The 57,671-nt window shown below is 46.0% G+C and carries 52 protein-coding genes and 1 pseudogene (1 of these 53 running past the window's edge); 33 read left to right on the forward strand and 20 right to left on the reverse strand.

The annotated features are described in order from the left end of the window. From QFZ48_RS12045 to QFZ48_RS12080, 8 genes are all read left to right on the forward strand, one after another. A protein-coding gene (locus QFZ48_RS12045) for an ABC transporter permease (protein WP_429042714.1) crosses the window boundary here: on the forward strand, window positions 1-2,154 show its 3' portion. It extends 234 nt beyond the left edge of the window; only the last 2,154 of its 2,388 coding nucleotides appear in the window; its start codon lies beyond the left edge, outside the window; it ends in the stop codon at window positions 2,152-2,154. Window positions 2,155-2,156: 2 nt separating this feature from the next. Beyond that, the gene (locus QFZ48_RS12050) at window positions 2,157-4,550 is read left to right on the forward strand and encodes an ABC transporter permease (protein WP_429062415.1); all 2,394 of its coding nucleotides are present in this window, start codon (window positions 2,157-2,159) and stop codon (window positions 4,548-4,550) included. Between the two features lie 71 nt (window positions 4,551-4,621). Further along, window positions 4,622-7,018 carry an ABC transporter permease gene (locus QFZ48_RS12055; RefSeq protein ID WP_429062416.1) on the forward strand — a complete coding sequence of 799 codons (2,397 nt, stop codon included), beginning with the start codon at window positions 4,622-4,624 and terminating at the stop codon, window positions 7,016-7,018. Window positions 7,019-7,034: 16 nt separating this feature from the next. Next, the gene (locus tag QFZ48_RS12060; protein WP_429042706.1) at window positions 7,035-9,419 is read left to right on the forward strand and encodes an ABC transporter permease; all 2,385 of its coding nucleotides are present in this window, start codon (window positions 7,035-7,037) and stop codon (window positions 9,417-9,419) included. Between the two features lie 93 nt (window positions 9,420-9,512). Beyond that, complete coding sequence (locus tag QFZ48_RS12065; protein ID WP_429042704.1) at window positions 9,513-10,178, forward strand: ABC transporter ATP-binding protein; 666 nt, start codon at window positions 9,513-9,515, stop codon at window positions 10,176-10,178. Between the two features lie 148 nt (window positions 10,179-10,326). Further along, entirely contained in the window at window positions 10,327-11,682 is a 1,356-nt protein-coding gene (locus QFZ48_RS12070) for a TolC family protein (protein WP_429042701.1), read from the forward strand. A 25-nt stretch (window positions 11,683-11,707) separates the two neighbouring features. Further along, complete coding sequence (locus tag QFZ48_RS12075; protein ID WP_370908658.1) at window positions 11,708-13,093, forward strand: efflux RND transporter periplasmic adaptor subunit; 1,386 nt, start codon at window positions 11,708-11,710, stop codon at window positions 13,091-13,093. 462 nt (window positions 13,094-13,555) lie between these two features. Next, a complete protein-coding gene (locus QFZ48_RS12080; protein ID WP_429062418.1) occupies window positions 13,556-14,578 on the forward strand; it encodes an NAD(P)H-dependent glycerol-3-phosphate dehydrogenase in 1,023 nt (340 codons plus the stop codon). A gap of 48 nt (window positions 14,579-14,626) precedes the next feature. Here QFZ48_RS12080 and QFZ48_RS12085 read toward each other — a convergent pair whose 3' ends face one another. After that, a complete protein-coding gene (locus QFZ48_RS12085) occupies window positions 14,627-14,905 on the reverse strand; it encodes a hypothetical protein (protein ID WP_079471254.1) in 279 nt (92 codons plus the stop codon). Window positions 14,906-15,335: 430 nt separating this feature from the next. Between QFZ48_RS12085 and QFZ48_RS12090 the strand changes: the two genes are divergently transcribed. From QFZ48_RS12090 to QFZ48_RS12105, 4 genes are all read left to right on the forward strand, one after another. Continuing rightward, window positions 15,336-15,605: a hypothetical protein gene (locus QFZ48_RS12090; RefSeq protein ID WP_429062419.1), complete on the forward strand. Its 270-nt coding sequence runs from the start codon at window positions 15,336-15,338 to the stop codon at window positions 15,603-15,605. Beyond that, entirely contained in the window at window positions 15,571-17,610 is a 2,040-nt protein-coding gene (locus QFZ48_RS12095) for a glycosyltransferase (protein WP_429062422.1), read from the forward strand. The genes QFZ48_RS12090 and QFZ48_RS12095 overlap by 35 nt, the downstream gene beginning before the upstream one ends. Window positions 17,611-17,617: 7 nt before the next feature. Then, on the forward strand, window positions 17,618-17,986 hold the full coding sequence (locus QFZ48_RS12100; protein WP_370908655.1) for a response regulator: 369 nt from the start codon (window positions 17,618-17,620) through the stop codon (window positions 17,984-17,986). A 72-nt stretch (window positions 17,987-18,058) separates the two neighbouring features. Then, entirely contained in the window at window positions 18,059-19,495 is a 1,437-nt protein-coding gene (locus QFZ48_RS12105; RefSeq protein WP_429042690.1) for a sigma-54-dependent transcriptional regulator, read from the forward strand. Between the two features lie 49 nt (window positions 19,496-19,544). Here QFZ48_RS12105 and QFZ48_RS12110 read toward each other — a convergent pair whose 3' ends face one another. Together QFZ48_RS12110 and QFZ48_RS12115 are read right to left on the reverse strand one after the other, a co-directional pair. Continuing rightward, window positions 19,545-20,987: an ATP-binding protein gene (locus QFZ48_RS12110; protein ID WP_429062425.1), complete on the reverse strand. Its 1,443-nt coding sequence runs from the start codon at window positions 20,985-20,987 to the stop codon at window positions 19,545-19,547. A gap of 61 nt (window positions 20,988-21,048) precedes the next feature. Next, entirely contained in the window at window positions 21,049-22,491 is a 1,443-nt protein-coding gene (locus QFZ48_RS12115; protein ID WP_429062427.1) for a sensor histidine kinase, read from the reverse strand. Between the two features lie 301 nt (window positions 22,492-22,792). Between QFZ48_RS12115 and QFZ48_RS12120 the strand changes: the two genes are divergently transcribed. From QFZ48_RS12120 to QFZ48_RS12135, 4 genes are all read left to right on the forward strand, one after another. Next, window positions 22,793-23,020 (forward strand): hypothetical protein, encoded by a 228-nt coding sequence (locus QFZ48_RS12120; protein WP_429042682.1) that lies wholly within the window; start codon window positions 22,793-22,795, stop codon window positions 23,018-23,020. A 32-nt stretch (window positions 23,021-23,052) separates the two neighbouring features. After that, window positions 23,053-23,607: a ferritin-like domain-containing protein gene (locus tag QFZ48_RS12125; RefSeq protein ID WP_429062429.1), complete on the forward strand. Its 555-nt coding sequence runs from the start codon at window positions 23,053-23,055 to the stop codon at window positions 23,605-23,607. Window positions 23,608-23,687: 80 nt separating this feature from the next. Beyond that, the gene (locus tag QFZ48_RS12130; protein WP_429042676.1) at window positions 23,688-24,554 is read left to right on the forward strand and encodes an SDR family oxidoreductase; all 867 of its coding nucleotides are present in this window, start codon (window positions 23,688-23,690) and stop codon (window positions 24,552-24,554) included. After that, window positions 24,547-25,614 (forward strand): DNA topoisomerase IB, encoded by a 1,068-nt coding sequence (locus tag QFZ48_RS12135; protein WP_429062431.1) that lies wholly within the window; start codon window positions 24,547-24,549, stop codon window positions 25,612-25,614. The genes QFZ48_RS12130 and QFZ48_RS12135 overlap by 8 nt, the downstream gene beginning before the upstream one ends. Window positions 25,615-25,632: 18 nt before the next feature. Here the strand turns inward: QFZ48_RS12135 and QFZ48_RS12140 are convergent, their stop codons facing one another. Then, window positions 25,633-25,980, reverse strand: coding sequence for a hypothetical protein (locus QFZ48_RS12140; protein ID WP_370908647.1), 348 nt, complete (start codon window positions 25,978-25,980; stop codon window positions 25,633-25,635). Between the two features lie 108 nt (window positions 25,981-26,088). Here QFZ48_RS12140 and QFZ48_RS12145 point away from each other — a divergent pair, with 108 nt between their 5' ends. The 5 genes from QFZ48_RS12145 to QFZ48_RS12165 are packed head-to-tail and all read left to right on the forward strand — an operon-like array spanning window position 26,089 to window position 31,243. Beyond that, window positions 26,089-26,604 (forward strand): Ku protein, encoded by a 516-nt coding sequence (locus tag QFZ48_RS12145; protein ID WP_429062433.1) that lies wholly within the window; start codon window positions 26,089-26,091, stop codon window positions 26,602-26,604. Next, window positions 26,579-26,875 carry a hypothetical protein gene (locus QFZ48_RS12150; RefSeq protein WP_429062435.1) on the forward strand — a complete coding sequence of 99 codons (297 nt, stop codon included), beginning with the start codon at window positions 26,579-26,581 and terminating at the stop codon, window positions 26,873-26,875. Before QFZ48_RS12145 ends, QFZ48_RS12150 begins: the two co-directional genes overlap by 26 nt. Beyond that, on the forward strand, window positions 26,872-29,385 hold the full coding sequence (gene ligD, locus QFZ48_RS12155; RefSeq protein WP_429062437.1) for a DNA ligase D: 2,514 nt from the start codon (window positions 26,872-26,874) through the stop codon (window positions 29,383-29,385). The genes QFZ48_RS12150 and ligD overlap by 4 nt, the downstream gene beginning before the upstream one ends. 27 nt (window positions 29,386-29,412) lie before the next feature. Further along, window positions 29,413-29,877, forward strand: coding sequence for a DUF4199 domain-containing protein (locus QFZ48_RS12160; RefSeq protein ID WP_370908644.1), 465 nt, complete (start codon window positions 29,413-29,415; stop codon window positions 29,875-29,877). Between the two features lie 16 nt (window positions 29,878-29,893). Then, window positions 29,894-31,243, forward strand: coding sequence for a sigma-54-dependent transcriptional regulator (locus QFZ48_RS12165; protein ID WP_429062441.1), 1,350 nt, complete (start codon window positions 29,894-29,896; stop codon window positions 31,241-31,243). On the opposite strand, the gene chrA is transcribed toward QFZ48_RS12165, so the two are convergent. From chrA to asnS, 4 genes are all read right to left on the reverse strand, one after another. Then, entirely contained in the window at window positions 31,238-32,398 is a 1,161-nt protein-coding gene (chrA, locus tag QFZ48_RS12170; protein WP_370908642.1) for a chromate efflux transporter, read from the reverse strand. The genes QFZ48_RS12165 and chrA overlap by 6 nt on opposite strands. 355 nt (window positions 32,399-32,753) lie before the next feature. Then, complete coding sequence (locus QFZ48_RS12175; RefSeq protein ID WP_429042659.1) at window positions 32,754-33,710, reverse strand: isopenicillin N synthase family dioxygenase; 957 nt, start codon at window positions 33,708-33,710, stop codon at window positions 32,754-32,756. Window positions 33,711-33,755: 45 nt separating this feature from the next. Continuing rightward, a complete protein-coding gene (locus tag QFZ48_RS12180) occupies window positions 33,756-34,277 on the reverse strand; it encodes an ExbD/TolR family protein (protein ID WP_429062444.1) in 522 nt (173 codons plus the stop codon). Between the two features lie 403 nt (window positions 34,278-34,680). Beyond that, window positions 34,681-36,120 carry an asparagine--tRNA ligase gene (gene asnS, locus QFZ48_RS12185; RefSeq protein ID WP_429042654.1) on the reverse strand — a complete coding sequence of 480 codons (1,440 nt, stop codon included), beginning with the start codon at window positions 36,118-36,120 and terminating at the stop codon, window positions 34,681-34,683. A 447-nt stretch (window positions 36,121-36,567) separates the two neighbouring features. On the opposite strand from asnS, the gene rho reads away from it, so the two are divergent. Next, complete coding sequence (gene rho, locus QFZ48_RS12190; protein ID WP_429051561.1) at window positions 36,568-38,280, forward strand: transcription termination factor Rho; 1,713 nt, start codon at window positions 36,568-36,570, stop codon at window positions 38,278-38,280. Between the two features lie 73 nt (window positions 38,281-38,353). Here the strand turns inward: rho and QFZ48_RS12195 are convergent, their stop codons facing one another. The 10 genes from QFZ48_RS12195 to trmB form a co-directional block, all read right to left on the reverse strand. Continuing rightward, window positions 38,354-38,527 (reverse strand): hypothetical protein, encoded by a 174-nt coding sequence (locus QFZ48_RS12195; RefSeq protein WP_370908637.1) that lies wholly within the window; start codon window positions 38,525-38,527, stop codon window positions 38,354-38,356. A gap of 120 nt (window positions 38,528-38,647) precedes the next feature. Beyond that, on the reverse strand, window positions 38,648-39,253 hold the full coding sequence (locus QFZ48_RS12200) for an outer membrane beta-barrel protein (protein WP_429042651.1): 606 nt from the start codon (window positions 39,251-39,253) through the stop codon (window positions 38,648-38,650). Window positions 39,254-39,316: 63 nt separating this feature from the next. Beyond that, on the reverse strand, window positions 39,317-39,964 hold the full coding sequence (locus QFZ48_RS12205) for a TetR/AcrR family transcriptional regulator (protein ID WP_429042649.1): 648 nt from the start codon (window positions 39,962-39,964) through the stop codon (window positions 39,317-39,319). A 248-nt stretch (window positions 39,965-40,212) separates the two neighbouring features. After that, a complete protein-coding gene (locus tag QFZ48_RS12210; protein WP_370908634.1) occupies window positions 40,213-40,965 on the reverse strand; it encodes a LytR/AlgR family response regulator transcription factor in 753 nt (250 codons plus the stop codon). Between the two features lie 29 nt (window positions 40,966-40,994). Beyond that, a complete protein-coding gene (locus QFZ48_RS12215; protein ID WP_429042647.1) occupies window positions 40,995-43,079 on the reverse strand; it encodes a histidine kinase in 2,085 nt (694 codons plus the stop codon). A gap of 20 nt (window positions 43,080-43,099) precedes the next feature. Next, window positions 43,100-43,330: a 4a-hydroxytetrahydrobiopterin dehydratase gene (locus QFZ48_RS12220; protein WP_370908632.1), complete on the reverse strand. Its 231-nt coding sequence runs from the start codon at window positions 43,328-43,330 to the stop codon at window positions 43,100-43,102. A gap of 87 nt (window positions 43,331-43,417) precedes the next feature. Then, window positions 43,418-43,861: an IPExxxVDY family protein gene (locus QFZ48_RS12225; RefSeq protein ID WP_429042644.1), complete on the reverse strand. Its 444-nt coding sequence runs from the start codon at window positions 43,859-43,861 to the stop codon at window positions 43,418-43,420. 44 nt (window positions 43,862-43,905) lie between these two features. Beyond that, window positions 43,906-44,328 carry an MGMT family protein gene (locus QFZ48_RS12230; protein ID WP_429042641.1) on the reverse strand — a complete coding sequence of 141 codons (423 nt, stop codon included), beginning with the start codon at window positions 44,326-44,328 and terminating at the stop codon, window positions 43,906-43,908. After that, complete coding sequence (locus tag QFZ48_RS12235) at window positions 44,255-44,458, reverse strand: DUF5522 domain-containing protein (protein WP_370908629.1); 204 nt, start codon at window positions 44,456-44,458, stop codon at window positions 44,255-44,257. The genes QFZ48_RS12230 and QFZ48_RS12235 overlap by 74 nt, the downstream gene beginning before the upstream one ends. Next, a complete protein-coding gene (gene trmB / locus QFZ48_RS12240; RefSeq protein ID WP_429042636.1) occupies window positions 44,430-45,137 on the reverse strand; it encodes a tRNA (guanosine(46)-N7)-methyltransferase TrmB in 708 nt (235 codons plus the stop codon). Before trmB ends, QFZ48_RS12235 begins: the two co-directional genes overlap by 29 nt. 533 nt (window positions 45,138-45,670) lie before the next feature. Here trmB and QFZ48_RS12245 point away from each other — a divergent pair. Together QFZ48_RS12245 and QFZ48_RS12250 are read left to right on the forward strand one after the other, a co-directional pair. Further along, window positions 45,671-46,138: an Lrp/AsnC ligand binding domain-containing protein gene (locus tag QFZ48_RS12245; RefSeq protein ID WP_079471223.1), complete on the forward strand. Its 468-nt coding sequence runs from the start codon at window positions 45,671-45,673 to the stop codon at window positions 46,136-46,138. A 63-nt stretch (window positions 46,139-46,201) separates the two neighbouring features. After that, window positions 46,202-47,131, forward strand: coding sequence for a tryptophan 2,3-dioxygenase family protein (locus QFZ48_RS12250; protein WP_429062447.1), 930 nt, complete (start codon window positions 46,202-46,204; stop codon window positions 47,129-47,131). A gap of 7 nt (window positions 47,132-47,138) precedes the next feature. On the opposite strand, the gene QFZ48_RS12255 is transcribed toward QFZ48_RS12250, so the two are convergent. Next, a complete protein-coding gene (locus QFZ48_RS12255; protein WP_429042632.1) occupies window positions 47,139-47,846 on the reverse strand; it encodes an alpha/beta fold hydrolase in 708 nt (235 codons plus the stop codon). A 109-nt stretch (window positions 47,847-47,955) separates the two neighbouring features. Beyond that, a complete protein-coding gene (locus QFZ48_RS12260) occupies window positions 47,956-48,708 on the reverse strand; it encodes an SDR family NAD(P)-dependent oxidoreductase (RefSeq protein ID WP_429042629.1) in 753 nt (250 codons plus the stop codon). A 142-nt stretch (window positions 48,709-48,850) separates the two neighbouring features. Between QFZ48_RS12260 and QFZ48_RS12265 the strand changes: the two genes are divergently transcribed. The 9 genes and pseudogenes from QFZ48_RS12265 to QFZ48_RS12305 all read left to right on the forward strand — a co-directional run bounded on the left by QFZ48_RS12265 (window position 48,851) and on the right by QFZ48_RS12305 (window position 57,413). Beyond that, the gene (locus QFZ48_RS12265) at window positions 48,851-49,570 is read left to right on the forward strand and encodes a DUF4290 domain-containing protein (RefSeq protein WP_429042627.1); all 720 of its coding nucleotides are present in this window, start codon (window positions 48,851-48,853) and stop codon (window positions 49,568-49,570) included. Continuing rightward, complete coding sequence (murA, locus tag QFZ48_RS12270) at window positions 49,567-50,877, forward strand: UDP-N-acetylglucosamine 1-carboxyvinyltransferase (RefSeq protein ID WP_079471218.1); 1,311 nt, start codon at window positions 49,567-49,569, stop codon at window positions 50,875-50,877. The genes QFZ48_RS12265 and murA overlap by 4 nt, the downstream gene beginning before the upstream one ends. Before the next feature lie 100 nt (window positions 50,878-50,977). Then, window positions 50,978-51,547: a guanylate kinase gene (gene gmk / locus QFZ48_RS12275; RefSeq protein ID WP_370908623.1), complete on the forward strand. Its 570-nt coding sequence runs from the start codon at window positions 50,978-50,980 to the stop codon at window positions 51,545-51,547. A 42-nt stretch (window positions 51,548-51,589) separates the two neighbouring features. After that, complete coding sequence (locus QFZ48_RS12280) at window positions 51,590-52,861, forward strand: hemolysin family protein (protein ID WP_370908622.1); 1,272 nt, start codon at window positions 51,590-51,592, stop codon at window positions 52,859-52,861. A gap of 661 nt (window positions 52,862-53,522) precedes the next feature. Continuing rightward, a pseudogene (gene tatC / locus QFZ48_RS12285) lies at window positions 53,523-54,008 on the forward strand (twin-arginine translocase subunit TatC); the annotation flags it as partial. A 73-nt stretch (window positions 54,009-54,081) separates the two neighbouring features. Next, window positions 54,082-54,339, forward strand: coding sequence for a twin-arginine translocase subunit TatC (locus QFZ48_RS12290; protein ID WP_429062450.1), 258 nt, complete (start codon window positions 54,082-54,084; stop codon window positions 54,337-54,339). 30 nt (window positions 54,340-54,369) lie between these two features. Beyond that, a complete protein-coding gene (rpiB, locus tag QFZ48_RS12295) occupies window positions 54,370-54,825 on the forward strand; it encodes a ribose 5-phosphate isomerase B (RefSeq protein WP_370908620.1) in 456 nt (151 codons plus the stop codon). A 128-nt stretch (window positions 54,826-54,953) separates the two neighbouring features. Continuing rightward, window positions 54,954-56,465, forward strand: coding sequence for a M28 family peptidase (locus tag QFZ48_RS12300; protein WP_429042625.1), 1,512 nt, complete (start codon window positions 54,954-54,956; stop codon window positions 56,463-56,465). 411 nt (window positions 56,466-56,876) lie between these two features. Continuing rightward, complete coding sequence (locus QFZ48_RS12305) at window positions 56,877-57,413, forward strand: HdeD family acid-resistance protein (protein ID WP_429062453.1); 537 nt, start codon at window positions 56,877-56,879, stop codon at window positions 57,411-57,413. Window positions 57,414-57,671 lie beyond the last annotated feature (258 nt).

A 57,671-nucleotide genomic window follows, 5' to 3' on the forward strand; every position in this document is an offset into this window, starting at 1 on the left:
TTACCAATGGGAGCGGCATTAAAAAATAATTATGCTGCCGTTGAAAATGAGGCCACCTTATATGGTGCTTTAAATGGAGACGGGAAAATAGATAAGAAGAAGATCCATATCTATGGTGCATTTGCCACACCTTCCTTCTTTGAGGTGTTTGGCTTTAAACTGGCTGCGGGTAATCCCCGCACGGCTCTGCTTACGCCCAACAGCATTGTGCTTACCGCAGAAACCGCCCAACGGTTTTTTGGGACCACTGATCCAATGGGAAAGGTAATCCTGTTCGATCGCTTTGGCAGCTTTATCGTTAGTGGCGTAATGGAACCTGCTCCCTCCAAATCCCATATCGATTACGAAGCCTTTGCGGCAATGTCGTCCGTGCCTTTACTGGAACAAAGCAAAGTATTGCCGGATAAGCTGAATAACTGGGACCAGGTACAGAGCAGCTACACCTATGTGGTGCTGCGCCGCGGCGAAAAGGTATCCGCCCTGGAGTCGGCGCTGAAGGACCAGGCCCATCGCTACGACGGGCTGGTGCAGAAAGGGCAGGGCAGCATGGCTTTCGAACCACAGGCACTCGGCAAAATCACACCGTCGCAGGAGCTGATGGACGATATCGGCGGTACACCGCCCTGGGGCAAATTACTCGCGGAAATAGGCGTAGCGCTGGGACTGATTATCTGCGCCTGCTTTAACTATACCAATTTATCTATTGTACGTTCCCTGCAGCGGGCTAAAGAAGTAGGCGTGCGAAAGGTAAACGGTGCCCAGCGCTGGCAGATATTCCTACAGTTTATTACAGAATCTGTGATCATGTGCATATTGTCGCTGATCATGGCGGTTTTACTGCTGATGCTGATGCAGTCCACTCATTTCAGCGGATTACCTGTTCCTGATAACAACCTCCTCGAACCCAGGCTGCTCCTGTTGTTCCTGTTATTTAGCATCGTTATTGGCATAGTAGCCGGGGCTATCCCGGCATGGGCTTTATCCGCCTTTCAGCCGGCTAAGGTGTTAAAGAACCTTATCGACATTAAACTTTTTGGCGGATTGGGATTGCGGAAAACACTTATCGTCATCCAGTTTTCCTTATCGTTAACCGCGATCATCTTCCTGGTCACCGTTTATCGTCAGTTCCATTACAAAGCCATTAAGGACATGGGCTTCTACCGTGAAGATATCCTCAATGTTCCGCTGGCAGATGTGGACTTTCAACGGATGAAGGAACGCATGATGCAATTGAAGGAAGTGACAACGGCAACAGCCAGCTCCGGAACGTTAGGCATGCCAAGACATTGTAACTTCTGCGTTATCCGTACCGGCGACAGCAAAGACAGGATGGAGTTTGGCTATTATGCCGGAGATGCGGACTTCCTCAAAGTAATGCACCTGAAACTATTGGCGGGCACTACTTTCCCTGAATCCGCTTCTGCTGAAAAAGAACAATATATTATCGTCAACGAAAAGGCGGTTAGTATAATGGGTATAAAATCACCGGCAGATGCTATCGGAAGAACACTGTTCCTGTCGGATTCCCTTCCCGTAAGCATTGTTGGTGTAGTGAAAGATTTCAACTTCCAGCCGATAGAAGTAAATATCCGCCCGATGGCGATCCGTTTTGCTCCCAACGAATTCCGTCAGCTGCAATTAGCGATGCTGAAAGGAGATAAAGAGCAGCAGGTAGCGGACGTAAAAAAAGTATGGACAGCCATGCATCCCGGAGAAGTATTCACGTCGGAATGGATGGATGAACAACTCCGAAGCCGGAATGGGAGAGAAGTAATTTCCATGCTGGGTTTCCTGGTATTCATTACCACCTTGATAGCTGCATTAGGGTTGCTGGGCATTGTAGCCTACACCTCTTTTACCCGCAGAAAGGAAATCGCTATCCGCAAAGTACTGGGCGCCAGTGCAGCGGGGCTATTAATGCTGTTGTCTAAAAGCTATATAAAATTAATCGTCATAGCAGGCTGTATTGCCCTGCCACTGGGATATATAGGCAGCCTGCTTTTCCTGCAGATATTTGCTTACCGGGTAAGCACGGGCATTTTGGCAATGCTGGGAAGTTTCCTGTTCCTGGTATTCCTGGCACTGATTACCATTTTTTCACAAACCTGGAGAGCTATTGAAGTGAATCCGGCAGATAACCTGAGAAATGATTGACTATGCTGCTATTCAACTACATAAAACTTGCCTGGCGCAATCTTGCAAAAAGAAAGCTGTACAGCTTCATCAATATCGGTGGGCTGGCAGCGGGTTTGTGCGCCTGCATGCTGATTATGTTGTATGTAGTGCATGAGCTGAGCTATGATCGTTTTCATAAAGATAGTTCCAGGATTTATTCACTGTTTGAGAAGATTAAACTGGAGAAAGATACGATGCAGCTGGAGCGTTTTAACGCAACAACGGCAGCCTCTATCCAGCAACAGAACGCGGCCGTGGAGAGTTATATCCGCATGGGCAACCTCGCCAGCGAATCCATTATCATGCAGAGTGTGGCCAATCCCAATATTAAAAGCGAGGAGCGTGACACCTGGTTTACAGACGCCAACTACTTCAGCTTTTTCTCTTTCCCCTTGCTGTTCGGTGATAAGAATGAGGTATTGAAGCAGCCTTTTACAGCGGTAATTTCGGCTTCCACTGCCAGGAAATATTTTGGAAGTACAGATGTAATAGGAAAACAGCTGCGATATAATGGCAAGTACATTTTCCAGGTATCAGGAGTAATGGCCGATGCACCTTCCAATTCCAGTATCCAGGCTAATATACTGTTGTCGTATTCCAGTATGGCCGGCATCGAATCAATGAGGGAAATTATTTCCGGCGAACGTGGATTTGCCGGCGTCTTTTTTAAAGTGTTCCTAAAGCTGGATGATCCCGCTCACGCAGCCGCCGTAGTACAAAATATCGACCGGCTGATAGCTGCTCAGTTGGATCAGGGGAGAGCGGTGATGGTACCCATCACCCGGATGCATACTGATGCTAATTTCAGCCCGGGGTTTAATCTTCGATATCTGAAGTTGTTTCCCCTGGTAGCAGCGCTGATCCTGCTGATGGCATTGATTAACTATATGAGTCTTTCCACCGCCCGGGCAACGATGCGCGCCCGTGAAATAGGGGTGCGGAAATCGCTGGGCGCCGATCATAAAAACATTGCCAAACAATTTTATGTAGAATCGGCCCTCTATGCTTTCCTGGCATTTTGCCTGGCGCTGTTGTTGTGCCAGTTATTACGCCCCTGGTTCTTCAACCTGCTGCAGCTGAAGGTGGATGTAAGCTTTCTTTACCACCCGGTAGTACTCATGATTTATGTGCTGTTATTGCTGATCACTATTTTACTGGCAGGCAGTTATCCTTCGTTTGTTCTTTCCCGTTATAATCCTGTTTACATTTTGTCGGGGAAGATGAGTCGCGTAAGCGGCGGCGCCTCCGTAAGGAAAGTATTAACGGTATTGCAGTTTGGAACCGCAGCAGTGCTCATCATTTGCAGCATTGTTATTAACCGGCAGCTGTATTTCTTCCGTCATGCTGCAACCGGCATCAATAAAGAGAACGTGGTAATGCTGCCATTTCAGGGCTCTATGGGGAATCACTACCAGGCTTACCGGCAGCAGGTGGCTGCTTTGAATGGTGTGCAGCAAACGGCTACAGCCCGTTATCCGTTGTATGGCGGTTACGATATGTGGTTTGTGATGGGAGAAGGTAACCGTCCGCCAATGGCGTTGTCTATGCTCAGCATGGATCATTCCCTGTTTGGGTTAACAGGACTGCAATGGAAATTTCCGCCGGCAGATTCCACACAGCTGGGCATGCCGGATAAAATAGTGCTGAATGAATCTGCCGTGGAAAGCTTTGGTTTTTCGGGATATCCGTTGGGGAAGTATATAAATTTAGGAGATAAGAAGGTAGAGGTGATTGGCGTAGTAAAAAACTTTCACTATAAATCATTGCATTCAGCCATCACCCCGCTGGGCATAAATGTGGAGAAGGATAATACCGCTTTATGGGGCGCTAACAGCCCAGGATGCATGTTTGTAAAAGTGGCGCCAAAACAGAATATGCCTGCCCTGATGGCGAAAATACAAAAGATATATGCTGCGTATGATATGCAGGAACCTTTTGAATATACCTTCCTGGATGAAGCATTTGGCAGGTTGTATACTGCGGAAGACCGGCTGGCCGGGATCTTTGGCTGGTTTACGGTACTCACCGTGCTGATATCGGCACTGGGATTACTGGGACTGGCAGCCTTTTCGGCTGAGCAGCGTACACGCGAAATTGGCGTGCGTAAAGTATTGGGCGCCAGTGTGGCGCAGATTACCACCTTACTGTCGAAAGAATTTATCCGGTTAGTAGTGATCGCATTAGTGATTGCCTCACCGGTGGCGTGGTACCTGATGCGGCAATGGTTACAGCAATTTGCTTTCCGCATCGATCTGCAACCCTGGATGTTTATATTGGCTGCCATTATCGCCGTAACAACAGCGTTACTGGCCATCGGCCTGCAAACCGTAAAAGCCGCCGTCGGGAACCCGGTAAACGCATTAAAAATTGAATAACAAGTGAACAGCAAATCAGAGTGTGTGTCTACACGCCCTGCTTTTATTTTTATCACTTTAAATATAACCGTATGTTAAAGAGCTATTTAAAAATTGCCTGGAGGAATTTGCGGAAACAGAAAGTGTTTGCTGCGGTTAACATCGTGGGAATGAGTACCGCATTATGTGCTGCATTGCTTTTGTCTCTTACCGCATACCGGGAATGGACCTACGATAATTTTCATAAAAATGGAGAAGATATATACCAGCTGATTGGCGTGCAAGATACCGGAGGCCAGGTAAAAACAGGCGCCAGTATGTCGAAGCCACTGGCAGTAGCTTTGCAGAAAGAAGTACCGGGAGTAAAGTATACCACTTTTATAGCCGGGTATAACGTGCCTGTAAGATATGGTACCAACCACTATTACCTGGGTGCGCAAATGGTAGACAAGGATTTTCTGAAGATGTTCACCTTTCCACTGCTAAAGGGAGATAAGAATAGCGCACTGCAGCAGCTGAACCAGGTGGTGCTCACAAAACGCGCTTCCGGCATACTGTTTAAAGATACCGATCCGGTAGGCCAAACGGTGGAACTGAACCTGGGCGGTAAATGGCAGCCTTTCATTGTAAGCGCAATAGCAGCAGATATCCCCGATAATTCTGGAATGGGCTTCGAATTACTCACACGGTTTGAGAATGAACCGGAGTATAACATCACCAAAAACGATTGGAGCGCCTCTAATTTTCCACTGTTTGTTCAGTTGGAACCTGGCGTCAGTAAAACTTCTTTCGAGAAAAATATGAGTGTGGTGGTGAACAAATATTATAAAGGGAAGATAGAAGACCTTCAAAAGAATGCGGGTGGCGTTAAAAATGTATTTTACCTGAAAGGATTGCCGCTGAAAGATTTTCACCTCAATGCAGAGAGTACTTTTTACAGTGGCCTGAATAAATTTTATCCCTGGCTGATGATCATCCTTGCTACGCTGATCATCAGTATAGCCGCTATCAATTTTATAAACCTTTCCATTGCCAGATCCTTTGCCCGCAGCGGTGAAATAGGATTGCGGAAATCGCTGGGTGCACAAAATGGCCAGCTGCTGCTGCAGTTCTGGGCAGAAGCTTTTCTCCTGTGCTGCTTTGCACTGGTACTGAGCCTTGGCCTGATGATCCTGCTGCTGCCTTATTACAACCAGGTGTTTGGGCATCATATTGCATTGGGCATCTTCCGTAATATTTGGGTGTTAGCCGGCGCCATTGCCGGTTTCTTCGTGATCACATTACTGGCAGGTGGTTATCCCGCCTGGAAAGTAGCGCGACTCAATATCCTGGAGGTGCTGAAAGGCAAGCTGGGTATGGGTAAAAGCAGCGGGGTGCGCAACGTGCTTATTATAGTACAGTTTATGGTAGCAGTGGTGCTGATCAGCTGTACCTCCATCATCTGGCAACAGCTTAATTTCATACAGTCGGCCCCGTTAGGATACAACTCATCCCAGGTGATCAGCATCCCGCTTGATAATGCTACGCCGTCTGATATCACTTCCATGAAAAACAGGCTCACAGAGCTGAGCGAAGTAAGAAGCGTGAGTGGCAGCATGTTAAACCTCGGGCTGGGAAAGGACGGGTCTTCCGGCAACTGGACCAGGGGCTTTATGTATAAAGATCGCCATGTTTCCACGCAATGCCTCGCAGTAGATTACGACTACGCCAAAACACTGGACCTGAAAATATTATCCGGCCGCGATTTCTCCCGGGAGTATGGAACAGACAGTAACGCCGTGGTGATCAATGAACTGATGGCGAAACAATTAGGCGTAACTGATCCTATAGGCGTAAGCTTCCGCATGAGCGAGGACGAGCCGCCGTTACACGTGATCGGCATGGTGAAAGATTATCACTTTGAATCATTACATAAGAAAATCAGTCCGCTGGTGATGATCATGAACGCTCCCCTGAATTATATCTTCGTTAAAGTAGAAACATCCAACCCGGTGGCATCACTGAAAAAGATCACTGCACTCTGGAAGGGAATTAATGAGCTGTCGGAAAGTGATCCTTCTTTCCTCGATGAAAATGCACAACGGCTATATACACAGGAACAACGGTTTTCAAAGATATTTATGAGCGGGGCGGTACTCGCCGTTATCATTTCCTGCATGGGATTATTTGCTATTGCAGTACTGGTGATGGCACACCGCAAAAAAGAAATCGGGATCCGTAAAGTATTGGGCGCATCAGTGAGTGGAATTGTGATGCTGTTATCGAAAGATTTTCTTCGCCTGGTACTCGTAGCCGTATTAATAGCCGCCCCGGCAGCCTGGTACTTCATGCATCAATGGCTGGAAGGCTTTGAATACCATACCACCATTCACTGGTGGGTATTCGGGGCAGCAGGGCTGATGGCGGTATGTATCGCATTCTTAACCGTGAGCCTGCAATCCGTGAAAGCCGCGCTGGCAAACCCGGTAAACAGTTTAACAAGGGATTAATATTAAAATATCACCTATGATGTGGCGTAATTATCTGAAAACAGCTTTAAGAAATCTGAAGAAACGTAAACTGTATTCGGCGATCAATATCACCGGTCTGTCTGCGGGCATTGCCTGTTTCATACTGCTGGCGCTGTATTTAAGGAATGAATGGACCTACGATAACTTCCATGCACATGCCACGGAATTATATCGTATCCGCTTCGACTATGGCGAGAAAGACCAGGAAGTAACCCACACCGCCCTCACCCCGAGCGGACTGGCGCCGGTGATGAAGGATTTTCCGGAGGTGAAATACATCTCCAGGGCCTATCCTTCAGCTACTACGGTGGCTTATGGCGACAAGGTAATGAACGAGAAGGGGTTTCTTTATGCAGATCCTGCTTTTTTCAACATGTTTTCTTTCCCGCTGATAGCAGGAAATGCAGCCACTGTTTTGAGCGGGCCCAATATGGTGGTACTATCTGAAACAATGGCCAGGAAGTATTTTGGCACCACGGATATAGTAGGTAAAACACTGAAGATTAATAACAAAAATGAATACCAGGTAACCGGTGTAGCCATAGATGCTCCTGCGAACACCCACCTGAAATTTGATTTTGTAGCCAGTTATGCCTCGCTGGGTAGGCAAGACACCTGGAATTCAGCCAATGATTACACCTACGTACAGATGGCCGGCAAAGCCACTGCCGGCGCGCTGCACGGGAGGTTACAGAACCTGATAAAAGAACAGATGGGGAGTGTTACCAGGAGTGGCGTTACGCTTGATTTTGTGCCGGAGTCCGTACCGGGAATTCATCTCCATTCTATTGCCCTTAATTCAACAGAAGCTGGCGGGGATATCCGCTATAATTATATTCTTACCATCATAGCCGCGCTATTGCTGCTGATTGCATGTATCAACTTTATGAACCTCGCCACGGCCCGTTCCGCGGAAAGAGGCCGTGAAATCGGTGTGCGGAAAGCCCTGGGCGCCGTGCGCAGGCAGCTGTTCTGGCAGTTCATTGCCGAGTCTACGCTGATCAGCTTTTGCGCTGTGGTACTGGGAATAATGATTGCGTTGGTATTATTGCCGGTATTTAACAATATGGCCGGCGTCACCCTGAAGCTCGGACTGGACAGCTATCACATCTACCTGTGGCTGGCGGGTGTCTTTCTTTGTACCACCTTTTTTGCAGGTACCTATCCGGCCTTGTTCCTGTCGGGCTTCCGGCCGGTACAGGTATTAAAGGGACGGGTTATGCACACTTCAGGTGGCAGCATCCGTAAAAGCCTCGTCGTATTCCAGTTTGCCGCTTCCGTGTTCTTTATCATCTGCACATTGGTGGTGAGCAACCAGCTAAAATATATTCAGCAAAAGAAATTAGGACTGGACAGGTCGCAGGTGTTGGTATTATCAGGAGAAAATTTTAACCGGCAGATGCTGGAAGCCTTCAAGGGCAGGCTGTTGCAACAGTCGGGTATCAAATACGTCAGCGCCTCGTACGACTCACCGGTATCAGTGGGCGGTGGCTACACTATTGGTAACCTGGAAGGAAAACCGGCGGATTACAGTATGAATATTACCGCGATCCCCGTGGAGAAAGATTACCTGCAAACAATGGGAATTTCATTGCTGGCCGGTGCAAACTTAACCGACGCGGATGTACAGGATATTTTAAAGGAAGATAAAGACCGGGTATATCATTTCCTGCTTAACGAAACCGCCATAAAGCAGTTGGGCTGGACGGCTGAAACGGCAGTTGGAAAACGCATGGTGATGAATGGCCGCGCAGGAACCATCAAAGGGGTGATGAAGGATTTCCACTTCGCCTCCATGAAAAGCAAAATTGAACCCATCGTTGTTTTCCCGGAATATGAATGGTTCGGGGAAGTGCTCATCAAAACTTCAGGAGATAACCAGCAGCAGGTGATAGCAGGGATAGAAAGGATCTGGAAGGAATACCTGCCCGCTGTGCCTTTCGGATATCATTTTATGGACGAAGACTTTAACGGATTATATAAATCGGAATTCAGAACCGGTACCATTTTATCAACCTTTTCTATTGTTATTATCCTTGTTTCCTGCCTTGGTTTACTGGGGCTGGCTGCGTTTACTGCAGAACAGCGTACCCGCGAAGTGGGTATCCGCAAGGTGTTGGGCGCTTCGGCCACCAGTGTGGTGGCGTTGCTGTCGAAAGATTTTATTAAGCTGGTGCTGATATCGCTTTGTATTGCTTCCCCGTTTGCCTGGTATGCTATGCATCAATGGCTGGAAGGCTTTGCCTATCACACCCGTTTACATGCAGGCACCTTTCTCCTGGCAGGCACTATCGCCATTGTAATCGCTTTGCTCACCGTGAGTTTGCAGTCGGTGAAGGCGGCATTAATGAACCCGGTTAAAAGCCTGAGATCAGAATAAACTAATCTGGATAACCGGAGCAGCTACTTTTAATTATATTGCTGAGCCGATATGCAGAAAATATCAACATAAATTAAAAACAAATTACCGATCATGATACAATTGCAGAAAATTTCCAGGCATTACCCGGTTGGATTCGGAAAAAATTATATCCTGAAAGATATCGACCTCACTATCAATGAAGGCGAGTTTGTATCTATTATGGGGCCTTCCGGTTCCGGGAAATCTACCTTGCTGCATATTATGGGTTTACTGGAAGAACCATCCGAAGGACAATACCTGTTTGAAGGAGAGCGTGTGGACAGGATGAACGAGAAAAAAAGGACCCAGTTGCACCGGGGTTCCATTGGATTTGTGTTCCAGGCCTATCACCTGATTGACGAATTAACCGTGTACGAAAATATTGAAACGCCGTTACTGTACAAGAACATTCCAGCTTCAGAAAGAAAGAGCCGGGTGGCAGATGTACTGGACCGCTTTAATATGGTAGCTAAAAAAGACCTGTTTCCCAACCAGCTATCCGGCGGACAGCAGCAACTGGTAGGTATTGCCCGCGCTATTGTGGCCGAACCCCGGGTGATCCTGGCCGATGAACCCACCGGTAACCTGCACTCCGATCAGGCGAAAGTGATCATGCAGCTGTTTAAACACCTGAATGAACAAGATAAAATTACAATCGTGCAGGTAACCCACTCAGACGTGAATGCCACCTACGGCAACCGCGTTATCCAGATCCGCGATGGACATATTCAGCCATAAGAAAGGCGGATCAGTTTTAAGAATTTGTAAAAAAAAGATTATGTTGTACACTCAATTAGTGAGGTATACTGCCATACCTACTAAATTTTTGCCTTCTATCAAGAAGGGTGGAAAAGTATCATCACAATTATTATATTTTTGGAATGTTATGAGAATATCCCGAATAGCAGGAGTAATCCTGATTTTATTGTTTGCTAACATAACATCCGCTGATGCGCAGGATACGTGGAGTTTACAACGTTGTGTGGATTATGCCTTGCAAAATAACCTGACAGTTAAACAACAGGAAGTACAAAAACGCCTGGCAGATCTCACTTTACAGCAAAGCCGCCTGCAAATGATCCCCGGTTTCAGCGGGTCAGTAACAGGAGGGTATACGGATGGTAGAAGCGCCAGCCTGGGAGATAACCAGTATGTTAACCAAACCGTGTTTAACTCCAGTGGTAACCTGAATATGCAGGCGAACCTTTTTAGCTGGTTTTATCAGCAAAAAACAATTGCCGCCAACAAACTGGATGCACAGGCCAATAGCTTCCTGCTGGAAAAAGCCAGGAATGACCTCGCGTTTAACGTGGCCACTGCTTTCCTGCAGATACTGCTCAATATTCAAACAGAGAAAGTAAACGAAGAAAACGTCCGGCTGACCAATTCCAACCTGGATAATACCAAGAAACTGGTTATTGCAGGTTCCGTACCCGAAAGCAACCAGGCCGACCTGGAAGCGCAACTGGCACTGGACAGCAGTAACCTGGTAACCGCCCAGAACAACGTGACCCTGGCCATTCTCCAGATGAAGGCTTATCTCAACCTCGGATTTGAGATCCCCTTTAAACCGGATGTACCTGAAAATATTTCTTCCCTGCCATTATCTGCCTTGCAGGAAATGGCGCCGGAAATGGTGTACAGCGCCGCTTTAACCAACTATCCGCTGGTAAAATCGGATGAACTGAAGATCCAGAGCGCCGCCAAAGCATACCAGGCGGCCAAAGCGCAGTTGTATCCCAACCTGAGCATAAGCGGCGGCCTCAGTACCTACTACGCCAATAACTATTATGAGGATATTGCGCAAACAAAGGTGCTGCCGTTTCATGATCAGATCAGCAACACCTACCGGAAAAATATTGGATTAACGCTTAACATACCTATTTTTAATGGCTGGCAGCAACGTACCACTGTAGCCAGGGCTAAAATAAATGTATACAGCCAGGAACTGATCCGCGACCTGGATCACCAGAAACTCCGGCAGGATATTTATACCGCCCATGCCAATGCAATAGCGGCCTTACAGAAATATAATGCATCTGCCACAGGCGTAATGGCGGCCCAGAAAGCGTATGATTTTGCCACCAAACGCTTCAACCTCGGATTAATGAACACCATTGATTATATCACAACGCAAAGTAAATTGTATAATGCGCAGGTAAACAAGGTGCTTGCTCAATACGATTACATATTTAAAATGAAATTGCTGGAATTCTACCGGGATCAGAAAATATCACTGTAGCCGTTCCGGGAAATTAAATTGCTTTATGAAGAAGAAACAACTTTACTGGTTCATAGGCATACTTTGTTCACTCGTTATTTTGTTCCTGGTGCTTAAAGCGGCCGGGGTAATTGGTAAGGAAGAAGGACTTAAAGTTGCTGTAGACAATGCTTCTAATAGAAATATTATAGAAGTGGTTACCGCCAGCGGTAAAATTTATCCTGAAATAGAAGTAAAAGTAAGCTCCGACGTTTCCGGCGAAATCACAGACCTTCCCATCCTGGAAGGCGACTCCGTAAAAAAAGGGCAGGTACTGGCACGTATATACGCAGATATCTACGGATCGATGGTAGATAAAGCGGCGGCCTCCATGAGCCAGTCGCAGGCGCAGCTGGCCAACTCCGCTGCGGCGCTGAACTCCTTTAAGGCCCGTCTTGATCAAAACAAGGCTGCCTACAACAGGAACAAAGAACTCCTTGCCCAGAAAGTAATCTCCAAATCAGAGTTTGAAACAGCCGAAGCAACTTATCTCGCCTCCCTGGCAGATTATAACGCGGCTGTGCAACAGATCAACGGAAACAAGTTTGCCGTTGCCAGTGCGCAGGCCAACCTGAATGAAGCCAATAAAAACCTGGGTCGTACCACCATTTCCGCTCCCATGGGCGGTATCGTTTCCCTGCTGTCTGTAAAGAAAGGAGAACGCGTGGTGGGTACTGCACAAATGACCGGTACCGAAATGCTGCGTATCGCTGATATGAACACCATGGAAGTACAGGTAGACGTGGGCGAAAACGATATTCCAAAAGTAAAATACGGCGATACTGCCATTATTGAAGTGGATGCATATAACAGCCGGGAATTTAAAGGTATTGTAACACAAATTGCCAGCTCCAGCAAAGGCGCCGCCACAGCTACGGTAAGCACCGCATCCTCCGCAGAGCAGGTAACCAGCTACATTGTACATATCCGCATCCTGCAGGAAAGCTACCAGGATCTTCTTGATAAGAACAAGAAAACGTATCCCTTCCGCCCTGGTATGAGTGCCAGTGTGGATATTCAAACCAGGCATGTAAATAATGTACTGGCCATCCCAATTAACTCCGTAACTACCCGCGACGCCGATTCTACCAAAGGAAAGGACGACAAAAAGAAAGCGGCGCCGGTACAGGATAATACTACCCCCGGCTCTTCTGCCGATACCAAACCCGTGCTGAACGAGGTGGTATTTATACTGCAGAAAGATGGTACCGTTAAAATGGTACCCGTTAAAACCGGCGTACAGGACGACGCCTGGATCCAGATCACTTCCGGCCTGAAAGCCGGCGACCAGGTGATCAGCGCTCCTTATACCGCCATCTCCCGTACCCTCGAAAATGGCAAAAAAGTAAAAGTAGTACCAAAGGCCGAACTGTTTGAAGGGCAGGCAAAATAACGCAGTTACACAACTTTCATATAAAAAAAGAGGTCGTTTTTCAACAAAGAAAAACGACCTCTTTTTTGGTGTTTTCGCTGATCAGTTTTTTCTTTGAAAAATGTATAAAACATTGATATACAATACGAGTTTCCTCGAAGCGCGTCTAAGCAGCGCACCAAAACCCTGTGCAACAAACTGACTACCACCATCTTACCGATCAAGTCCACCTCACCTCCACCTCAGCTCCATGTTATCTCCACATCAAAGGCATGTTCAAAGTATCTCCAAAGCATGGTAAAAGCAACTGCAAAGCATCACGTACATCATCTTCCCCCACTTCTTTAATTACCCCATCTCCAAAAGAAAAAGAATAAAAATCGTGGTAATCAGCAAAATCAGCGTAATCAGCGGGAAAGACAACCTCCGCTTCAGCAAAAATGCTTTATTGCTTTTTAATTACATTGCATAAAAATTTGCATTGTGAGCAAGAGCATTGGAATTATAGGCAGTGGCAGCTGGGCTACTGCACTGGCTAAGATCCTGACAGATAACGGACATCATATACATTGGTGGATAAGGAATGAAGTCACCATACGTCATATGCAGCTGCGTCATCATAATAAACATTATCTCACCTCCGTATATTTCGATACCAGCCTGCTAAGCCTCAGTAGTGATGTAAAAGCAGTAGTGGCGGCCTGCGATGAGCTGGTGCTGGCTGTGCCCAGTGCTTTTCTGGAAGATGTGTTAGGCATGTTACCCGCCGATGCACTGATCAATAAAGAGGTCATTTCTGCGATTAAAGGGCTGGTACCAAGTACCAACGACCTGATAGGAGAATATCTTCTCAAACAATTCAATTTACCGGCAAGCCGGTATTTTACGATTACAGGCCCCTGCCATGCGGAAGAAGTAGCCAGCGAAAAGCTGTCTTACCTTACCTTCTCCGGCGCTCAGCTGGACACTACCCAGTCTATCGCCGATAAATTTACCGGCAGCTACCTGCAAACAATTGTAAACACCGATGTGATTGGCGTACAGCTGGCGGCGGTACTTAAAAATATTTACGCCATGGGCGCCGGTATTGCACACGGGCAGGAGTATGGAGATAACTTCCTCAGCGTATTTATTACCAACTGTTTCCGGGAAATGCAAAGTTTCCTCGAAAAATATGAAGAACAGAAAGCGGCGGTGGCCGGAACGGAGCCGGTAGTGCATAATTACAGCGCCAGCGCTTACCTGGGCGATCTGTTGGTTACCTGCTATTCACTGCATAGCCGTAACCGTACTTTTGGCAATATGATCGGGAAAGGGTACAGCGTAAAAGCGGCCCAGCTGGAACTGAATATGATCGCAGAAGGTTATTACGCCAGCAAATGTATGCATGAAATGAACAGGAATATAGGGGCATATATGCCGGTTGCCCAGGCTGTATATGCTATCTTATGGCAGCAGGTGCATCCTTCAGAGGCGTTCCTGTCCCTTGAAAAAGGGTTTATATAAAATGGCCGGCTGTTAGTCTTCCCGGGCTAACAGCCGTTTGCCAGTCGCTTAAAAATCATCGTAGTCCTCATAATTATCTTCCCCGATCTTCATAATTGCCCGCACATTCGGGAAATACTGCTTAATAAGACTGGCAATCCGGGTGAAAAGATACTCGCTTAACACCGGTCCCTCGTAATACTCAATCTCATTGGTCTCGTCCGAGATGATATATTCCGTGATATTACGGTCAATAATGGCTTGAAAGCGCCTTTGCCGTGGGAGTTTCCTCAAACTGATTTTGGTTGGAACACCATCTACATTAAATGTACATGCAATGTTTCGCATAACGGCGATTGGGTTTAAATGAGAAAATGGAATGGTTAAAATTTGCGCTTCACATGGTAGCTTGGGTGCTTACTTCAGCTAAAATAAGCTGAAATGGACAAAGAAACATTATTGATTACCAATTACGATAATAATGTTGCTATATGTATCCCGAATTACCACTATTTCGGGCAAATTGTAATACAATTATAAATAATTATGATTACATTGACTGTTAATCAAATGTAAATGGCCCGACTTTATTTTATTCACGCCTTCTACCTGTGGATACGGGACAATATGTGTAGAATTATTTCTACACTTTCTGATAGCCCAATCCCCTGAAACCTAATACAGCAGGCATTGGATTGATATTTGAAACATCCTATGTCCCGATCCGGAAAATTGAGGACTTGGTTACTTGTTAACTGCGTAGTATAAAATTTTTACCATGAAGATTAGAACCTTGCTTTTTGTTACTTCTTACCCGCCCCGGGAATGTGGAATTGCAACTTTTGCACAGGACCTGGTAAACGCAATGAATAAGAATTTTGCCGGTAATCTGAATATTGAGGTGGCAGCACTGGAAGAAGCAGGCAAACCTGCCAATATGAAAGAAATACCAGTTACTTATTCAGTGAACCCGTTTGATATTGACGAGTGCATTGATTTTGCACAGAAAATAAATGAGAACGACAAAAATAGACCTGGTTTGTTTTGAACACGAATTTGGCCTGTATGGTGGAGAATACGGTCATAACCTCCTGGCCATGCTTTCCTTACTGGATAAACCTTTCGTGGTACGTTTCCATACCGTGCTGCCTTATCCCGATCATAAATGCACTAAGGTAGTAAGCCTGATCAGCGCACTCGCCGCAAAAGTGATTGTAATGACACGCTCGTCTGCCACCTTACTGCAGCAGGTATATCATGTGCCGGCTGAAAAGATTGTGCATATACCACACGGTACACACGCGCATATCGTGGAAGATGTGGATGCGCTGAAGAAACAATACAATGTGGAAGGAAGGATGGTACTGAGCACATTTGGTTTGCTCAGCGAAAACAAAGGCATCGAAACAGGCATCAGGGCCATGAAGGATATTGTAAAACAATATCCCGGCGCCATTTACCTGGTGCTAGGGAAAACCCATCCCGTAGTATGCTCCCGTGAAGGAGAAAAATACCGCGAGTCACTGGAACAACTGGTACAGGAACTCGGCCTGGAAAACAATGTACGATTCGTAAATAATTATCTTTCCCTGAAAACATTACTCGATTATTTATCTCTTACAGATATTTACCTTTTTACGTCAAAAGATCCGCATCAGGCAGTAAGCGGAACTTTCGTTTACGCCATGAGCGCCGGTTGCGCGGTGATCTCCACATCATTTGTGCAGGCACGCGAAATGCTGGAAGATGGCGCCGGTTGCCTGGTAGATTTCAATAACCCGGAACAAATTGCTGCATGCGCGATACCGCTGCTCGGCAATCCGGAGCTACGTGCGCAGATGAGCCAGTCGGCCATTGAAAAAACACGCAACTCCATCTGGGAAAACGTGGCCATTGCACACATGAGCGTGATCAGCGAAGCACTGGCAGAAGACAAGATCCTGCCCAACCTGCCGCCGCCATACCTCGATCACATCGATCGTATGACCGACGAAATCGGTATGCTGCAGTTTTCCAAGCATGACATCCCGGACCCTGCTTTCGGATATACCCTGGACGACAACGCAAGGGCGCTTATTGCTACCTGCATGTACAGCAGCGAATTAAATTCCAGCAGCTTCGTCAACTCCCTGACCCGTAAGTACATCGACTTTATCGCTTACTGTCAGCAGCCTTCGGGGAAATTCCTTAATTATGTGGATATCGACCGTCAGTTTAATAAAATGAATGAGGAAGTAAACCTGGAAGACGCCAATGGGCGTGCTGTATGGGCGCTGGGGTATGCCCTTGCATCGCATCATCACCTGCCCTTTGATGCAGTGCAGGATGTATCAGCCATATTCAACAAATGCTTCAACTGGATGGAATCACTGAAATCACCCAGGGCGATGGCATTCACCATCAAAGGACTGTATTATTTCCTTTCTTATAAACCCGGTGGCAAGGCAGTGGAAATTTTGCAACATCTGGCTGCAAAATTGTATGATCATTACAAACAGGAAGCAGATGAAACCTGGCATTGGTACGAATCCTATCTCACCTACGGTAACGCCGTATTGCCTGAGGCAATGATGATGGCCTACCAGGTAAGCGGGATTGATGCTTACCGCAGAACCGCGGAAAACAGCCTGACCTTCCTTTGCAGCAAAACCTTTACAGACAGTCATATGAAGGTGATCAGCAATAAAACATGGTACCACAGGAATAACACCCAGCAACAGGAAGATGGTGGCGAACAATCTATAGAAGTAGCCTATACTATGCTGGCTTTAAATACGTTTTATAACACCACAAAAAATAAATCATATTTGGAAAAGATGCGTTTGGCATTCAGTTGGTATTTAGGGAATAATCACCTGAAACAACTTGTTTATAATCCATTAACTTACGGTTGCTACGACGGACTGGAGAAAAATAATATAAACCAGAATCAGGGCGCCGAGTCGACTGTATGTTACCTGATTGCCAGATTATTAATGGAACAATGGAATAAACATAAGTATGTTACACCGAAACAAAACAGCCTGGCACCAGTCAGACTTGGCTACAACTGAGAATAACATGAAGTATCCCAGCATATTGATTATAGATGATGAGCCTGATATATGCAGATTATTGCAACTTACGCTTGTACGTCATGGATATAATGTGAAGTATGTGCATGAACTGGAGGCAGGAATGAAGTCAATTTTCAAACATCAGCCTGATCTCCTTTTTCTGGACATCCACCTGCCCGACGGATCGGGCCTTGAGGCTTTGCCGGTGATCAAGGAACGTTGTCCCACGTTACCTGTAATCACCATCAGCGCCTATGACAATGCGATGGAAAAGCAAACAGCACTGAAAGCCGGAGCCGCCTTTTTCCTGGCTAAACCTTTCAGTCTCAAAAACGTTGATGAACTGATCGATAGTATCAAAATAAAAAGCTGATAAGGCCCTCTTGGTTATAATCAGTAATTTTAACCAGCTATTCTGTTGCCAATTACCACATATTAAAGAAGTATGAAAAATATTCTAATAATAGACGACGAAATTAATATCTGTACACTCCTGAGTAAATTTCTCGGGAAACATGGTTTTGATGTAGACACCACCATGACGGGTGGTGCTGCACTTAAAATGATGAAAGAAAAAACCTATGACCTTGTACTCTGTGATTACAGGCTGAAAGACACCGATGGTGCACAACTGCTGCAGGATATCCATCAGATCAATCCTTCAACCATTGTTATCATTATTACAGGTTACACAGATGTAAGAGTAGCTGTGGAAATGGTGAAAAATGGTGCATATGATTATCTTTCCAAACCGTTGTACCCGGATGAAATTCTCAACCTCGTACATAAGGCCTTCGCCCATAAAGAGGCGGAACAGGAAAGGCGCGCATCCAGACCAGTGGAGTCGGGCAGTGAACCCGAAGAAGTCCGGGAAACATTACTGTCCCGTAACCAGGACGACAAGAACAATAAATATGTATACGGTGAAAGCGAAGGTGCGAAGGAATTAATAAGACAAATCAAACTGGTGGCGCCCACCGATTACAGCGTCATCATTTTCGGGGAAACCGGTACCGGTAAGGAATCCGTGGCGCATCTTATTCACCATCACAGTAAAAGAAACCAGCAGCCGTTTGTTGCGCTGGATTGCGGTAGCCTCTCCAAAGAACTGGCCGCAAGTGAATTGTTCGGCCATGAAAAAGGCTCTTTTACCGGCGCTATCAATACCAAAATAGGCGCTTTTGAACAGGCACAGGGCGGCACCCTGTTCCTGGATGAAATCTCCAATTTATCGTACGATATACAGGTGGCCCTGTTACGCGTGTTACAGGAAAAGGTAATTCGCCGGGTGGGAAGCCTGAAAGAAATACCGATCGATGTACGTATCATTGTAGCCTCCAACGAAAAGCTCTCTGAATCCGTGCAGCGCGGTAAGTTCAGGGAAGACCTGTTCCATCGCCTCAATGAGTTCACCATTTATATTCCGCCTTTGAGGGAACGCCGCGAAGATCTGCCACTGTTCACTACCGCCTTTGTAGACCAGGTGGAAAGGGAACTGGATAAGTCATGCGGTAAAATTTCTTCTGAAGTATGGGACTGCTTCCAGCAATACAACTGGCCCGGTAATATCCGCGAACTGAAAAATGTGATCAGGAGAGCCTGTTTGCTTACACCTGAAACGGAAGATATTACCATGATTGCATTGCCGCTGGAAATGAAAGAATCTTTTAACCAGATCCCGGAAGAAGTACATGTTTCCGGTGAACTGGCGCTTCTTTCCAACGACAATGACCTTAAAACAGTAGCCCTCCAGGCAGAATACAATAAGATTATAAATGTGCTGAAAGAAGTGAAGTATAATAAAACAAAAGCAGCGCAGGTGTTGAATATCGACCGTAAAACCCTGTATAACAAATTACGGTTGCTGAATATAAATTATTGATCAAATAAATGTTTATTCCCCGGGAAACAGCCGTCTCCCGGGGAATAAATTATCCGATAGCGGGTATTGCAATCGTAAATACCGCTCCCTTTCCAGGCTCACTATCTACATGTATAGTTCCTTTGTGATTTAGTAAAATGTTCTGCGTGCTGGTTAAGCCAAGACCAGTGCCTTTCGACTTACTGGTATAGAAAGGATCAAACAAACGCGCCAGCTTGTCTTCCGGTATGCCAGCGCCATTGTCGCGGATCATCAGCTTTGCCTTATCCTGGTTAAGCATAGTGGTGATGGTGAGTACACCTTTCCCCGGCACCATCGCCTCAATGGCGTTGATAACAATGTTCAGTAAGGCAATCACAACTTTTTCTTCATCGGCATTAATGATCACATCCGGTGATACCAGGTTTTTTTCCACACGGATTTCATTCAGTTGTAACCGGTCGCCGGATAGCAGCAGCGCTTTCTCTATCAGGTTGTTGATCCCCACCGGTTCCATATGCAGTTCAATCATACGGGTGCTGTGCAGCAGTTCTGTAATCAGCTGGTTGATACGTGTGCAGTTGCGCTCAATGATATCTGTATACATCAGTGTATCATCGTTTGCCACCACCGCTTCTTCTTCTTTGAACTGGCTTACGGCCAGCAGTATATTGGTGAGCGGGTTTCTTACTTCATGTGCTATCACCCTGGCAATACGCCCGGTGATTACAAATTTTTCCTGGTGTTGTTTCTCCTGTTCTTCTCTCTTTTTCTCAGTAATATCCTGGATCACACAAAGGAATATCTGTGCCGCTTCGTCCAGCATTACGGCATTGATCAGCACCACCAGTTTTTTGTTGTCGGCAGTTTTGAAATCATATTCCTGTAAATTGGCAATGCCGCTGTTGCAGATGTTATTCAGAAAATTTTCACTCTGATCTTTGGAGATAAAGAGATCCCGCAGGTGCAGTTTTAGTATTTCTTCCCGGTTGTATTGAAGCGTTCTTAATGCTGCGGGATTGGCGTCGATAATATTCCGGTCGCAATCGGCCAGCACAATCAGGTCATGTGCCTTTTCGAAAATGCCATAGTATTTTTTCTCACTTTCCTCAATAGACCGGCGATGGTTGAATTCATCGAGCGCGTACCGGATGGACCTTTCCAGGAGGTCGGCGGTCATTTCTCCTTTCACCAGGTAATCGTAGGCGCCGGCCTGCATTGCTTCCCGGTCGATGTTATAATCGCCTTTACCCGTAAGCATAATTACCGGCGGCTGATGATGCATCTGATGCAGCCTTCGAAGGATATCAATACCCGTATTGGGCCCCAGCCGGTAATCTACCAGGAATACGTCGTGCGTATTGTCTTCTATGGCAGCCAGTCCCTTCTGATAGGTAGAAGCCCATTCAAGCACATATTGGCCGGGTGAAATATCATGCAGTAATTCTGTTACGAGAAAGAAATCGTCTTCATCATCGTCTATCATTAAAATGTGTATCGGGCGCTCGCTCATCGCAATAGATTAGGAGTTTTGCAATTTGTGACAAAATTCACAGCAATAAAGGTGCTAACCTTTATTGCTCCGCAGGTTCATCATTCCGGTTTCTCTGTTGCAGGGGCAGGATAATAACAAAAGACGCGCCTTTCCCCGGGTCTCCGTGGGCTTGTATGAAGCCATTGTGGCTGTCTACAATTTTTTTGCAGATGGCCAGTCCGATTCCTGTGCCGGAATACTCGCTGATGCCATGTAGCCGTTGGAAAATGAGAAAAATCCGGTCGGCATAAGCCTGCTCAAATCCAATACCATTGTCGTCCAGGCTGATACGGCAGTAAGAATCGTTCCACCGGCTTTCTTTTACGATGCCCAATTCCTTCCCGGTTACCACCTCGTGATGGATATTGATTTCGAGGCGCCTGTCCGGGCTGGCAAACTTAATGGAATTGGCCAGCAGGTTCTGGAACAGCTGGTGAAAAGAAGTGTCGCTGCCTTCTATTACCGGCAGCTGGTCATATTTGATCTGCACGTTCTTCTCTTCAAGAGTAACCTCCAGGTCGCTGATCACTTCCTGCAGCAGTTTGGTCATATCCACTGGAGTGATGCTTTCCGGGGTAATGCGGCCAGCCCTGGAAAAGATGAGCAGATCATTGATCAGTACCCGCATCCGGGAAACGGCCGACACCATACGGTCTATCAGTTGTGTGGCATCCGGCGGCAGCTGGTCTTTATATTTCATCTGCAGCCTGTCACTGAAGGTCGATATCTTGCGTAACGGCTCCTGGAGGTCATGCGAGGCTACATAGGCAAACTGCTCCAGCTCCTGGTTGGTTTTATTCAGGAGGGAGATATTTTGTTGCAGATCACGCTGATAGGATTTCATCCGGCTTTCAATATGCAGCTGCAATTTGAATTCCCTGGTGAGGGTGATATAAGAATAGATGCCTATCAGGATGGCTACCAGCGAGGAAATAAGGATCATGGGCACCCACATCACCGCAAAGAAATGAAACAGTTCCGATTTCTCCTGTACCAGGCTTTCTTCAATCCGGATCATATCGCGCACCTTATTATCGATGAGATCCATGGACTTTTCGCCTTCCTTAACATTGGAAAGCTGTTTCGGCTGGGTGGAATTTTCTCCGCCAAGTTGCAGTTGCTGGTATTTGATGGCCAGCAGCCTACGGAGGGTATCCAGGTGTCTTTGCTGAACCGGGTTATCGTTGGTTATTTGCCGGAGCAGGAGATATTCCCGCTCAATCCTGTTGCTGCGTTCCTGCATACTGGGATCCAGGAAGGCGCTGTCTTTTGTAAGGGCATATCCCCTGATGGCGGCTTCCGCCTCCTTGAGTTGCCGGGTAATTACCTCCAGCCGTTTGGAAACTTCAATGGCGTGATTAAGCCTGCCGGCATTGTCCAGCAGGTTCTTTGCCACCAGGTACGAAAATACCGAGGCCGCCACGATAACGGTAAATGCAATGAAAAACCCGAGTCGGATTTTCTTGTGTACTGAAAAATGCATCTGTATGTATGAGATCTTGAGAAAGCATTTCAAGTTACTATTTCTGCCTGAATTTCGCTACTAAAAAATATCCTTTTTCCGTGAAGGTCTTTCTGAGCAACATATTCCACAGAATGCCGGTAAATTCTACAAGCAATGTAAGCACACCTGCCTCAATGTTACCGCAGAGACGCGGATGCCTTTAAACGCCGTTCTGTAGCGGGTTTTAGGAAGTTGCTTCCGCAATGAAAATAGCCTGTTCAGTTAGTGGAATGAACTTTGGATAACTAACAATAGTTCTTCATCAATAAAATTGTGAGTTATGAATAATCCGGATAGAAATAAACAGCCGATCCCTGATCCAACTCCAGATAAACAACAGCCGGGAAAAGAAAACCCGACACCGGTTCAACCGCCGCCAGACAAGCCGGAAATTGAACCCATCCCACAGGAAATACCGGACAGGGATACACCTCATACCCCAGCTAATCCGCAGGCTATAGAGGAAAAAGAAGAAGCTTTTAGAAGACAATCACCTGATAAACATTAACTATTCTTTCATCTAAAAAAAAATCTGTTACAATGCCTACCACTAAATCCGCCGGCAACGGCACCGCAAGAAAAGCAGGCAGTGAAAAAATGCCGGAATCCAAATTCCATGAACTGTTTATGGATGAACTGAAAGACATCTATTGGGCAGAAAAAAACCTGGTAAAAGCACTGCCCAAAATGCAGAAAGCTGCTACCTCGGAAGAATTGAGCGAATGTATCGGCAACCATTTGGAAGAAACCAAAGAACATGTAGCCCGCCTGGAACAGGTATTTGAATTACTTGGTAAAAAACCACAGGCAAAAAAATGTGAGGCCATGGAAGGCCTGATAGCTGAAGGACAGGAAGTGGTAGCAGATACCGATGCCGATACTGCCGTAAGAGACGCCGGTATTATCATTGCCTCGCAGAAAATTGAACACTACGAAATTTCTGCCTATGGCAGCTTACGTACGCTGGCCAATGTAATGGGGCACTCACAGGTAGCTAAATTACTGGAGCAAACTTTAAAAGAAGAAAAGAACGCTGACAGCCTGCTCACAGAAGTAGCTGAATCTACTGTAAACGAGGAAGCTGCGGCAGAATAGGTTAACGATAACCTGTATAATTGTTAAATGAAAACTGCGGAAGTCCCTGTTTACGCAGGGACTTTTTTTAACCTGATACTATGCAAAAATCCAATCCCAAAAAACCAGTGAGGCCCGCCCGGAAACAATCCGTACAACCCGGACTGGAAGAGGTCATGAGCCCCGCACCGGTGTTCGAAAAAGACCACGTGAAAAAAGGCAAACTGTACAATAAGGTGGCCCTTATCACCGGCGGCGACAGCGGCATTGGCCGGGCAGTAGCCGTAGCTTTTGCCAAAGAAGGCGCAGATGTAGCCATTGCCTATTTTAACGAACATACAGACGCTGAAACCACCTGCGAACACATTACTCTCGCAGGCCGCGAATGCATGCTCATTGCCGGCGATATCAGCAATGAAAAGCATTGCAACGATATTATTAAGAAAGTGATAAAGAAGTTTAAGAAGATAGATATCCTGGTAAACAACGCGGCTGTACAATACCCGCAGAAAAGTATCGAAGATATCAGTGCCGCCCAGCTGCATAAAACTTTTGAAACTAACATTTATCCGCACTTTTATCTTACAAAAGCAGCGCTGCCGTATATTCCCAAAGGCGGAAGTATCATTTGTACCACCTCCGTAACGGCTTACCGCGGCAGCAGCCATCTTATCGATTACAGTTCCACCAAAGGAGCCATCGTTTCTTTTGTAAGGTCTTTATCCGCTTCCCTGTCTGAAAAAGGCATCCGGGTAAACGGCGTGGCGCCCGGCCCCATCTGGACCCCGCTCATTCCCGCCACTTTTACCCCGGAGGAAGTGGCAAAGTTTGGGACAGACGTACCCCTGAAACGCGCCGGCCAACCCGTGGAAGTAGCCCCCTGCTACGTATTCCTGGCCAGCGATGACGCCAGTTACCTCACCGGTCAGATCCTGCATCCCAATGGAGGGGAGATCGTAAATGGTTAGCATAGATCTGATAACAGACCCCGTGGCCGTAGCCAGATCAGTGAAGCTCCGGTACGTGAAAGCAGACGCACCAGGGTATACACGTGTTCGTAAAGGGACAGACTTCGTCTACCTCGACCCCAACGGCAAAACAGTGAAAGATCCCGAAGTGCTGGACCGCATCCGGAAACTGGTGCTGCCGCCCGCCTGGGAAAATGTATGGATCTGTACCTGGGCCAATGGCCACCTGCAGGCCACCGGCACGGATGTAAAAGGACGTAAACAGTACCGGTATCATCTCGACTGGGCCAAAGCCCGTAATGAAACCAAATACTATCGCCTCCTCCAATTTGGTGAAAAGTTGCCGGGGATACGGAAACGTATACACGAAGATTTGAAACGGCCCTCGCTGGATAAAGACAAAGTCATTGCAATTGCTTTATCTGTGATGGAGGAAACGCTTATCCGGGTGGGCAACGCCTCCTATGAAAGGTTATATGGCTCGCATGGTCTTACCACCCTGCGGGATAAGCATGTCAGGATCAATGGCAACACCGCTTTTTTCCGGTTCCGCGGAAAAAAAGGAGTGGAGCATAAAATAGAACTCCATGACGCCGCGCTCGCAAAATTGCTGAAAAAAGTGCAGGATATTCCCGGCCAGGTATTGTTTCAGTATTACGATGAAAACGGTGAGCATAAAGCCCTCGATTCAGGGGAGGTAAATGAGTATATAAAACAGTGCTGCGCCGACAATGAATTTACCTGTAAAGACTTCCGTACCTGGGCAGGTACCGTAAACGCATTAAATTTGCTGGCAGACCTTACACCCTTTGAATCCATTACAGAATGCCGCCGGAACATTGTAGCGATAATAGACGGTGTGGCGGGCAAATTGGGGAATACCCGCGCCGTGTGCAAAAAGTATTACATTCATCCGCAGGTTCTTAACAGCTACGAAACCGGGGAACTGGAACCCTGGCTGCAACAGCTGCGGGCTAAACGCAATAAACCCGCCAGTGGCGGGTTACATGCGGATGAAAAGTTACTCATGCAATTTCTGAAGGAAGCCGGCAGCAGGTAAAGGCGCCTGCATAGCGGGCTACCCAAATATCAGCTGATCTTCTCTGTCTTCTACTTTGATCTTCTGGATAAATTCGTCAAAACCTGCCTCTTCGTGTGAACTGTAAGCGCCATACGCATCCAGTATATAGCCCTTATTGCCTTCCTGGTCTTCCATTACATATAAAATCGAGGAATCTGAAGGATCTGACTCTCCCTCAAAACGATAGGTTTTAATGATAGTCAGGTCTTCCGGGTTATAGATTTTCTGCTCATCCGTATTCTGCAACCTGCCATGATCACTCATCTTTAACTCGTGATCAAATCCTTTTTCATGCAGCTTCTCCAATACCCTTGATAAAGTTGTCATTTCGCCTGGCTTTTCCATAAATAAAGGTTTTAGTTAAACTTAAAAAACCAAAAGTTATGCCGCGATGTTTTAAGATCATGGTACCATTTGTGTTAACTTTTATTTAATACCAAAACTATCAAATTTATGCGAGCTATATGGTCAGGATCCATAGGATTCGGGTTGGTAAACATCCCGGTAAAACTATTCAGCGCTACCCAGGACAGCCGCCTGGACCTGGACATGCTGGACAGCAAAAACGGGGCGCACATCAAATACCAGCGCATCAATGAAAATACAGGCAAGGAAGTGCCCTGGGAGCAGATCGTAAAGGGCTATCTGTATAAAGATGAGTATGTTATCCTGGAAGATGAAGATTTTGAAGCAGCCAGTCCTAAGAAAAGTAAAATCATCGAAATAGAGTCTTTTGTGGAAGAAACAGAGATCGACGACATCTATTTTGAAAATCCTTATTTCATTGAACCCGCCAAAGGAGGCGAAAAAGCATACGCCCTGCTGCAGCAAACCCTCGAGAAAACGGGTAAAGCAGGCATCAGCCGGTTTGTACTGCGCAGCCAGGAACACCTGGCGGTGATCCGGCCACGGGAAAATTACCTGCTGTTGCAACAACTCCGCTTTGCGGAAAGAAATCCGTTCCGCTGAGGACCTTACCCTGCCAACGCATGTAAAACTGGCTAAGAAAGAGCTGGATATGGCCATAGAACTGGTAAAACAATACACCACCGAATTTGATATCAGCCAGTATAAAGATGAATACAAGGCGGAACTCCTGAAAATTATAAAGGCCAAAGCCGGTGGTAAAAAGCCGGTGGTGAAGAAAATGCGCGTGGTGCACACCAAGAGCGATAACCTGTTCGATCAGCTAAAAGCCAGCCTCGGAGGTAAACCGGCCACCAAAAAACGCGCATCATGAGTTTGTCGGAATATAAAAAGAAACGAAACTTCACGGAAACTACTGAACCTGCTACAGGTAAGCCGGTGGCAGGGAAACACATTTTCGTGGTACAGCGGCATCATGCTTCCCGGCTGCACTATGATTTCAGGCTGGAAGTGGATGGCGTGCTAAAAAGCTGGGCAATACCAAAAGGACCATCCATGAATCCGGCAGATAAACGGCTGGCAATGGAAGTGGAAGATCATCCCTACGATTACAAGGATTTTGAAGGCACCATTCCCGCAGGGAATTACGGTGCAGGTACCGTGTACATCTGGGACAAAGGCACCTTTGAGCTGATGAATCCCGATGGGAAAAGTTTTGATAAAGAAGCCCTCCGGGAGCTGAAATCCGGCGATCTGAAAATTGTAATGAAGGGAAAGAAGCTAAAAGGAGAATTTGCACTGGTAAAGATGAAAGGCCGCGAAGAAAATGCCTGGCTGCTGATCAAACACAAAGATAAATACGCCGTTGATGAATATAACAGCGAAGACTATACGCCGGAAAGAATAAAAGCACAGGGTGAAAAAAACAAAGCTGCCACGAAGGTGGCAAAAAAAAAATCAGCAGTAGCCGGCGTTGAAGTGAAAAATAAAACACCCCGCGCCGCCCGGAAAATAAAAAAAGTATATAAACCAATGCTGACAACCCTTGTCAGTGAACCGTTTGATGGCAACGACTGGCTCTTTGAAACCAAGTGGGATGGCTACCGGGCCATTGCCAGTGTGGAAAACCATCAGGCAAATTTGTACTCCCGCAATGAGAAGTCCTTTAATGAAGACTATCCCGCGGTAGTGGCTGCCGTGGAGAAAATTTCGCATAATGTGGTGCTGGACGGAGAAATTATTGTACTGGATAATAAGGGCAAATCCCATTTTCAAACGCTGCAAAACTACAGGACTACAGGTAAGGGAAAACTGGCATATGTGGTATTCGACCTGCTTCATCTGGATGGGAACGACTTGCAGCACCTGAGCCTGCTGGAACGGAAAAGCCTGCTGAAAGATGTGATAACGGAGTTAAATGATAAAACCATCCGTTTTTCCCCGCACGTGCTTAAAAAAGGAATAAACTTTTTTGAGAAAGCCCGTACACGAGAGTGGGAGGGCATCATCGCGAAAAAAGCAGACAGTGTGTATGAAGAGGGCAGAAGAGGAATGGCATGGCTGAAAATAAAAATTGTGAACGAGCAGGAAGCCTTGATCTGCGGCTATACCGCGCCCCGCGGCAGCCGGAAACAAATAGGCGCCCTGGTGCTGGGAATGTATGAAAACAAAAAACTAAAATATATCGGGCACTGTGGAGGTGGATTAAATGAAGCCACTATCGCGCAGCTATACACGCAGCTGCAGCCGTTAATCACTAAAACGTCACCCTTCTCCGAAAAGGTGGGTACCAATATGCCCGTTACCTGGGTAAAGCCGGAACTGGTGTGTGAAGTAAAATTCCAGGAATGGACCGGCGACGGACATCTGCGGCAACCGGTTTTCCTCGGCCTGCGGGAAGACAAGCCGGCAAAAGAAGTACATCCTGAAACAGCAAAAAAGATAAATATGGCTACTACTATTGAAAAAGAACGCACCCTCACGCTCAACAGCAAGAAAGTATCCCTCACCAATCAAACAAAATTATACTGGCCGGATGAGCAGATCTCAAAGGGACAACTGATCGATTACTACCTGTCGGTGGCAAAATATATTCTGCCGCACCTGAAAGACAGGCCCCTGTCGCTGCATCGTTTTCCCAACGGCATCAAGGGACCTTCTTTTTACCAGAAAGATCTCGACCTGGGGCAGGCCCCGGCATGGATAAAGAGCGTGCCGCTGCGGGCAGATTCCACCGGAAAAGATGTAGATTACCTGGTGTGTAACAACGAAGCTACGCTGGCCTATATGGTTAACCTCGGGTGTATAGAAATAAATCCCTGGCTGTCGAGGCTGCTTAGCCTCGACAAACCGGATTTTATGATACTGGACCTTGATCCGGAAGATATTGACTTTAAATATGTAGTGGAAACGGCCTTGCATATCAAAAACATGCTGGACAGTTTCAATATCACTTCTTTCTGTAAAACCTCCGGTTCTACCGGTTTACATATTTATGTGCCCACATCGGCCAGGCATCCTTATGAAGCTACCCGGCTGTTTGCGGAATATATTGCACGGCATGTTAATGAGGAGTTGCCGAAAAGCACCAGTGTGGTTCGCGCCAAATCTGCCCGGAATAAAAAAGTGTATATCGATTTTTTGCAGAACAGCAAGGGACAAACTGTAGCGTCTCCTTATTCTGCCCGTCCCAAACCCGGTGCTACCGTGTCTATGCCGCTCCTGTGGGAAGAGGTAAATGAAAAGCTCCGTATCAGCGATTTTAACATCCACAACTCACTGGAACGTATAAACGAAGTTGGCGACTTGTGGCACGATATTAAAAGTGTTAAAAATGACCTGCGTAAAGTGATCCGTGAAATAGAAAGCAATGCGCACGCCTGATCATTTTGTTCATTTAAAACTGATGTCATGGAAAAGCCTTTATCTTCAAAATCATTACCGGCATATGGTTTCATTCTTGGAGCAATATGCATCGTTTTTACCCTGATTTTTTATGTAACAAAGTTATACGGTAATTTATGGATGGGATATTTTGGTAACCTTATCATGTTCCTCGGTGTGCTGATTTCCATTATCCATTACAACAGGGTGCATAAGGATAAAACATCTGCCACGTCGGCCTTTACGATGGGGTGGCGTACTACGCTTATTGCCACCATTATATATGCTGTTTTTTTGCTCATATTTCACCTGGTGGTGGGTGGTAATCCTTCGCACACGCTGGTGGAAGAAGATACGGTGAAAGGAAATTTCTGGATCTATTTCCTGGGAAATGTATTGTTTGTAAATCTTTTTGTGGGTGTGGTAGCCGCCTTACTCGGCGGGCTGGTGTTTAAGGCAAACCAGAAAACAGATAAATCACGGAAGCCATAGGAACTATTATCTTTGCATGGCTATGTTTAAAGGCCATATTTTAATAATCGATGATGAGGACCAGCTCCGCAAGCTTTTAAGCCGCCTGCTGGCCCTAGAAGGATATACACTTCATGAGGCGGGCAATATAAGGTCCGCCTTAAAAATCCTGGAGAAAGAGGAAGTACAGGTGATCCTGTCTGATGTAAAGCTGCCGGATGGCAACGGGGTGGAACTGGTACAGCAGATACGCGCCAGGTACCCCGAAATTGAAACCATTGTACTTACGGCATATGGCAACATCGCCGATGGGGTACAGGCCATTAAAAACGGCGCTTTCGATTATATCACCAAAGGAGACGATAACAACCGGATCCTCCCGCTGGTGAGCAAAGCAATGGATAAAGCGCACCTGCAATTCCGCATCCGCGACCTGGAAAAGAAAATCGGAGGTAAATATAATTTCGGCAGCATCCTGGGGGAGTCCCCTGAAATACACGCCGCTATTGCTTTAGCGGAAAAAGTAGCGCCATCGGATATGACGGTACTTCTGCTGGGTGAAACCGGCGCCGGTAAGGAAGTATTTGCACAGGCCATACACCAGGGAAGCCAAAGGAAGCAACAACCCTTTGTAGCCGTTAACTGCAGCGCCTTTGGTAAAGAAATCCTCGAAAGCGAATTATTCGGGCATGTAGCCGGCGCCTTTACCGGCGCAGTAAAAGACAAAAAAGGCTTTTTTGAAGAAGCCCGCGGGGGCACCATTTTCCTGGATGAAATAGGGGAGATGGCCATAGAACTGCAGGCTAAAATGCTCCGCGTACTGGAAACACAGGAGTTTTATAAAGTAGGGGAAACAAAACCCACTAAAACGGATGTGCGGATCATCGCCGCTACCAACCGGCAGCTGGAGCAGGAAATCGCTGCCGGGCATTTCCGTTCCGATCTCTACTACCGGTTGTCTGCTTTCCAGATATCCCTGCCCTCACTGAACGAGCGGCGGAAAGATATACCCCTGCTGGCTACCTGGTTTCTTCAGCAGATAGCGCCAAAGATGAATAAACGTATCACCGGGATGACGCCCGCCTTCCTGCACGCGCTGCAACAACACAGCTGGAAGGGAAATATCCGCGAACTGCGTAATGTAATTGAGAGAGCGGCCATCCTAACGGATACGGATATCCTGGATACGCCCGTGCTGCCGTTCGATTTCCAGCAGGGGAACGCGGAAGATGCATCTTCCCTTAAACTGGCAGATATGGAAAAAGCACATATTATCCGTGTGCTGGCCCACGCCAAAGGCAATAAAACCAGGGCGGCAGAACTGATGGGCATCGGTTTAACCACCCTTTACAACAAAATTAAGGAATACAATATCAGCGCATCATAACAGCCAGCCTAATAACAGGCACGCCAGTACGATAAAGGGCGAGGGCACCTTGGTAAGGCACAGCAGTGCCAGCGTACTGGCCATGATCAGCAGGTTGTACCAGTTGACCGGGATTACAAAGAAGAGAATAAAAGTGGCTGCCCACATAATGCCTACTACCACCGCATTGATCCCCTCCAGGGCACGGTATATCACCACGTATCTTTTCAGGTTGTTCCAGATCGGGAAGAAAAACAATACCAGCAACAGGCTGGGCAGGAAGATAGCGATAGGCGCTATAATACATCCCAGGAACTGGTATCCCATACCCAGGTTACGCATGGCCATACCGCCAACATAGGCGGAAATGGAAAAGGTAGGACCAGGGAGCGCCCGCATAATACCGGCGCCGGTAAGCAGTTCCTCCGCAGAAAGGTATTGCGATTTTGCGCGCGTTACATACTGTTCCAGCATCATGGCAATCAGGATATCGCCACCGCCAAATACGAGGCTGCCGAAACGGTAAAAGTTTTCAAAGAGGTTAAAAGGACGCCGCGTTATCCATTCATGGGTACGCGCCAGCTCAGACAGGACCCCGGCGAGTATAAACAGCGACACAAATAACCAGATATTGCCCCACTGTATTTTACGTGGTTTTTCTGCCACCCCGGGAATACGCTTGTTACTGAAGTTGGAAACTATACCGCCCAGTATAATCAGTGCAGGAAAGGTCCATGGCGATTTCAGGAAGAAAGCGGTGAACATGGATACCACCATGATGGCAAATGTTGCCATACTGTTAATACTGATCCGGAAAGCACGGATGCCGCCATAAGCAAGGAAGCCTACCGCCATCGGCTGTACGTACTTAAAGATATCAGTATGAAGGGCATTTTTGCCGAAATATTGTAACAGGAAACTCAGGGAGCCCATGATCAAACAGGCCGGAGAAATCCATATCAGCAGGGTAATAATAGCCAGTATCGCGCCACCGCGCTTATAGCCGATTAAGGTAAGGGTTTGGGAAGAAGAAGCACCGGGAAGCAGCTGGCAGAAAGCATTGTATTCCATTAGCTCCTGTTCCGTTACATCCTTCCGTTGCTGTACAAATGTTTTCATCATCATGGCCAGATGACCCTGCGGGCCTCCGTAGGCAGTGATGCTATGTAATAGCACAGCTTTAAGAAAAGGTATATGACGTAGAAGCACAGTTTATTTTAGTGTATGCCGATTGGACAGGTTATAAGGTAATCAAATATCCGGACAAAATACAACGGTGCTGCTAATATCGGAAATCCCCAAAACAATAAAGGCACAATACTTGTAATATCGGTGACTATTATAACGAATATGGCCTTTTGTCCGTTGTATCAGTTTGTCAGACAGGTTAATCACCCACCGGCATGAAAAATGTTCGGATCTAAAGAATAACCATATCAGGAAGAACCGTTAAAGAAGAAACTTGCTTATACGCAGGATATTTATAAAGTCCCGGTAAACAATTTTACCGGGACTTTGCTATGTAATAGCTTTATTTTTTCAAACCTATTTCGCGTAAGCGTTCATCCAGGTACTCGCCGGCGGTGATGGGCTCATATGCCAGCGGGTGCTCTGCAGTAACGCAGCTTTCCAGGCTGTCCAGTTTCATATTGGATTTAGGATGCAGGAAGAAGGGAATCGAATAGCGGGAAGTATTCCACATTTCGCGGGGAGGATTTACCACCCGGTGTGTGGTTGATTTCAAACGGTTATTCGTTAACCGCTGCAGCATATCTCCCACATTTACTACAATCTGTTCCGGCAGCGAGGTAACCGGTACCCAGTTATCTTGTTTATCCAGGATCTGCAAGCCATCGGCAGAAGCGCCCACCAGTAAAGTGATGAGATTGATATCCTCATGTTGCTCCGCACGGATAGCCGATTTCGGCTCCTGCGTAATAGGAGGATAATGGATGGCTCTCAGGATAGAATTACCGTTATGGATTTTATCATCAAAATAGTTTTCCTCCAGTCCCAGGAACAGGGCGATAGCCTGTAACAGGTACCTGCCGGATTTCTCAAATCCCCGGTATGCTTTAAAGAAGGTAGGCGTAAACTCCGGCACTTCCGCCACCTGTACGTTGGCAGGGTATTCGGAGCTGATAGGATCGTTGTCCTCTACCGTTTGCCCAAACTGGAAAAATTCCTTCAGGTCCGGCGCGTCATAACCTTTGGCGTGTTCCTTACCAAAGGAGGTATAACCGCGTTGCCCGGCGAGCTCCGGAATTTCATACTGATGTTTGGTGTCAGCGGGGAGCTGGAAGAATTGTTGTACGTATTTGTAGAGGTCTGCAATCAGATCGTCAGGAATCCCATGATTCTTTACCGCTACAAAACCAACTTCTTCATAAGCCTTACCTAACTGCTGCACAAAGGCTGCTTTTCGCCCTGCATCTCCGGAAGTGAAGTCTGCAAGGTCCACTGAGGGGATAGAGTGGGTAGTTGCCATATTTTGAATTGTTGTTTTGGAGCGATAAAGGTAGGGAAAAATAGCTCATTTGAAGTAGCCGGCCTCTTTATCGTTAATATCCACCACGGCGTAGCGGTCTACTTTATTGATGAGCATTTCATCCATCATATCCACCACATTTTTATAGTTCGACGCCTGGTGTGCTTTGATCAGTACCATCAGTTCGTTTTTATGGAAAGCTTCATACACGGCAGCCTTCTTTGCCATGATCACCTCCCGGATACCATTGTGATTGGCATAGCTGCTATAGTGTACCTGTGGCGGCATAGCGGGATCGTCGCCAATACCTTCATACCAGGCAATACGGTTGTCCGGACCAAGGATTACAGTCGGCGCTTTTTTTGCCGGCAACGACATCGGATCCCCATCGTCTTTTGGCATAATCAAATCCATTGTTTTGGGTTTGGCCATGGTGGTGGTGAGCATAAAAAAGGTGATCAGCAGGAAGCCCAGATCTACCATAGGTATCATATCTACACGTGTGGATTTTTTATTGCTGCGGGTTCCCCTTTTACCCTGTTGCGGAGCAGTGTTCATTTCAGCCATATATAACGGTTTAGGTTAAACGAAATTGGTTGAAAGCGCTTTCATTGTTATAGATGCGGCGGCGGCGGGTTTCCATAAATACGGGGCGCCTTCGGCGCTTTTAAATTGTCTTGGCTCAGGATTACGCTGATTATGTTGATTACACTGATTTTCCAACCATTTGTTGTAAGGTATTTCGGGGAGATAAGATCGGGTTTTGTCTTTCTCGCTGATTATACTGATTACTTTGATTTTACTTTTTGATTTTTTTAAGATGATTAATAAGATGAGAAAAATGAAGAAGGGAGACAAAAGCAGAACGCTTCTATCTCCCTTAATCATCTATAAAATCCTTTAAAAAATCAAAAAGTAAAATCAAAGTAATCAGTATAATCAGCGTAATCAGCGAGAAAGACAAAATCCGCTAGAACTCCGCACTCTTCGGGGTCCGCGGAAAGGCGATTACATCGCGGATGTTCGTCATGCCGGTAACAAACAGCATCAGGCGTTCGAAGCCTAAGCCAAAGCCTGCGTGTGGTGCGGTACCAAAACGGCGGGTATCCAGGTACCAGCTTAGTTCTTCTACTGGTACGTGCATTTCTTCCATACGTTTTACCAGTTTGTCGTAGTTCTCTTCACGCTGTGAACCGCCTACCATTTCACCGATGCCGGGGAACAGGATATCCATTGCCCGTACGGTTTTATTGTCGTCGTTGAGCTTCATGTAGAAAGACTTGATCTCTTTAGGATAATCGGTTAAGATCACCGGTTTCTTAAAGTGTTTTTCTACCAGGTAGCGTTCGTGCTCGCTCTGCAGGTCGGCGCCCCAGTCCTCGATCAGGTACTGGAACTTCTTGTTCCTGTTATGCTTGCTGTTTTTCAGGATGTCGATGGCTTCTGTGTAGGTAATACGTACAAACTCGTTATGCAGTACAAATTCGAGCTTTTCAATCAGGCCCATCTCACTGCGTTCCTGCTGTGGTTTTTGTTTATCTTCTTCGGTGAGGCGGTTAGCCAGGAAGTCGAGGTCATCACGATTGTTATCAAGTACATATCCGATAACAGACTTGATAAATGCTTCCGCCAGGTCCATATTATCTTCCAGCTCATAGAAGGCCATTTCCGGTTCAATCATCCAGAACTCCGCCAGGTGGCGGGCTGTGTTGGAATTTTCAGCACGGAAAGTTGGGCCAAAGGTGTAGATATCACCAAATGCCATAGCACCCAGTTCGCCTTCCAGTTGCCCGGAAACCGTGAGGTTGGTGGATTTACCGAAGAAATCTTCTTTGTAATCAATATCGCCGTTTTCGGTCAGGGGCGGGTTTTTCATGTCCAGCGTGGTTACACGGAACATTTCACCGGCGCCTTCTGCGTCGGAAGCGGTGATAATAGGCGTGTGCAGGTATACGAATCCGCGATCGTTAAAGAAGCGGTGTACTGCAAATGCCAGTGCATGACGTACCCGGAAGATGGCGCCGAAGGTATTAGTACGGAAACGCAGATGCGCTATTTCACGCAGGTATTCCAGGCTGGGCTTGTTCTTCAGCTGCAGCGGGTATTTTTCCGGATCACAATCGCCCAGTATTTCCAGGGTGGTAGCTTTTAATTCTACTTTCTGCCCTTTACCCAGGGATGGTATAATTTCGCCGGTGGCGCTAATAGCCGCGCCGGTAGTGATACGCTTCAGCAGCGCGGGGTCCGTATCCTCAGTATTAATTACAATTTGTAAATTATTATTGGTGGAGCCATCGTTCAAAGCTATAAACTGGTTGTTGCGGAATGAACGCACCCAACCCTTAACTGTAACTTCGTAATGCGCCTTGTCGTCTGACAAGATTTGCTTGACTTTCACCCTTTGGCTCATAATATATATAATTTTAGGACTGCAAAAATAAGTGGAAAACTTCATAGTAGGTAGTACGGGTTCCGGCCTTTTTCCGGGATGCCACTGCAAAGGAAATGTTAAAAAAGAGGGGTTAAACAGGCGCTACCCCAGTATAAACAAGGGTTTGGGCGCCCGGCTAACAGTACGATACAGCCCGGGGAAGAGCGGTTTTAGGGGCCACTTTGGGGCAATTTGCACTTAAATATTTTTGGATAATAGTAAAACTTGTTTTAATCTTGCGGTATATTCTGCCTGATTAAGTTCATTTTTCCATCTTCATCGGCAGTTCCTAAACTCAATCATTCCCTATCAAATTTAATAAGCTAATTAAATTTATTGACTCAAAAACAATTATTTGTAATTGGTGTATGTTGGTATGCAGTGGTACCCGCCTCACAACACTTCTAAAATTTGACAACACAGATGATGTACGACATCTTACAACTGAACGACATGCTCGTTCCTGAGCTGCTTGATATTGCAGAGAAACTGGACGTTCCCAACGCAAAAAAACTGAACAAACAGGACCTCATCTACAAAATTCTTGATAAACAAGCAGTATTAGCCTCAGAAGATAACCAATCCAACGGAGACGAAAAGAAAGCACGCAAACGCAAACCTGTAAAGAAAGACGAAGCAAACAACGCTGCTGAAGAACCTGCTCACGCTGAAGAAAAACCGGCTGCTAAGAAACCAGCAGCAAAAAAAGCTACCGGAACGAAATCAAAAGATAATGAAGAAGACGAGAAACCGGTATCTTCTGCCAAACCTAAAATAAAAGATTTTGAAATAGACCTGGACAGCATTCCTTCTCTCACTTTCGATGATGATGATGATATCATTATCCCTTCTTTTACAGAAGACGAAGATCCGGAAGAGGAAGAAGAAGTGGTAGTGATTCCTCCGGCAGAAGATGAGCTGGATGAAGACGACGATTTTGTAGTACCCGGAGAAATCCCGGTAGCGCCTGCAGCACAGAAGAACCGCTTCCCTAACAAGAAAGAACCAGTTTTCAATATAGAATTTGATGGTGTTATTGTAAGTGAAGGCGTACTGGAAATGATGCCCGATGGCTACGGTTTCCTCCGCTCTTCCGATTATAACTACCTCAGTTCCCCGGATGATATTTACGTATCTCCGTCGCAGATTAAACTCTTCGGCCTCAAAACCGGCGATACCGTGAAAGGCTCTGTACGTCCGCCTAAAGAAGGGGAAAAGTACTTTGCTTTGTTGAAAGTGGAAACAATTAACAACAAGTCGCCGGAAGAAGTACGCGACCGTGTACCTTTCGATTACCTGACACCACTGTTTCCTTTCGAAAAACTGAGATTAACCACTACTTCGAATAACTACTCCACGCGTATCATGGATATGTTTACGCCTATTGGTAAAGGACAACGCGGACTGATTGTAGCGCAGCCTAAAGTAGGTAAAACCATGTTACTGAAGGAAGTAGCCAACGCCATCGCTACCAACCACCCGGAAATTTACCTGATGGTGGTACTGATCGATGAGCGTCCGGAAGAGGTAACAGATATGGAGCGCAGCGTAAAGGCAGAAGTGATTGCCTCTACCTTCGATGAACCAGCTGAAAAACACGTGAAAGTATCTGCCATCGCGCTGCAAAAAGCAAAACGCCTGGTAGAATGTGGTCATGATGTAGTAATCCTCCTGGATTCCATTACCCGTCTCGCCAGAGCGCACAATACCGTGGCACCTGCTTCCGGTAAAGTACTGAGCGGTGGTGTGGAAGCTAACGCCATGCAGAAACCAAAACAGTTCTTCGGTGCGGCACGTAAAATAGAACATGGTGGTTCACTGACCATCCTGGCTACCGCATTGATCGACACCGGTTCTAAAATGGACGAGGTGATCTTCGAAGAATTTAAAGGTACCGGTAACATGGAACTGTTGCTGGATCGTAAACTGGCTAACAAACGTATCTTCCCGGCGATCGATGTTTCTGCATCTTCTACCCGTCGTGATGACCTGTTGCTGGATAAAGATTCCCTGAAACGTATCCACATCCTGCGCAACCACCTTGGTGATATGAACACAGATGAGTCTATGCACTTCATGCTGCAACATATGCGCGGAACCAAAAACAACGAAGAATTCCTGATCTCTATGAACAGCTAGAAACAGGTTATCTTATAAAAGTAAAAACCCGTTACGGACAACCGTAACGGGTTTTGCTTTTATAAGATACTGGCTATTGTTTTTTCTGCTGGCCGGGTGCAAATGGTTTGGCGGATTTAGTGCCATAGATCTTTTTTTGCTGACCGGGTGGTAGTCCATGCGGATTGCCTCCGGGATGAGTAGTTACACAGCCACTGTAAATGATGGCAGCTGCAAAAAGCGACAGTACAAGTTTTAGGTTTCGCATGACAGGTTGTTTTAAGAGAATATCCATACAAATGCAAAAATCCCGCCACAGTATTACTGCGGCGGGATTATCCAATCTATCTAACCTTATAACTATCTTACATAAAACATCATATGATGCTTAGAATATCCAGTTTACACCAACCTGAAATTCTTTAGGGAAATCGAAGTTAAAAGTGCTGGTGTTGGTTTTAACACCTGTTGGTTCTGCTTTCTTCTGATCGTAAGCGTAGCTCAGACCACCGAATGCACCTTCCAGCATGAAATGTTTGCTTACGAAGTAAGTGATACCAGGCAATACTCTCACGGAGAAACCGTTGTAAGTAGCTGTTTTTGTATCATCAGTTTTGTCTGTACCAAAGTGGTAGCCGGCATTGGCTTCAGCGAAGAATGCAAATTTGCTTTCACCGATCATGTGGTAGTTACGAACAAAAACGCCCGGAGTGATATCGGATGATTTGGTTTTAACACCTGCAACATTTTTGTCGTTGCTGAATTCTGATCTTGCAAATACACCGATAACCCAGTTAGGAGTCAGTGCCACACCAACTTTCGGGCTGATACCGAAGGAAGTGCTGGTGGTTTTGTTGTCTGTGTCTTTTACTTTCTGTGAGCTGGTCGTAACATTCAGATTACCTCCTAAAATTACATCGCCTTTCGAAAACTGAGCCTTTGCTACTTGTGTGCCGAACAGTGCTACTGCGGCCAATACAATCAACTTTTTCATCTGTCGTTAAATTTAAATATTCATTAAAACTATTCCTGTGTTATTGGTTCTTCTACATACGTTCTAGCAACCCTGGTTGATGTTTGGTCGATATCTTAAGCCATTAAAAAAAATGGTCAGTACTTGTTTTTCACGAGCCATAAAGCATTTCAGCGCTTCCCGGTCGTGCGGATCAAAACCTGCTGCCTGCCACTTGCACCATATTACCCATAAACCGAATAATACATTTACCAGCAGCTGCGCCGTGAGCTCCGTATCCGTGTCTTTGTTGAGTTCCCCGCTGCTCACCCCTTTCGAAATGGTAGCTGAGAGAAAAGATATTTCCACCTGCTGCAGCAACTCAATCGTTTGCCGCATCCGACTGGAAGGAACATCCTTGATCCATTCGTTTACACCAAACAGAAAATGATACTCCAGCAACATTTTTTCCTTCAATGCGAGGTAGCGATCCATGATATCCGCGGTGCATCGTGCTTCTTCCACATATGCCGACATGTCAATAAAACAATCGGCTATCATACGCTCTACCACCGCCACATAAATGGATTCTTTATCTGAAAAATAATAATACAAAGAGCCTTTTGAAATTTCCAGATCTCTGGCTATCTCCTCCATGGTGGTTTTCGACAACCCAAACCGCTTGAAGCGCTTTAACGCCGCTTCCAGAATCATCGTTCGTTTCAGGTCCTGTTCCGCCATAGTATGATGCAAACCAAAACTGACTGTTTGACTATTTCGTTTTGCGGGTCAAATGTACGACCAAAACTAAAACCACCAAATTTTTTTGTTAAGAAATTGTTACGTACCCTTCACGCAACACATTAAAACGAAAGAAAAAACCCATCGAAATACTTACACGTTCACAAAAACGTTGGCAAATCGTTAACTAAATCGAAAGTATGACCCCGGAAAAATTGAAATTGTATAATTACCGGGAAGGGATATACGAAGCGGAACGACTAATGATGTGCCATTTTGTGTAGCAGATCACGTTGTCTTTTTTCAGTGATATCTAATGTGGTACCGCCTTTCAGCACTACCTTCCCCGAGGGGCCATCCAGGTGACTGATGTTGGATATCTGGATCATCTGGTTGTTATTGATCTGGTAGAAGTGGAGGGACGTAAAAAGATCAGCATAGTAGCGGAACGACTGTACTGCCGTAATCAGCTTACCGGAGTTTAAACGGAATATACAGTTATCGCCTTTTACCTCCAGGTATTCGATAGCGGGAATATTAATAGTATAGGCCTCCCCGTTAGTAGCAGGGATCAACAGCTGCCAGGCCACTGGTTTGCTGTTATTGAAATTTTCCAGTAATACACGGTAGCGGTCTTTGCTGCTGCCGGTGTTAATCCGTTCTGTTATGAGCGCCACTGCCTGCAACAGGCTTTCTTTGTCAATAGGCTTCAATATCAGTTCCACATCGCTGAAGCGGATCACATGCAGGAACTTTTTTTCAAATGCGGTTACAAATACTGCTTCAAAAGGAATGTCGGGTAGGGTGCCGGCCAGTACGTCGAAGCCGGTGCCATCAGGCATTTCCAGGTCAAGAAATACCAGTTCGGGGCGGTGCGCTTTAATCTTTTCGATGCCATCCGCACAGTCGGAGGCCATGTCGGCAATCGTAATTTCGGGGCAGTATTTACCGAGCATTAACGCAATGATGTCCCGGCTGTTTCTCTCGTCATCAATTATAATAGCCTTTATCATAAAAAAGTAACATTAACGGATACACTAAATTATAACTGGGGGATCAGTATTTTAACGATCGTGCCGCTGTCCGATTCATCTTCAGATGATCTGTCAATAATTTCTATATGGATTTCAGTATTATACATTTTGTTCAGCAACTCTGCACGGTTCTGGCTTATTTCCATACCGGACGACTGATGATGCTTTGGCAGCATGCGCAATGATTTGGAACGTGCAATGCCAATTCCGTTATCTGCGATCACACATTCCAGCATATCCGACGCCACCTGGTTAAAGTAAATGGAAAGCTTTCCTGTTGGCTGTTTGGGATTAGTCATACCATGCTTTACGGCATTTTCTACATAAGGTTGCAACAGCATTGCGGGGATTTCCAGTTCGGCGGTGGCAATCACGGGGTCTACTACTATTTCATACTCCATCCGGTTTTCAAACCGCATCTTTTCTAACCCAAGATAAGTATTCAAATAGGTAATTTCATCTGCCAGCGATATAAAATTACGCCGGGAAAAGTCCAGGGTTTTACGGATCAGGTAAGAAAAATCGGAGAGATATTTCTGCGCATACTCATAATCCCGCTGCATTACAAACAATTGTATGGAATTCAGGCAGTTGAAAATGAAGTGCGGATTGATCTGGGCCCGGATGGCTTTGAGCTCAATTTCTGTAAGTTTCTTATCGTATTCTGTTTCCAGTTGCTTTTTCCGCTGCTCCTCCAGTTCCTGCTTTTTGCGCAGGATTTCTGTGGTTTGTTCTTTTACCAGCTCTTCCAGCTGCTCATTCAGCTTCCGCTGCAGCTCTTTATTTTTATTCAGTTGCTTAATCAGGAGTTCCTGTGTACGGGTTCTTTCCAGGTGTACCAGTTTATTGCGGTAACTCAGCCCCGCAAGGAAAAACATGGCCTGTAACAATACGCCGCCTATCAGCAGGATAGTGGGCGCCGCCAGTTCTCCCAGGGCGCCGAGCAGCCCCAGTGGCCGCACATGCATCAGGAAAGAGCCCAGGCAGGCCAGGTATAAACATACGGATCCATACAAAAAGAATCGCACCAGCGGATGATGGCGGGAGCGCCGCGCCAGTGCCACAAATACTGCCAGCAATGGTACCAGCGTTACAAAATATACATAACTGTATATGATGGTAGGCATATGGTATTGGCCTATCCTGATGAAATACACGCATAGGATGATCAGTCCCCCTACTATTGCCGCTACCCATGTAAATGCCCGTTCCATAAAAGGATACCGCTCGGTCAGGTTAAGAAAGGCATTGCCAAATAGCAGGTACATCAGGTAAAAGCAAAACAGCAGGCCCGGAATGTCCCAATAGTATTTCAACATGGGCCAGCGGTGGAAAAAAGACAATTGGTAAGGCTTATCGTCCAGCCGTAAGGCAAAAAAGAGGATCAACCCAAGTATATAGGTCGCAAAATAGATATACGATTTGTCGGGTAATTGGATATAATTAATAATGGAAATGCTGAAAAATACCAGCAGCATACCCAGCAATACCTGGATTACCACGGCCTCCTTACGGAAGCCATCCAGTTGTTTATCCCGGAAAACGCCATAGGCTTCAGTGTTGAAGAGTGCCGGCATCAGGGCGCCTTCGTTGTACGACTTATTGATGATGTGAAGGTAAAACGTGCGAAGCGCTCCTGCCGGTACCTGTACGGCAAACGCGTAGTGGTTCCATCTTTCCACCCCTCCCTTATCCAGCATTAAACCGGTTTCCATCAATAGCCGGGGCTTATCACCCGGCGTTTGCACATACCAGTACATATAGTCGTGCCAGCCTGAAAACAGCTGATAAGAGAGTGGTTTATTGCTTTTATTTTTTACGGTAAGTCGCAGCCAGCAGTTATTAACCCGTCCGTTATTTTGGGTATTACTATGAAAGATGCTTTCCTGCCGGGTAAAAGGCATGTTGGCAGCCTGCTCCGGGCTCAGGTGCTGCTCGCCGGCTGTCAGCACGTACATATAAGGCCGCAGGTCCAGATTCGCGGGGGCGAAAGCAGTATCAGTGATCAGGGTGTCTACTGGGGTACGATCTACAGTGGCAAAGGATTCTGCAGTGTAACAATACAACAGCAGCATTAGAATAATGCGCTTCACAAAGTGTAATATAAGTTTGGTTATAGCAATTTGTCAATAGCTTTTGCCATTGCTTCATCCTTAGCGGTGATGATATCACCGGCATCATGTGTGCTCAGGAATATTTCCACTTTATTATAAACGTTGCTCCAGTTAGGATGGTGGTCCATTTTCTCTGCAATCAGTGCAACCTTGGTCATAAATGCAAATGCATCCCGAAAATCTTTGAATTCAAAAGCCCGGTAAAGCTGTTTATTTCTTTCTTCCCACATAAAAAATCAGGAATTTAAAAAGTAAAAAAACATCGGGTCTGTCATGGAATCTGGTCAAAATACTACCGCTGATGCGTTGTGCCTCTTCTAAAAAATAAGGTTCATCTTATTTTTGATATCTCTGATATCAAGTAAAGATACTAATTGTACAAGCGGAACAAGGCGTAATTCTTCTAATAATTTTTTTACATCGCCGGGTTGATAGTAATCACCCTTTATCATCCACAGAAAATTGATCTGTTTAAGTTCCGGCAACAGGAATTCTGCCTGGCAGCGATTGTTGTAAAAATAGTGCGCTACCGAGTTGGTAGGTTCGTGAAACTCAAATACGGGAAAATGAAAGGATCTTGTTTTTTTAGACAGGGCGATTTCCAGGTTGTTATTTACCCTGAAATTGGTATGCAACTGCCGGTTAATATGCCAGCACAACTGATAATCCCGCGTGGTGGAAGCAATGCCTATTACGTAGGTACTTTCAAAGAAGTCCTCTACCAATTGGTCGTTATCCAGTTTAAGCTTGAGTATTGTCATATAGAAAAGTAGCGCTGCACCCGGTCCGGATGTTGAATAAAAATTTATCCTTTCTTTTTACTGCCCTTTTTTAAAGGTTGTCCCGGGTCCCAAAATACGGCTTTAAAATTTTCTATTTTATCTTCTTTTACAACTACGCCTTCCTGTTCCAGTAGTTCCTGCATCAGGGTAGGGGTGGCAAAATGACTCCGGCCGCTGAGTTCTCCTTTGCTGTTTACCACACGATGCGCGGGAACAGCCGGTTTGGCGCTGCCGGCTGCATTCATTGCCCAGCCTACCATGCGGCCGGTGAGTTTTAAACCGGAAGCGTCGGCAATGGCGCCATAAGAGGTTACCCTGCCGCGCGGTATGGTACGTGCAATTTTAAAAACCGTTTCAAAAAAAGAAACCGGCTCAGCGGCTTTCTTTTCCTTCGTCCCTGCGACGGGCAAGGAGTGCTGATCTTTCGGGTTCGGGTACTTTTTCATAATTAAAAGGACAGTGCTTACAGCCATTGCCACAACAGAAGCCCCGGTCGAGGTGGAATTTTTCGGTAAATACCATATAGCCCTGGGCATTATAGTAAAAATCAATCTTCTCCACCAACGGTTGCTTCATCGGAAGGCAGTTTAATGCTTTGCCAGTTCAACGGTGCAGCAGGCAATTGAAATTTGAGATAACGGATCGTTCTGCCATCGGCGAGGTGCATGCCTTCATAAAAGGTCTGTATCTTCAGCAACGGCGGTACTTCCGGTAATGCATATACATCAGGAATATCTTCTATCAGGGTGCATCCGGCCGCGGCAATTACTTCCTGCGTGAAAGCATACAGCTGCGGGGAGTCCGTTTTCAGGTTGATGGTGGCTCCCGGCGCCAGCAACGGCTGGAACAGCTGCAGGAATTTAGGATGCGTTAACCTTTTCTTCGACTTGGAATTGCGCAGGAAGGGGTCGGGGAAGGTAATCCAGATGTCCTTTATTTCTCCCGGCGCAAAATAATTAGGGAGCTTATCTATTTGTGTACGTAAGAAGGCCGCGTTTGGCAGTGGTTCTTCAAGTGCCGTTTTGGCGCCTCTCCAGATGCGATTGCCCTTGAGGTCCACACCCAGAAAATTCTGATCAGGAAACAGCCGGGCCATGCCCAGGGTATAATCTCCTTTGCCACAGGCCAGCTCTAATGTAACAGGGTGGCTGTTTTTGAAGAATTCATTCCATTTTCCCTGCATACCTCCCGGGTATATCAATACATTAGGGAAGGTTTCGATTTCAGCAAATCGTTGTAATTTTTTTTGTCCCATTTGCCGCAAAAGTAAGCCGAAAGAAGAAAATATAAATGGGATCAGGAGGGGAGCGGAAGAAGTTTACTTTCCCGGGAACTCTTTCAATTCGCTGAGGCCTTTATTTGCTTTTGCTAATTTATTGATAATCAGTTAATTGTAATAATGCTGCGCATTCCCCCAATAAAAAAAGCCCGTAAGCATGATAACTTACGAGCTCTTTAAACCAATTAAGCTGTAGGAGGAGGAGTCGAACCTCCACGGGGCAGTTAGCTGTAGCACAAGTAAGATTAGTGGTCAACCCAATTATACTACGTTTATCCTGTGATCCCCACCCTCGAGACAAGAGGGCATGTCTGCCAATTTCATCATCCCACAATGTGTTTGAATCGTTACCAGCTGTTGCTTTCCGTGAGCCGTTTTCGTAATGATTATGATGCAAATCTAAAGAGAAGGTGACTTTCTTGCAAATTTTTTAAGAAGAATTTTGGAATTTTCGATATTTTTTAAATATTTGCATATAACTTTAAAACAATCAAAAACAAATTGTAAAAATGAGCCACAATTTGAATATTGACAAACTAGATTTGCAGATTATCAGCGAGATGATGTCTAATGCTGAGATCTCCTACGCCGACCTGGGGAAGAAATTGTTCGTTTCCGGCGGGACTATCCACGTGAGAATGAAGAAATTACAAGAACTGGGTGTAGTTAAAGGTACTAAATTACATGTAGATTTAAAAATGATCGGCTATGATGTGATCGCTTTTATCGGCATTTATCTGGAAAAAAGCTCCATGTACGACACGGTAGCCAAGGAATTAAGAAAAATACCCGAAATGGTACGCCTTAACTATACAACGGGCAGTTACAGCATGTTTGCAGAAATTATCTGTAAAGATATCACCCAGCTCCGCCGTATCCTCCACGATGAACTGCAGAAAATTAAAGGCATTGAGAGAACTGAAACCCTGATTTCCCTGGAAGAAAGCTTTTACAGAACAATTAACGTGGTAGAATAATTAGTTTTTAAGGATGAAAGGCTTACCCTGTTGCTATTTCATTCTTAATTATTAATTTTCGCCATGGTTACAACAGAAATCGCCGAAAAAATTCAACGGCTGGAAGAAAAGTATGCCGCCATGGGCCAGAACCTGTCATCCTACCTGGATGGCCTTCTGTACGCGGACTACCTCACTTATTGGGATTATATTCAGCTTGATGTATTGCTTAATCTGCAACATCCACGCACACCAATTCCTGATGAAAGAATATTCATCATCTATCACCAGATCACGGAATTGTATTTGAAATTATCGTTGCAGGCAGTCGAACAAATCAGCCTTGCACCTGTACTGTCAGCTGAGATATTTAAAACCCAGCTTAAAAGGATCAACAACTATTTCCACAGTCTTATCAGCTCATTTGAAATAATGGTAGATGGGATGGACAAGGAACAGTTCCTGCAATTCCGCATGGCGCTGTTACCTGCCAGTGGCTTCCAGAGCGGACAATTCCGCATGATCGAGATCTGCTCTACCCGGCTAAACAACCTGGTATACGAACCCCAGCGCCCGGAAGTGGAAGGGCTGGAACTGAAAGACGTGCTGGACAAAATCTACTGGAGAAGCGGCGCCACCGAACTGGCTACAGGTAAAAAAACACTTACCCTCCGCCAGTTTGAACTGAAATATATGGATACCTTCCTGAAACTGGCCACTGAGTACAAAGACAGTAACCTGCTGGCCAGCTATAAAAAGCTCTCCCCCGCGGAACAAACGGAATTAATCCCCCTGTTAAAGGAGTACGATCTCAATGTAAACGTACGCTGGCCGCTGATGCACTACAAATCCGCGGTAAGATACCTGCATAAAAGGCCGGAAGACATTGCCGCCACCGGAGGCACCAACTGGCAGCAATTCCTGCCTCCAAAAAATAAACGCATCGTTTTCTTCCCCGAACTATGGACGGAAGAAGAACTCAACAACTGGGGTAAAATTGCTATGGGCGAGTAAAACGCCGTCAGATATCCTGCGTGGTAAATCTTCTTAAATAATAAGCCAGTAACGGTACATCCGCTTTTTCCAGTGGATGTGCCGTATCCGGCATCACCGTTAACTGCGCCAGCGGAAGGCCACTGTACACCTCAATGGTTTCATGGAAAGACACCATGTTGTCCCGGTCACCCATCATCAGCATACAAGGGGTTACTACCCGGGCATAATCGGCTGGCTTCAGCAGCGACTGATGCCCCAGTTCCTCTATCAGCTGTGCCGTGCGCGTCACCACGGTTTTCCAGTCGCTGGCAGTATGCCGGGCTTCCAGCACTCTGGCAAAAGCCGGCACCTTCTCTTCAATTAAATCCGGATTCAGCTGCCGTATCTCTTTTCCGGCAGTAGCCTCGTTCCAGTTAAACTTGGTGGCCAGCGTAATCACGCGCCCGGTCTTTTCCGGGTAATGCCGCGCCAGGTACATGGCTACATAACCACCCATGCTGTATCCGAAAATGTGTACAAAGTCGAGTTGATGGGTTTCAAGATAGGATAATACTTCCGCCGCAAATACCTGGATGCTGAACCCCTGCTCCGAAAAAGGCACATCGCCGTGCCCGCTGAAATTAATCAGGTGCACATCGTAATGGTCAGACATTTCCTTAGCCAGCGGTTCAAATTGGGAAGAGGCGCCCAGTGCGCCATGTAAAAAAAGTATGGGGAGTTTATGTGTTTGCATTGACTAAAACTAGCAAACATTTTGGATTTGCCTGTTTGATTATTTGAATTTTTCAGGGAGACAGCTATTTTTTATCTCCCTGAAATACCCAAAAAACAACATAACCAAATCATCTGGCCAGGTATGCTCCATCGATGGGATAGTAGCTGCCGGTTACGAAAGAGGATTGCGGAGAACTGAGCCATAATACCAGTTCTGCAACCTCTTCCGGCTTGCCCAGCCGGCCTATGGGATGCAAACCCACAAGTGCCTGCATCTCCTGCTGGCTCAGATGTTTGGTTAATAATGGGGTTTCAATAAATCCCGGCCCTACCGCATTTACCCGGACGCCTTTGGCGGAATATTCCACTGCCGCCGCCTGGGTAAGCCCTACCACGCCATGTTTGGCCGCCACATAAGCACAGGACCCTGCGAAACCTACCGCTCCAAGTATGGAGGCCATGTTCACAATTACACCGCTACCGGCCTTTTCCATCACTGGCAACTGATAGCGCATGCCATAAAAAACGCCATTGAGATTTATGTTAATAACTTTTTGCCACTCCTCCAGCTTATACTCACCCGTGGGCGCTGCTGCTCCGCCAATACCGGCATTATTACAGGCAATATCCAGCTGTTTGAACTCCGCCAGGGTTTTGGACACCAGTTGCTCACAGTCGGCCGGGCTACTGCTATCCGATTTTACAAAGATGGCCCTGCCTCCTTTGCTGCTGATCCCGTCTGCCACGGCTTTTCCACCCTTTTCATCAATATCACTGATCACCACAGCCGCGCCATTGGCGGCATACAGCTCCGCTACACATTTACCAATGCCGGAACCCGCGCCAGTAACCAGCGCTACCTTGTTTTTCAATTGGTCCATAACAATGTTTTTGCTCTAATAAACAATACAGCCCAATGAAATGTTCCTCATATTTTTTTATTATGTTTGCATAGATGTTGCCGATTAATTTTCTTCACTTAAGATGTCCCATCATCAAATCATGTTTTTTTAAATACTAGTAATGGAATACAATACCACGCGCAATTACCTGATAATGAAGGAATATGGCAGGAATATCCAGAAAATGGTGGAGTACCTGGTAACCATAGAAGACGACGAAGAGCGCCAGCGTAATGCTATGGCTGTAATAGAGCTGATGGGTACGCTGAACCCGCATTTACGCAATGTGGAAGACTTCAGGCATAAATTATGGGATCATATTTTTAATATCTCCGGCTTTAACCTGAAGGTGGAATCACCCTATCCAATCCCCACTATTGAAAAGCTCAGGGCCAAACCCGACAGACTTCCTTATCCAAAAAAATATCCCAGGAACCGTCACTTCGGTAAAAACCTGGAAATGATCATTGACAAAGCCGTACACGAAGATAATCCCGAAAAAAAGGAAGGATTTACCCAATGCATCGGTAACTATATGAAACTGGCCTACAGTAACTGGCACAAGGAAAGTGTACACGATGATGCCATCAAGGCAGAATTACTGGCTATTACAGACAACCAGCTGGAATTCCACCCGGGCCATACTGCCCATATTCCAGCCCCTGTAAGCTTTGTACCAAGCGGCAACGTAGCAGGCGCAGCCGACCAGTTCCGCTCCAGTAAACGCAAAAACTTCCAGCAAAACAAGTTCAAAAGCAGCAATAGCGGCAGTGGCGGCAGCAAAAGCCGGGATAATAACAATAAGCACAATAACAAATACAACAAAAACAGGAACAAGTGAGTAGTGCTTTTGAAGTAAGAGGCGGCAACCGCTTAAAGGGAGAAATTATACCCCAGGGTGCCAAAAACGAAGCTTTACAAATCATCAGTGCTGTGATGCTAACCCCCGAAAAGGTTACTATCACCAATATTCCGGATATAGTAGATGTAAATCTGCTGATAGAGCTGTTAGGAGATGCTGGCGTAAAATTGAATCGTATTAGCAGGGATACCTGCGAGTTTCAGGCAGATGCAGTAGACCTGAAATACCTGGAAAGCCCTGAGTTTAAAAAGAAATCCGGCCGTCTCCGTGGCTCGGTGATGATTGCAGGTCCGCTGCTGGCAAGGTTCGGACGCGCCTTCATCCCAAAACCCGGTGGTGATAAAATAGGCCGCCGCAGACTGGATACCCATATCATCGGGTTCGAGAAACTGGGAGCCAGGTTTGTATATGATGCGGATGATAACTACTTCCGCCTGGAATCTTCCGGAGGGCTCAAAGGCACTTATATGCTGCTGGATGAGCCAAGCGTTACCGGTACTGCCAATATTGTAATGGCAGCGGTAATGGCCGAAGGAACCACCACTATTTACAACGCTGCCTGTGAACCATATCTCCAGCAGCTGTGTAAAATGCTGAACCGCATGGGCGCCCGCATCAGCGGAGTAGGCTCCAACCTCCTCACCATTGAAGGCGTGAAATATCTTGGCGGCTGCGAACACAGCATGCTCCCGGATATGATCGAAATAGGCTCCTTCATTGGCCTGGCCGCCATGACGCAAAGCGAAATCACTATTAAGAATGCAGGTGTAGATAACCTGGGTATCATCCCGGAAAAATTCCGTCAGTTAGGTATCCAACTGGAAATCAGGGGAAACGATATTTATATTCCTTCGCAGGACTCCTACGAAATCCAGACATTTCTCGATGGCTCCATTCTTACCATTTCTGATCATCCCTGGCCGGGGTTTACGCCGGACCTGCTCAGTATTGTGCTGGTAGTTGCTACACAGGCAAAAGGCAGCGTGATGATCCATCAGAAGATGTTTGAAAGCCGCCTGTTTTTCGTGGATAAACTGATAGACATGGGCGCACAGATCGTATTATGCGATCCGCACCGTGCAGTGGTAATCGGTTTGGGCCGCCAGCACAACCTGCGCGGAATCACCATGTCATCTCCCGATATCCGCGCCGGGGTATCCCTGCTGATCGCTGCACTCAGCGCAGAAGGAAAGAGCACCATTCAGAACATTGACCAGATAGACCGTGGCTACCAATACATCGACGAAAGGTTGAGAAAGCTGGGAGCAGACATAAAGAGAGTATAAACAGTTGTTGATACTTCATCAAACCCAAATACCAGCAAAACATTTTACTGGTTTTTGGGTTTTGCATTTGAAGTAACCGCTACCTTGATTGTAATTAATAATGGAAAGAAAGATCATCATCGTTACCGCTCCTTCAGGCGCCGGTAAAACCACCATCGTGAAAAAACTGCTGGCTAACATGCCGGTACTGTCCTTTTCTATTTCCGCCAGCACCCGCACCCCGCGTGCCAGCGAAGTACACGGAAAGGACTACTACTTCCTGTCCTCCGATGAATTTCATCAGCGGATTGAAGAAAACGCCTTCGCAGAATATGAAATGGTGTATGCCGGTAAATATTACGGAACCCTGAAAAGTGAACTGGAGCGTATCTGGAACAACAACCAGATCCCGATGGTGGACATCGATGTAAAGGGCGCATTATCTATCAAAGAAAAATATCACGACAACGCACTCACTATTTTCATACAGCCCCCCTCGTTAGATGCCTTGCGCGTCCGGCTCAGTGAAAGAGGAACGGAATCACAGTCCTCACTGGACGAACGGCTCGCCAAAGCACGCTATGAGCTGTCGTTTTCCCATGAATTTGACCAGATTGTGGTGAACGACGAACTGGAGCACGCCTATGAAGAAGTAAAAAAACTGGTGACAGATTTTTTAAATATAAAATAGCGACGTGATCGTTGGTTTTCCTAATTCGTTATTTTTGTTAGGATGGACGGATACACAATAATTATTTTGGTTTTCCTGGTATTGCTGGCAGGCTTCTTTTCAGGTATCGAAGCTGCCTTTGCCAATGTTAACAAACTTAGCATTGAGCTCAAAAAAAAGCAAGGCAGGGCTACTGGCAAAATACTGGCCAGTCTGAATGAAAACCCCAGTCGCTTCCTGGCTACCAGCCTGGTAGGATTCACGATCACCATAGTTGTTTATGGGATCCTCGTGGCAGGCGTATTTCAGCCGGCGCTGGACACTATTATGCGGACGCCTGATTCCGCCAGCATTCAACCCTTTATTATTTTCGTTGAAATAATACTGGCCACCCTGCTGGTATTATTCCTTGGCTTTTTTATTCCACGGGCAATTTTCCGGTCAAGACCCGAAGCACTGCTCAGTTTCTTTGCACTGCCCGTTTCCTTAGTGGCCAAACCATTGTATGTGATCGGTAATGTACTCGCTTCGATCTCCGAATGGATGCTGAAATATTTGTTCAACGTCCGTATCGTGGAAAATGGTGAATCCTTCACCCGCGTGGATGTAGAACATTTTATCCGGCAGTCGCAACAGCACTTCGGGGAAAATAACCAGGAGCTGAATACAGAGCTGTTTGAAAATGCTTTGTCACTTGCACATGTAAAAATCCGTGGCTGCCTGATTCCCCGCAAGGAAATAGAAGCGCTCGAAATACACCGGCCACTCAGTGATGCCCGGAGTAAATTTATGGACACCAAACTATCTAAGATCATTATTTACGAAGGTTCCATTGATAACATCCTGGGCTACATCCACCAGTTGGATATGTTTAAGAGCCCGCCTGATATTAAAAGCATCATTCATCCCATATTGGCGGTACCGGAAACAATGAGCGCTATTGACCTGCTCAGTAAGTTCAACAAAGAACGTAAGAGTATTGCCTGGGTAGTAGATGAGTTCGGAGGAACGGCAGGTATCGTAACCATTGAAGATGTACTGGAAGAAATTTTCGGAGAAATCAAGGATGAACACGATGAAGAAGAATTTGTAGAAAAGCAGATCGCTGAAAAAGAATATATTTTTTCCGGAAGATTAGAGCTTGATTACTTGAATGAGAGATATGGACTGGACTTTCCGGAAGATGAAAGTGAAACATTGTCCGGATACATTATCAACCATCACGAAACCATTCCAAAGATCAAGGAACGCATTATAATCGATGATTATGAGTTTGATATTCTGAATGTTACGGATACCAGGATCGAAATGGTGAAGATGAAGATGTTAGTATAAGGGTTACCGTTAAATCGGTTGACTTATCTGATATTAATATGATATAATTATTTCCGTAATGTAATGGTTAACGATACAATAACAATTTTGCTAAAACGTTTTTAAAAAAAGTAGTAGGAATTTAACACGGATTGTATACATTTGCTCCAGATGATGTAACACAATGATTTGATTTTTGTTAAAAGGTTGTAAAAAAAGTGTTCCAACATTGATAATAAAATAATTCTTGTTATTTTTGTATTACAATATAAAACGCAACCAGGGATTCTTACTTATTCTGAACGCTTGCCATCAATTAGGTAAGTAGCATAACTGGAAGCTAAAGACATTCTCGAATTCAACTTTTTTGGGGTTAACAAACAATGGATGAAAGGCCGGCTCTTGATTCTTCTCGGGCTGGCTCTTTTTTTTCTCCCAACTGCTCCTACGCTTTTCTTCTTTTTCTTCTTCCTGATTTTTTCTTTTTACGTACATGCCATTGGCATAGTCACCACCTTCGATTAAAGCAATATTAAAATAGGGCACTTTATGGCTGCACACTGTAATTTGTAGTATGCAACAGCTATATTTGTGATCCTTAATAAGAAACTGTATTCAACATCGTTCGACCGTATAAAGTATGTTAAAGAAATTATTCGCAAGCAATGAGGATAAGGCAGAGATGTCTTTTTTCGACCACCTCGAAGATCTCCGGTGGCACCTTGTCAGATCGGCCCTGGCACTTGTTGCATTCAGCGTATTCGGCTTTTTATATACAGAGGAAATTCTGGACAACGTAATTTTTGGACCTACCAACGCCGACTTCCCTTCTTACGTGATACTATGTAAAATCAGCCATTGGATAGGCATGGGCGACCGGCTCTGTATTACGCCTGTAAAGGTCCAGTTTTTGAATTATAAGATGGTGGGGCAGATTATGCTGCAATTTAAACTGGCGTTCATGATCGGCTTTATTTGCGCCTTTCCGTACATTTTCTGGGAGTTCTGGCGCTTCGTAAAACCAGCGCTGAAAGAAAGAGAACTGAAAGGAGCAAGAGGCGTGATCTTCTGGGTATCTTTTCAGTTTTTCCTCGGTATCGGATTCGCCTATTTCCTGATGGCGCCCTTCACCATCAACTTCCTCGCTTCCTATACGGTTACGGCAAAAGCTGTAAACCAGTTTTTTATAGATGATTACTTTGATCTGATGACACAGATCGTACTGGGTATGGGGATCCTCTTTGAATTGGCCTATCCTCGTATTTTTCCTCACCAAACTGGGCATCCTCACACCGGATTTCCTCAAAGCTTACAGGCGTCATGCCATCGTGGTGATCCTGATCCTGGCTGCAGTAATTACGCCGCCGGATCTGATAGATCAGCTGATCGTATTTGTACCCTTATACTGTCTGTATGAAATCAGTATCTTTATATCGAAAAAGGCGCTGAAAGATCGTGAAGACAAGATGGCTAAAACAGATGTGGAAGAGTGGTCTTAATTATCTCTAACAGTTAATAAGATATTGAAAATGGAAAATATATTTAACCTGACATTGCCCGTGGCTATCGGTTCTGATCATGCAGGATATGAATATAAAGAAGAAGTAATTTCTTTCCTGGAGTCGAAAGGCCTGCAGGTAAAGGATTACGGCACCCACTCGAAAGATTCTGTGGATTATCCTGATTATGCGCACCCGGTGTCTACAGCAGTAGAAAGGGAACAAGCGGCCTTCGGTATTCTTATTTGCGGCAGCGCCAACGGGGTGGCTATTACCGCCAACAAACACCAGGGTATCCGTGCTGCCATCTGCTGGGGAGAAGAACTGGCCCGGTTGGCACGTTCACACAACAACGCAAATGTGTTGTGTATCCCTGCCCGTTTTGTGGATATTCCTGCAGCCAATCAAATGGTGGAAGTGTTTATGGGTACGCCGTTTGAAGGTGGCCGCCACCAGGACCGCGTACGTAAAATGGTTTGCCTGTAACGGTTTAAAGCCATATATCATTTTTTACTGTAACGAATACACGAAATTGTAGTAATATTAAAGAGCCGGCTTCCAACCGGCTCTTTTTATTTAATATTCATGTGAATCTGACTATAAAAAATTACTCCATGAGAGTTCTGTTTGCTGTCGCCTTACTGTTGCTGATGAATATTGCGCAGGCACAAACCAATAACGGGGTGGCTGCAGAATATGGTGAAACCATTACCGCCGCCGGTCTTAGCCGGCAACTGCACATTATAGCAGGCCCGGAAATGGAAGGAAGGGAAACCGCCACAAGAGGACAGGAGAGGGCTGCGGCCTATATCATCAGCCAGTTCTCAGCCGCAGGACTTCAGCCCGGCGCCCATGGGAAATGGGAACAATATTATCCCATCTATTCAGATAGTTTGCTCAAAAGCACTATCACCGTAGGTAATAAAACATATTTATTTGCACAGGACTTTCTCGCGGATCTCCGCTCCGGCAACAAACAGGATCTACGCGTATCCCGCGTATTTTATGCAGATGCAGGTGTAGTTACGGCAGATCACAATGATTATGAAAACATGGACGTAAAAGGCCAGGTAGTGATGATCAGGGATGATGTCAGGAAAGGATTGCAACGGGACCGCCGCAGCCTCGACGAGAGGATCAGCACCGCGAAAAATAAAGGCGTGGCTGCCTTACTGATCATCAGCCCCGCTGCCGGCAGATACCGCTCCCTGGAGCAGAAAAAGCTCCATACCACCGGACTTTACTGGCAAAAAGATACCTCCTGGAATCCAAATATTTATTATATCACCCCGGCTCTGGCCGCCGATATACTCCGTACCGATAAAGGCGATAATCTCCTCGAAGAAATAAACAGGGGCTGGAAGCCATCGCCGGTTACGCAAATACCGGTTCATCTTGTTTTTGATAAAGCAGCTACCGTTTTGCAACCCTCCAATGTACTGGCTTACCTGGAAGGCACCGATAAAAAAGAGGAAGTTGTTTTTGTGACTGCCCACTATGATCATCTTGGTAAAAAAGACGACGAAATTTTTTATGGCGCAGACGACGACGGATCAGGTACCAGCGCTGTGATAGAAATTGCTGCTGCTTTTGCACGCGCCAAAAAAGCCGGCAACGGTCCGCGGAGAAGTATGGTATTTATGACCGTGTCTGGCGAAGAAAAGGGATTGCTGGGCTCCCAATATTATACCGAGCATCCTGTTTACCCGTTGGCCAACACCGTAACCGATCTGAACATTGACATGATAGGACGCATTGATCCTGCACATGAAAAGGATACCAATTATGTGTATATAATCGGCGATAACAAACTCAGCTCTGAATTGCGGCCGGTTAATGAGAAAGCCAATGACACCTATACTCATCTTAAACTGGACTATAAATATAACGATCCCAACGATCCGGAAGGATTCTACTACCGCTCAGATCACTATATGTTTGCACAACATGGCATTCCCATCATTTTTTATTTTAATGGCACACATGCTGATTATCATGCCCCAACAGATACTGTAGAGAAGATCAGCTACGACCTCCTGGCGAAAAGAGCCCGCCTGGTTTTCTACACCGCCTGGGAAATTGCCAACCGCGAGCAGAAACTGGTGGTTGACCGGCACGAAAAATAACCAATAAGCTTAAATCTTCCAAAAAATCCCTGATTCCGGTATGGATGTACCGGCTAAATCCTTTTTGTTTTTTTTAACAAATTTTTTTAAATTGTGTATAGAGTCTCTTTTTAAAAAAAATGAACAGGTGAATCAAGTTACAAGTAGTTGAGGCGATTATTTACCATATAAACTTACCAGTATGGAAACACCTGCCACCTTTTTCTGTTTTAGATAAAATGCTATCCCACAAGGCGAGCACCCTTGTGCCCCTGATTGTTTACGACGGAAACACCTAGTTAATGCATTGAAGTATTTGTAGCTAATAATCCTGGTTGTTCAGAATGTTGAGAAACGGAAATGCTCATAGCGCGCAATGGTACACCCTGCCATAATACAGCACTCGTAGTGGAAACCTAAAACTGAGAATGCATGCCTGATTTTTATAACGCTTACTGGTGGCTCTTTTTATTAAGAGGAACTTTCGCCCTCGTATTGGGAGTACTGGCCGTAGGTTGGCCTGGTGTTACTTTTACCACATTGATCGTTTTCTTAGGCGCATATCTTTTTATTGCCGGCCTTTTTGCTGTGGCAGGTGCAATAGCAGCCAGAAAAACGAACGAGAACTGGGGTATTTTCCTGCTTTCGGGCCTGCTGGGCGTTATATTAGGTATCCTCACTTTTTACAATCCTTTTGCTACCGGCGCTGCACTCATTTACCTGGTTGCTTTCTGGGCTGCGCTGGCAGGCCTGTTTGAGCTGATCATTGCCATCAGGTTAAGGAAAGTGATAACAGGTGAGGGCTGGTATATTGCGGGCGGTTTGCTGACCATTATCTTTGGAATTCTCCTCGTCGCAAACCCCGTGGCTGCCGCCGTTACACTTACCTGGATCTTTGGGATATACGCAATTTTCACAGGAATCATGCTCATTTTACTATCATTCAGACTGCGAAGCATTAAACGATAGCTATATAATTGAAGGATACAATACCCTGATTTACTATTTTTTAAAGCACCCCATTATGCAAGCTTATTCTTTAACTAAAACCGTTCTTTATGATTGTCACAACACCTGACTAGGGCACCTGTTGCTGCCGTTTATCAGGGTGTTGATACCTCTCTTTTAAATTAGCGTGGCAGGTGCCGGCAGTATCCGCCGGAAGGAGACCCGCGGTACCCCAGATGCTATTTCTCCCGGCCCATTTACAGGCTGTTGTTCTAGCTA

The organism is Chitinophaga sp. W2I13 (assembly GCF_050434005.1).
Taxonomy (GTDB): Bacteria; Bacteroidota; Bacteroidia; order Chitinophagales; family Chitinophagaceae; genus Chitinophaga.

Bases quoted from the DNA above. Each gene is read 5' to 3' on its own strand.
- gmk (WP_370908623.1), top strand. From the start codon at position 50,978: ATGGAAAGAAAGATCATCATCGTTACCGCTCCTTCAGGCGCCGGTAAA.
- QFZ48_RS12200 (WP_429042651.1), bottom strand. From the start codon at position 39,253: ATGAAAAAGTTGATTGTATTGGCCGCAGTAGCACTGTTCGGCACACAA.
- QFZ48_RS12255 (WP_429042632.1), bottom strand. From the start codon at position 47,846: ATGCAAACACATAAACTCCCCATACTTTTTTTACATGGCGCACTGGGC.
- QFZ48_RS12145 (WP_429062433.1), top strand. From the start codon at position 26,089: ATGCGAGCTATATGGTCAGGATCCATAGGATTCGGGTTGGTAAACATC.
- QFZ48_RS12085 (WP_079471254.1), bottom strand. From the start codon at position 14,905: ATGCGAAACATTGCATGTACATTTAATGTAGATGGTGTTCCAACCAAA.
- QFZ48_RS12180 (WP_429062444.1), bottom strand. From the start codon at position 34,277: ATGGCTGAAATGAACACTGCTCCGCAACAGGGTAAAAGGGGAACCCGC.
- QFZ48_RS12220 (WP_370908632.1), bottom strand. From the start codon at position 43,330: ATGTGGGAAGAAAGAAATAAACAGCTTTACCGGGCTTTTGAATTCAAA.
- QFZ48_RS12075 (WP_370908658.1), top strand. From the start codon at position 11,708: ATGAAGAAGAAACAACTTTACTGGTTCATAGGCATACTTTGTTCACTC.
- QFZ48_RS12280 (WP_370908622.1), top strand. From the start codon at position 51,590: ATGGACGGATACACAATAATTATTTTGGTTTTCCTGGTATTGCTGGCA.
- QFZ48_RS12235 (WP_370908629.1), bottom strand. From the start codon at position 44,458: ATGAAGCAACCGTTGGTGGAGAAGATTGATTTTTACTATAATGCCCAG.
- QFZ48_RS12260 (WP_429042629.1), bottom strand. From the start codon at position 48,708: ATGGACCAATTGAAAAACAAGGTAGCGCTGGTTACTGGCGCGGGTTCC.
- QFZ48_RS12160 (WP_370908644.1), top strand. From the start codon at position 29,413: ATGGAAAAGCCTTTATCTTCAAAATCATTACCGGCATATGGTTTCATT.
- QFZ48_RS12110 (WP_429062425.1), bottom strand. From the start codon at position 20,987: ATGAGCGAGCGCCCGATACACATTTTAATGATAGACGATGATGAAGAC.
- QFZ48_RS12265 (WP_429042627.1), top strand. From the start codon at position 48,851: ATGGAATACAATACCACGCGCAATTACCTGATAATGAAGGAATATGGC.
- QFZ48_RS12140 (WP_370908647.1), bottom strand. From the start codon at position 25,980: ATGGAAAAGCCAGGCGAAATGACAACTTTATCAAGGGTATTGGAGAAG.
- rho (WP_429051561.1), top strand. From the start codon at position 36,568: ATGTACGACATCTTACAACTGAACGACATGCTCGTTCCTGAGCTGCTT.
- QFZ48_RS12210 (WP_370908634.1), bottom strand. From the start codon at position 40,965: ATGATAAAGGCTATTATAATTGATGACGAGAGAAACAGCCGGGACATC.
- QFZ48_RS12300 (WP_429042625.1), top strand. From the start codon at position 54,954: ATGAGAGTTCTGTTTGCTGTCGCCTTACTGTTGCTGATGAATATTGCG.
- ligD (WP_429062437.1), top strand. From the start codon at position 26,872: ATGAGTTTGTCGGAATATAAAAAGAAACGAAACTTCACGGAAACTACT.
- QFZ48_RS12135 (WP_429062431.1), top strand. From the start codon at position 24,547: ATGGTTAGCATAGATCTGATAACAGACCCCGTGGCCGTAGCCAGATCA.
- asnS (WP_429042654.1), bottom strand. From the start codon at position 36,120: ATGAGCCAAAGGGTGAAAGTCAAGCAAATCTTGTCAGACGACAAGGCG.
- QFZ48_RS12095 (WP_429062422.1), top strand. From the start codon at position 15,571: ATGAGAACGACAAAAATAGACCTGGTTTGTTTTGAACACGAATTTGGC.
- QFZ48_RS12195 (WP_370908637.1), bottom strand. From the start codon at position 38,527: ATGCGAAACCTAAAACTTGTACTGTCGCTTTTTGCAGCTGCCATCATT.
- QFZ48_RS12225 (WP_429042644.1), bottom strand. From the start codon at position 43,861: ATGACAATACTCAAGCTTAAACTGGATAACGACCAATTGGTAGAGGAC.
- QFZ48_RS12125 (WP_429062429.1), top strand. From the start codon at position 23,053: ATGCCTACCACTAAATCCGCCGGCAACGGCACCGCAAGAAAAGCAGGC.
- QFZ48_RS12245 (WP_079471223.1), top strand. From the start codon at position 45,671: ATGAGCCACAATTTGAATATTGACAAACTAGATTTGCAGATTATCAGC.
- QFZ48_RS12175 (WP_429042659.1), bottom strand. From the start codon at position 33,710: ATGGCAACTACCCACTCTATCCCCTCAGTGGACCTTGCAGACTTCACT.
- QFZ48_RS12060 (WP_429042706.1), top strand. From the start codon at position 7,035: ATGATGTGGCGTAATTATCTGAAAACAGCTTTAAGAAATCTGAAGAAA.
- QFZ48_RS12065 (WP_429042704.1), top strand. From the start codon at position 9,513: ATGATACAATTGCAGAAAATTTCCAGGCATTACCCGGTTGGATTCGGA.
- QFZ48_RS12100 (WP_370908655.1), top strand. From the start codon at position 17,618: ATGAAGTATCCCAGCATATTGATTATAGATGATGAGCCTGATATATGC.
- QFZ48_RS12115 (WP_429062427.1), bottom strand. From the start codon at position 22,491: ATGCATTTTTCAGTACACAAGAAAATCCGACTCGGGTTTTTCATTGCA.
- QFZ48_RS12055 (WP_429062416.1), top strand. From the start codon at position 4,622: ATGTTAAAGAGCTATTTAAAAATTGCCTGGAGGAATTTGCGGAAACAG.
- trmB (WP_429042636.1), bottom strand. From the start codon at position 45,137: ATGGGACAAAAAAAATTACAACGATTTGCTGAAATCGAAACCTTCCCT.
- QFZ48_RS12120 (WP_429042682.1), top strand. From the start codon at position 22,793: ATGAATAATCCGGATAGAAATAAACAGCCGATCCCTGATCCAACTCCA.
- QFZ48_RS12070 (WP_429042701.1), top strand. From the start codon at position 10,327: ATGAGAATATCCCGAATAGCAGGAGTAATCCTGATTTTATTGTTTGCT.
- QFZ48_RS12105 (WP_429042690.1), top strand. From the start codon at position 18,059: ATGAAAAATATTCTAATAATAGACGACGAAATTAATATCTGTACACTC.
- QFZ48_RS12250 (WP_429062447.1), top strand. From the start codon at position 46,202: ATGGTTACAACAGAAATCGCCGAAAAAATTCAACGGCTGGAAGAAAAG.
- rpiB (WP_370908620.1), top strand. From the start codon at position 54,370: ATGGAAAATATATTTAACCTGACATTGCCCGTGGCTATCGGTTCTGAT.
- QFZ48_RS12230 (WP_429042641.1), bottom strand. From the start codon at position 44,328: ATGAAAAAGTACCCGAACCCGAAAGATCAGCACTCCTTGCCCGTCGCA.
- QFZ48_RS12305 (WP_429062453.1), top strand. From the start codon at position 56,877: ATGCCTGATTTTTATAACGCTTACTGGTGGCTCTTTTTATTAAGAGGA.
- QFZ48_RS12050 (WP_429062415.1), top strand. From the start codon at position 2,157: ATGCTGCTATTCAACTACATAAAACTTGCCTGGCGCAATCTTGCAAAA.
- QFZ48_RS12130 (WP_429042676.1), top strand. From the start codon at position 23,688: ATGCAAAAATCCAATCCCAAAAAACCAGTGAGGCCCGCCCGGAAACAA.
- QFZ48_RS12090 (WP_429062419.1), top strand. From the start codon at position 15,336: ATGAAGATTAGAACCTTGCTTTTTGTTACTTCTTACCCGCCCCGGGAA.
- QFZ48_RS12165 (WP_429062441.1), top strand. From the start codon at position 29,894: ATGGCTATGTTTAAAGGCCATATTTTAATAATCGATGATGAGGACCAG.